Source organism: Ensifer sp. GW823-FHT05D09 (assembly GCF_058795755.1).
In genome coordinates this window covers 57672-113728 of sequence record NZ_JBXAIA010000013.1, presented here as the reverse complement: position 1 = coordinate 113728, position 56057 = coordinate 57672, and the positions used below count along the sequence as shown (strand labels likewise).

Genomic DNA, 56057 nt, shown 5'->3' with positions numbered 1-56057 from the left:
ATGACGCGGTGGTCGTAGTGGATGCGCACTGTCACTGTGCCGTCCTGCGCGATGCGACCGTAGTTGAAAAGGGTCGTGAGGGGCGTCAGCGGATTGAGTGATTCTGCCCCGAGACCGGAATAGACCGATAGCTGGAACGTGCCGAAATAATGCGCCCGCCGTGACCCAATATTGAGCCCAAGCCACATGAGCAGCCAGCGGATTGGTCCCGGTGCGCGCGCGATTTTCAGGGCCCGTCGGAATTCCTTGATTTCTGTCACCGGTCGCGACCGCGCGTCGTCGATCGTAGCGGCGAGTTCAGGGATGGCCCGGCGTTCCGGACATTTGATCTTGCTCAGCAGGACAACCCGCTCCCCTTCGTACTCGCGCTCATGAGCGATGGAGGCAACGCTTTCCGGATATTCGTAGAGCTGGGGCCAGGGAAGCTTTACGTAGGCACGCCGGAGCTCCGGTGTCTCCCGGCACAGAAGCGCATATCCCTTCAGGAACAGGACGGTCCAGGACGGCTTGTTTGACTGCGCCAATCTGGCCTTTTGCAGCGGGTCGAGGTTCATCTGCCGCTGCACGGTAACGCGCGGAATCCCGATCGAAAACCGCATCAGGTCGCAGACAAGGCGCCTTGGCACCGAAAGCTTGATGGCTCGGCCTCGCATGATATCGCCTTTAGTAAAGGTAGGGGACGATGCGCTTGGTCCGCTGCATGTAATCACGGTACTGAATACCGAAAATCTCCAGCATCATACGCTCCTCCTTGTCGACCCTCAGAAAGAAAAGTACGGCGAACCCGAGCAGGCCCGCGAGCCCTGCCACCCAGTTGGGCAACAACAAGGCTTGGCCGACACCCATCAACATGAAGGACGTATACATCGGGTGGCGAACGAAGGCGTAGGGGCCACCGGAGATCAATTCGTGCTTGTCGCGGATCTCCAACGTAATGGACCAGTTGCGGCCGAGTTCCTTATGAGTCCTTCGAAAGACCCAAAGGGCGGAGAAGAAAACGACCGTCCCGACGACCACGGACCACGCACTGGCGGAACGGTCGGCTGCCTGTGGAAAGCCGGTGGCGACATACATGGCGGGAACGATTGCAAGGCCGATCAGTCCTGATGCGAGCCCAAACATGTCGACGGGCGAGCGGCGGTTGCTGACGACGTTAACGCGTTTTGCGCGGCGTTCGAATGGTACGCGAATAAAGTACCATGCGATGATGCCGATCACCCACACGATCTTGCCCAGGGTGGCCATCGATACGATCACTTCAAATCACCGAAGCCCTTCTGCGATCTACAACTGATTGGACGCAAAGCTCTGGATTGATCGCCTTTAGCCTGCATTCATCTGCCTAAGTTTGGTAACGAATTCCTGTGGCCTTAGCCAGATACCGGGCGTCTTATATCCCATTGAACGGGCAATGTCCGCGACGAATGCATTGCAGTTGTAAACCGACGCCTGCCAGAATTTCGATTTGGCCTTGAGCTGCCTGATAAAGGCGACTGTTTTGTTGTACTCGGCCTCCGTCAGCATGACGCGCCAGCTTGCCGACCTGTATTCCTCCTCGAGGTCACCGTCGCTCGCTCCGGTTTCCGCGGGTACGGGCAGAAAATGTCCGATGACATAGGGTGTCGCGCTGGCGGTTGCCGGTGCAAGTCCGGCCACTTCGGGATTGATCATTCCGCCAGCCTTGTTCGTTCGTCCGAAAACGACGTAAGTGTGGCCGTAACTGAGGGCGTAGCGGGATCGAAATTCGATGAAGTAACCGCTTTCGCGGACCGCACCTGCGGTCACCGCCGGTGCGCTGCTGCTACTTGAGACGAAACGCGGTTGTGGCTTCTGATCTTCTGACTGGCAGCCAGCAATCGCAAATGCGAGCCCTGCCATCAGCATTAGTCGGCCTCTCAAAAGCGGCATCACTATGCGCTATCTCCTGAACTCCGATGAGCACACTTCTACTGGCCGGCAACGTCAAAGCTGATCCGGCCGGCTAGAATGATGTGGGAAGGACGTTCGTCCTTCCCACCCATCCGAAGTTCAAGTTACTTGTAGACAGGTGCCGGTTCGGCGGCTACCGGCGGCGGCGACTTGCCTTTGCCTTTGCCAATAGTATCGCAGCCGCTAAGGCCCACGACGGAAAGCAAGGTAACGATTACGATTAGGTTTCTGCTCATCAAGACATCCTCTCCTTAGAATGGAATCGGTTTATCGAAGGCAACGCTTATATTAATAGGGCGTTCTACGCTTACGCCTAGTGCAAAAAGAACACATTTTGCATCGTCCGACATAAATGCGTGTTCAAATCACGAGAACCTTCGTTCCGACTGGAGTGCGGTTGTACAGATCGACGATATCTTCGTTCGTCAACCGGACGCAGCCGCTCGATACTGCCTGACCAATCGTCCAGGGTTCATTTGTTCCGTGCAGTCTGAACATGGAATCCTGCCCGCCCCGGTAGAGATACAGCGCAGCTGCTCCAAGTGGATTATGCGGCCCACCGCTGACGCCGCCGGCGTATTGTCGCAAGCGCGGTTTGCGCTCCATCATGCTTTCTGTCGGTCTCCAAGACGGCCACTCGGCCTTGCGGCCGATCGAGGCCGGTCCCTTGAGCGTACGCCCATCTTCTCCGACGGCAATGCCGTAGCGGATGGCCCGACCGCCGCCCTCGACGAGGTAGAGATAACGCTCGGATGTGTTGACGACGATTGTGCCAGGGGGTTCGTTTCCGTCATAACCGACACTTTTTCGTCGATATCGATACGACGGTCCTCCGCCGAAGGCAGAAAGGATCGTCCCGCCATATTGCTCCGCCGTTGATGTGCACCCAGATGCCGTTAATGCCAAGCTGCCGAGCAGAATCGCTCGGCGGGTAACGCCGCGACTGTCCATATCCACCTACTAGTAAATCGGTGAGCACTGCTTCGTCTTTAACACTCAAGTGGCCTTCGGCCAAGATGCTATGCTTGGTTCCGTGGTGGAGAACGCCCCGTAATACGGATGGATCAGGGTGATTGGACTTGGAGGGTCGCAGGGCGGCCTGACAAAACCCATGACATCCAACGAAACTTCTTGCAGCTTGTGTCTGTCTCTGGTCGATTAGAGTCGGGAACGAGGATGCATACAATGAAGCTTGGCTTCGCCACGAAAGTCGCACTTGTAACCGGAGGGGGCTCCGGAATAGGTGCAGCCATTTCTCGCCAACTCGGCGAGGAAGGGGCAACGGTAGCTGTGGCAGATGTCAATGCCGATGCCGCGCGTGAGGTGGCTGCAGAAATCTGTTCGTCCGGCGGCACGGCCTATCCCTTTGAGGTCGACGTCGCCGACCCTGCTGCGGTGGAGGAATTGGTCGCGTCCGTTGTCAAGACATGCGGAGGCCTGCATCTGGCGGTCAACAACGCAGGTGTCGACGGCGTGCGAAAAGTGACGGCGGATTATGCGATCGACGATTGGCAGAGGCTGATGAACGTCAACTTGAATGGCGTGTTCTACTGCATGAAGTACCAGATTACCGCGATGCTCGGGCAGGGCGGTGGCGCGATCGTCAACATGTCATCCATCCTCGGTTCGGTCGGCTTGCCGATGGCATCGGCGTATACCGCCGCAAAACACGGAATTGTCGGACTGACCAAGGTGGCCGCAATCGAATATGCGAGACGAGGCATCCGCATCAACGCGGTCGGCCCCGGCTGGATCGAAACGCCTTTGGTATCCGAACGATCCGATCTGACGAGCAACCGACGTTTGGAAGCGCTTCAGCCGATGGGCCGACGGGGCACACCGGACGAAGTTGCCGCGCTCGTCTGTTTTCTGCTGTCCGAACAGGCCAGCTTTATCTCCGGTAGCTACCACCTGGTCGATGGAGCCTATACCGCCCATTAGGCGCCAAACCGAGTCTCGGTTCGGGTGGTAATCATGCGACCGTCGCGCGGGCGGATCAAATTTCTCGGGCGAAAATCGGACCAGCTGCTCCGCGGCTGACGCTCCTGTTTTACATGTCCCATCATCGCCTGGCCCCGTTCGCCGAGGTCGGCGGCGGGCCTCGGTGGGAGCCACAAAGCCGCCGCTCAATGGTCAGCAAATTACCCTATCGCTGCCGCAACGGTCCCTTTCGAGGGCTTCATTGTCCGTGACGTTCCATATGCATCCCGTCTGAAGGAGCAATTGAGCGCGGCACTAAATCGCCGACGAACACGTCACAAAGGAATAGACATGAATATTCGACACACACTCGTTGCATCGCTGACCGCTGCTGTCTTCAGTGTTGCGGCCTTCGGCCCGGCCTTCGCGCTTGAAACTGCCCAGTCGCAAACGACACAGCCGAGCCAGGGTCAAGCTGACAACACGGGCGCAAACGCCGCCATCAGCGACCAGAAGATCGAGGCTTTTGCCGTGGCCTACCTCCAGGTCGACAAGGTGAGGCAGGAATACTCTGCAAAAATCGACGCAACGACGGACGCCGCAGCAAAGGAAAAGCTTGAGGCAGAAGCGAGCAAGGAGATGGTCGAGGCTGTGGAATCTTCTTCCGCTATTTCAGTTGAGGAGTATTCCTCCATCCTGTCGGCCGCACAGGACGACCCGGCTGTTGCCAAGAAAATCCAGGAAAAACTTCAAACCGGGGCGCCGGCTCAACAGTAAGCAGAGCGCGGCAACGCAGGCGGGCAGGGGCCACTGGCCCCTGGTCACCGCCGGAGGGCTAGCGCTGGATCCACTTCGCTCTTCCTGAATCCAGCTTGCCGCCGGATGGGCGTGTGCGTCAGATTCTCTTCTTCACTGGCATCGCTCAATGCTGATCCCAGCGAGTACGTGCGGGTCACTGCCGGCGCAATGCTGTTGACGCGGATCATTTCCGCGCCGAGGTCATTCGGCCCCAACCGCCCTGTCGCGACGAAATTCGGGCGGCTGACTTGTGTCCGCTGGAGCGAATCGCAGCTCAATGTCAGCGCGGCTTGACGTATTTGCCGGCAGTTCGGGCCTTGGTTCGCCAGGCACCGCGGGGTCGAGCAGGTCGCCCCGGACGAGGCACATTTCCAGAACCAGTGGGTCGCCTTGGTCATCAGTGCCGGCAAAATTGTTGGGATGAAGAAAGACGATTGAAAAATTCGTCATTCCCTCGACAAACCGAAGGATCCGATCTCGATGGAGGTCGACATCATGAAATTCGATTACGACGCAGGTAAAGCGGCTCGAATTCACCGCGATATCATCGAGGATTCTGTACTCGGATCCCTCGATATCGATTTTAAGGAAGATGTTGCTGCCAGAAAATTCCTTCAACAGGCTCGGGACGTTAACTTCCCCCGGCTGATCATAGCCAATCATGATCTGCCGGTGCTCCACGCCCGGCCGACGGAAGAACAAGCGATAATCCAGGTAGCGCCCCAACCTGCCCCAACGAAGGCGCAAGACCTGTTCGACATAGTACCGGAGCCAGAACTTCCAGGTGACAGAGTGGTCGAAGCAAACGACATCCGCATCTGCAAGCCGGCGAAACGCCTTCTCGAATTGCCAATCGTCGTTCAATCCCATGCTGATCAGGGTCTTGGAGGCAAGCACCGCGCGCTTGGGAACGACATAGCCTCCGTCACGCGGAGATCCGAGCCGGATCAGGCCACCGGCTTCAATCGGCTTCCATATTGCTGGCAGCATTTCGGGTCTCCTAATTCAACCCAGCAGTGCTAGCAGTATCGACTTTCCATCGCGTTAACCCGTTGGGTTCAACGGCCACGTCTGTCCGCTCATTTCGCGCTCAGATAGAAACGTGCGCCTGTTTCGATGTCAGCGCAAAGCGCCTGACAAAGAGGTGAGGCTGGCAATTCCGAAGCTCTCGTTTGTCTTAGGGCGATCGGTCAACTGGCCACTCGGAGCCGGTTTCGGATTGGTGAGCCGGTCACTTCGTTGGCGACTTTCTGAGCCTCCTCCCGCACGGCGATGGAGGACACAACGCCGTCTAGGTAGATCACGCCGCGTTCATGCGTCACGGAAATATCGGTTTCCGTCAGGTTGTCACAATAGGCAATAGCAGTGGTCACCGCCATTAAACCGGCAATATCATAGCGTTGCGACAGGGTGTGCGATGCGAATGTCAAGCCGAACATGGGCGGTTACTCCGGGCGTAGGTCAAATATCCGTTCATCTCCCGTTCATGTTCGCTGCCAAATGGCCGGGTGTCGACCCATCAGGCGAACACAATCGGCTCACGATATTTTTATCCGCGCCTCATTCGCCGGCCAGATCAGGCGCACGCTGGGCTTCGGTCTCGGTCGTTGGTAGTGGTGCATTTTTGCGCGTGCTTTTCGTTAATGCTTTGGCAACGATTGCAACCGCGAATGGCGCATCTTGTGCGCGGTCGAGACGCGCCACCTGACCCCTCCATGCTAAGGAAACAAGATGAAATCCAGTGTTATTGCTGCCTGCGCGATCCTATTGACCAGCTGCGCCGTTGCGCAGGCGCAGCCGGTGAAGCTCAACTCTTTCGGCGCCTGGGGCGTGTATTCGTATAAGAACGACGGCCGCGACACCTGCTACATACTTTCGATCCCAACGACGATGAATCCCGATCACGTCGACCATGGCGACAACTTCTTCCTTGTCGCGCCGTCGCCGCGTCCGAGCAGTGGATACGTGCCGCAAGCGATCATGGGCTACGACCTTGAACCCGGTTCGAACCTGACCGCCACAGTCGGTGACAAGGCTTTCACCTTGGCGCCGCAAGGCAGGGCCGCATGGAAGCGGCGGGAGGGCCGCGACGCCGAACTCGTTGCGGCGATGAAGGCGGGGGCGACGATGACGTTGAATGCACGCTCGCGGCGCGGCACGGAAACGAGCTACTCGTTCTCGCTGAAAGGCATGACGGCAGCGCTCAAGGGTGCCGCGCGCTGCGAACGATGAGCTGAGCACCTGATGACCTCGCTGATCGTCCAGATGTCCTGCGCGCTGCTGTCGTGGCTTGCGTTCGAGAACTGCGAAGGGAACCGGAAAAGCCTCGCGCCACCGGTCGCCGATGCAAGGAGCGTTGGGCGTGTCACCGGCCTTGCAATCCCCCGTTTCGTCTCCCTGAAGAGTGGTGCTGCCAGACTTCGGGTCGGGCCGTCCACGGACTATCCGATCATCTGGCTCTACGTCACACCCGGTCTGCCGCTCGAGGTCATGGAAGAGGCCGGAAATTGGCGAATGGTCCGCGATGCGGACGGGGCAACCGGCTGGATGTCTGCGGCGCTGCTCTCCGGTCAACGAATGGCCACCGTCGGCAACTGGTTGGAGACGAACGCAGCGCTGCGAACCGCGCCCGCGGCGGCGGCATCCGAACGTGCTCGGCTGCAAGGTGGTGTGCTCGTCAGGCTTGATCATTGCGACGGAACCTGGTGCGAAGTCACGGTCAGGCGACATGGTCTCGTCGGGTATGTCAGGCAAGTGGATTTATGGGGCGTCTATCGCAACGAGATCGTTGGCTAACCGTCAGCCTTCCTGCAGCGGTGTCGTTCATCCCCTCTGTCGACGGGAAGACAAACAGGGGCTGCACAAGCGTGCTTTTGCAGGGTGTTCGGCTATCCGGTGTACGTCGTCGAGTTGCGTCGGCGCACCTCGTTTGCCAAAAGAATAGAATTTTCAATGGACATCCGGAACTCTGCGTCGTAATAAAGGCAATCCTTCGCGCCTCGGCCGTCATCAGCCATTGTAGAAACGCAGTTTCTCCGCGCCAACCAACGCAGCACGTATCGTTATAATGATGGTCATCTGACGATTGCCGAGGATTGACTTGATCATGACCCGATCATCGGGGTCCATGTCTATGGAAATCGTTTCCTCAAGTGGTCTTTGCTTGAGGAATGTTGAAGATCACAAACAAGGAGAGTGCGTCAGCTATTGAGCAGGCGGCAAGTTTTTATGGCTTTTACGACTGAACATGAGAATGGCTCTTCCGAGAGGTCGCCAAAGATCCGGTTGAAGAACGTCTACAAGATTTTCGGAGACTATCCCGAAGATGGCCTGAAGCTTCTTCGCTCCGGCAAGGGCAAGGCAGACATTCACAGAGAAACCGGTTGCTCCATTGGGGTTAACAACGCCAGTTTCGATATCAAGACCGGCGAGATCTTTGTGATCATGGGCCTGTCCGGCTCCGGAAAATCCACGCTTCTGCGCTTGCTCAACAGATTGATTGAGCCGACGTCCGGATCGATCGAGATCGACGGCCAGGACATCACGACGATGTCGCGCAAGGCCCTGATCGAACTTCGCCGCCGGGACATAAGCATGGTGTTCCAGTCCTTCGCGCTTCTCCCAAATCGCAATGTTGTAAACAATGCCGCCTTCGGCTTGGAAGTGGCGGGCGTTGGGGAAGTCGAGCGCAAAGCCAAGGCCATGGCGGCGCTGAAAGCGGTCGGCCTCGAGGGCTATAGTGAAAGCCGCCCTGACGAGCTCTCAGGCGGCATGAAGCAGCGCGTCGGCCTTGCCCGGGCGTTGGCAAGTGAGCCGTCGATCCTGCTGATGGATGAGGCATTTTCTGCACTTGATCCGCTTATCCGCACAGAAATGCAGGACGAGCTTGTTCGGCTGCAATCCGAACGAAGCCGCACGATCGTCTTCGTCAGCCACGATCTCGACGAGGCGATGCGCATCGGCGACCGTATCTGCATCATGCAGAATGGAAATGTCGTTCAGGTCGGCACGCCTGACGAAATCGTCGGCAGTCCGGCCAACGACTACATCCGGTCGTTCTTCCGCAACGTCGACGTCTCCCAGGTTTTCAAGGCCGGCGACGTGGCCCGAAGGAATCAGATTACGATCATAGAGCGCCAGGGTGTTTCCGCTGCTGCCGCATTGGAGCAGATGAAGAGCCGCGACCGGGAATTTGCGATCATTGTCGGCCGCGACATGAAATACCATGGCATGGTCAGCCAGGCGTCGTTGATGGAGAAGATCCGTTCAAAGGCGGAGGACCCGTATCGTAAGGCGTTCCTTGCAGACGCGGCGCCCATCCTCGCCAGCGAGCAACTCTCTGGTGTTCTTGGCCAAGTGGCGGCGAGCGCGTGGCCGGTTCCCGTTGTTGACGACCAGCACCGCTATATCGGCGCCATCAGCAAGTCGGTTCTGCTCGAGACGCTCGACCGCGCCAACTGAAACTCCCAGCCAATCGGATAAATCCATGAGCTTCGACATCGGAGACGGCATCGATTCGGCCGTCAATTACATCCTCGACAATTTTTCACCCGCGCTCGATCTCACTGCCGCGTCGATCGGGTTCCTCACGGGCGGTTTGCAGAGCGGCCTCCTTTCAATTCCAATGCCGGTCGGCATCGCGATCTTCGCCCTTCTCGCCCTGTGGCGCGTCTCGTTCAGCTTCGCGGTTTTTGCGGGCCTGTCTCTCGCGCTGGTTGGACAAATGGGACTGTGGGCAGCGATGATGGAGACATTGTCTCTGGTCATTGCTTCGACGGTCATTGCGATGATCGTCGGCCTGCCGCTCGGCGTCGCCATGGCGCGCCGCGATTCCGTCGCGGCAGTCATCCGGCCGACACTCGATCTCATGCAGACAATGCCGGCCTTCGTCTACCTCATCCCGGAGGCAATGTTTTTCGGGCTTGGCGCGGTTCCCGGCACAATTGCGACCGTCATCTTTTCGATGCCGCCGGTCGTGCGCCTCACCAATCTCGGCATTCGGCAAGTGGACGTGGAATTCGTCGAGGCCGGCAATGCCTTTGGCTGTACGCCAACCCAGCTTCTCCTCAAGGTCCAGCTCCCCAATGCCATGCCATCGATCATGGCGGGCATCAATCAGACGATCATGCTGTCTCTCTCCATGGTGGTCATCGCCTCGATGATCGGTGCTGGCGGCCTCGGCAACACTGTGCTGACGGGTATTCAGCGGCTCGATGTCGGCACCGGCTTCGAAGGCGGTCTGGCCGTGGTCATCCTCGCGGTCATTCTCGACCGCCTTACCCAGAGCCTTGGAAAGAAGAGGGCCATCTGGCGACTGCCGTTTGTGAAACTCGCCGTGCGCGAACCCGAGGCAAAGACGGTTTGAGTGCCGTGCCCTCCGCGACGGGTCGTGCCCGTCCTCATCCGAAATGCATAGGAAGGATTGATATGTTCAAGATAATCGCAACCATCGGCCTTGCAGGCATGTTTGTTGCCGGCCCGGTCAGTGCGAGTTTCGCCGAGGAGGCAAAGCCCGTGAAAATCGGTTGGGCCGCATGGTCCGATGCGGAATTCGTCACCAAGCTCGCAGCAAAGATCATCAAGGACAAATTGGGGCGGGAAGTCGAACTCGTTCAGACCGACGTGGCGCCGCTCTATCAAGGCGTGAGCCGCGGCGATCTCGATGCGATGATGATGGCCTGGCTGCCGCAGACCCACGCCGATTACCACGGCAAGGTGAAAAACAAGGTCGAGACGCTGGGTACCGTCTATCAAGGCGCCAAGCTCGGCTGGGTCGTCCCGGCCTATATTCCCGAAAGTGAGCTCAACTCGATCGAGGATCTGCAGAAGCCTGAAATCAAGCAGAAGCTCGGCTCGACGGTCCAGGGCATCGATCCCGGAGCAGGCCTGACGCGCCTTTCTGAAAAGGCGCTCAAGGACTATGGGCTCGAGGGCTACAAGCTTCAGATCTCCAGCGAGGCCGGCATGCTGACCTCGGTCGACCGCGCCGTCAGGACCGAGAAATGGTTCGTGGCAACGTCGTGGAGTCCCCATTGGATGTTCGGCAAGTACGAGCTTCGCTACATCGCCGATCCGAAGAGTTCGCTTGGTGAGGCCGAGCATGTCGATGTGCTGGCACGCCAGGGGTTCAAGCAGGACAACCCGGATGTCGCAGCTTTCCTTTCCCGTATGAAACTGCCGATCGGTGACCTGGAAGCCGCGATGTTCGAGGCGCAGCAGACCTCGTACGATGCCGCGGTCGATAAATACATCGCAGATCATCCCGATCAGGTGAAGGTCTGGCTCGGAAACTAAGGCAACCGTCCGCTGAAGATCAGCCCGGCGTCTGCAAAAGGGCGCCGGGCGCACCACTGGCACCAGAATGGAAAGGGATACCGATGAACTTCAACAATTGGGAAAACATGGCCTGCCTACAGGAAGATACGATCGGCGGCCGCATGTCACTCGCGCGCGACGCGCTGAATGTCTCGGCGCAAAGCGCTGCCAAGATCGTTGGCGTGGAAACGAAAACGTGGTTCGATTGGGAAAATGATCGGGCCGCTCCATGCGCCAATCGCCTGGCGATGATCGCCGGCGTGTTGAGCGTCAGCCTCTCATGGCTGCTGACGGGCCGAGGATCGGGGCCACGCTGAAAAACGAACAGCGGACCCCTTTACCTCTGTCGATGAGGTCGCCGATCCGTCTTCTCGGTGCGTTCGTGCGTTTCGAAAACGCCCGATATAACACCTAAGCGGACGGCGAACCTCGGGTCTGGTCTACCGTCGAGCTGCCTCGATGATCTCCCGGGCCATGGTTTCGGCCACATCGTCGGTCGTGCGGCCTTCTTGCGCGGCCCGCTCGAAGATGCGCGTCAATGTCGTGGGGATCTGGCTGACGCGGGCCATCACGTCGTCGAGGCTGTAGCGGCCGCTTCCGATTTCCGCAGCGACATTGATGACGCCGCCGGCGTTGATCACGTAGTCAGGCGCATAGAGGATGTCTCGTTCCCGCAGACGTGCGCCGTCGGTGACCGTGGCAAGCTGATTGTTGGCGGCTCCGGCGACGATCTTGGCTTGCAGCAGCGGGATCGTGGCGGCAGACAGGACGCCACCAAGCGCACAGGGCGCGAATACCTCGACATCCGCAGCAATGATCTCCTGGCCCTCGACGACTGTCGCACCGAGTTCTTCGGCGGCGCGTTCGGTGCGTGCCGGGTCGAGATCGGAGACAATCAGCTTGGCGCCTTCGGCGTGAAGCCTTTTGGCGAGCCCCCAACCGACCGAACCCAGTCCCTGTATCGCGACGCGGATACCCTTCAGATCATCGCTGCCGGTGCGATGACGCAGCGCAGCCTTGAGGCCGAGGAAGGTGCCCAATGCCGTAAAGGGCGATGGATTGCCGCTGCCGCCGCGGGTCGTTCCGCTGACATTCGGCGTGCGCTCAGCGAGAAAATCCGCGTCCGCAAGCGTCATGCCGACGTCTTCTGCCGTGATGTATTGGCCCACGAGTGCGTTCAGCATCTCTGCGTAGGCTTCGAGCATCGCTGGCGACTTATCCCTTTTCGGGTCGGCGATGATGACTGCCTTGCCGCCGCCAAGCGCCAGACCGGCAATGGCCGATTTGAAGCTCATGCCGCGTGAAAGGCGCAGGGCGTCGGTAACGCCGGCCGCGAAAGTCACATGCGGCCAGATGCGCGTCCCTCCCAATGCCGGGCCGAGGACCGTTGTGTGAACAGCGACGATTGCCTCGAGGCCACGCTCGGTGTCGCGACCCAGCCAGACCTGTTCGTGACCGCCGAAGCCGGGCAAGGCTGCCGCTTCGGCGGTAATGTCGGTGACATCGAGGGTGGTCGCGCCGGTGACTTCACGGCGCAGGTTCAGCACGTTTTGCATTGGTTTTCCTCCCCAATGGTTGACGGCTTGAAGGGTAACCATTCTTGACGATTTTTGGTTTCGAAATGGGGCCTGTCGCTCGATCGTGCATTTCGCCGGAGCAAATCGCCGCGCAACAATCGTAAAGGACAGCCCCTTCTGCCACCGCGACCGTCCGCTCTGATCAGATGTTGTCGCGACGAGTTTCGGCGGCTTTGTTCTGCGCAACAGGCTTCACTACGGGGGCAACGGGCAGTTCGAAGGCAGCCCATTGAGCGGCTTCCACAGGTGTTTGCGCCGTCAGGTCGACGCCGGCGCGGGAATTGCGTTCGGCGCTGGTTTCAGCCTGCCGGTCAACACCAGGCTCACCGCAAGGAATGGAATGAGCATACCGAGGCCCAGGCGCATGTCGCTGTGTTCCGCAACCAGCCCGATCATTGGCGGTCCAATCAGAAAACCGAGAAGCGCCACGAAAGACAGGATGGCGACACTGGCTGCCGCCGGCCGGTCGTTCTGGTCGGCGGCGGCCGTGACCGCAAGCGGGAAGCCGACCGAGACGCCGAAGCCCATGGCCGCGAAGCCGACGAGAGCCACCCAGGCCGCAGGGCTCACCGCGACGAGGGCCAGCCCTGCGATGCTCGCAACGCCGCAGGCGCGGGCCACTGCAATCGGTCCATAGCTGGCCTTGAGGCGGTCGCCACCAAAGCGTCCTGCAGCAACCATAAACGCGAAGATCGAATAGCCGAAGCCGGCGCCAGCACCGGTTAGTCCGAAAACGTCGCGGAGGTAGACCGCCGACCAGTCCGCCACCGCACCTTCCGTCATTGTGATGCCGAAGACGAAGAAGCAGATGCCGAGCAAGGCGCGGCTTGGACCGCGGCGTCTTGCGCCAACGATGGGCGCATCGGGCTTTTCCGTGGCGTGAAGATCGGGCAGTGTCCTGGCTGCCAGCAGGCTGATGGGCAACATCACCGCCGCTGTCATGAACACCGCCCATTCAGGCGATATACCAATCGCCGCCAAACAGATGCCGACCAGGCTACCCGCCATGATGCCGAGGCTCCAGAAGCCATGGCAGGTGCTCATGATCAACTGGCCGGATCGCTTCTCGATTGCGTCGGCTTCGACGTTGAGGCCCAGTTCCAATGTCGCCAGCGCTACCCCGACGGCGGCGAGCGTTACGAAAAGAATCTCGATGCTTGGCGCCCATGTCGGCAGCCACACCAGGCCCAGGAACACCACAAATCCGTAGAGAATGGTGGCGCGGCCGCCGATCCGAGCAACGAACCGGCCAGCCAACGGCAGGGTGAGCAGGATGCCGGCGGGCATGCCCAGCAGTGCGATTGCCAGTTCCGCCGGTCCGAGGCCGAGCTTCTGTTGAATGTCGGGAATGCGCGGCAGCCAGGAGCCGAAAGCGATCGGCTGCAGGAAGAAGATCAGCATGATGAGCCGTTGACTGGTCATGCGCATTGCTCCTCGCGGTATCGTGCCGCCAATTTGCCCGTTTGTCCTTGCCCCGGCGACCCGGGTGCCGCGCGAGCGATTCTGAAAATAATTTTCAGAATTTCTGCGACAAGGCCGTGGGGCTGTCAATCGGGCGTTGCCGAGATGGCTCAGAATTCGATGTCCAAGATGCGCCAAACCCGATAGAAATTGCTGGTAGCGCACGTGACCTCCGTATGCGGCTTGTCGTGCGCTGTTCACCAGCTTTCGATAGGGCGGTGAAAAGAATGAACATGAACGCCTTGCGTTTGGTTCAATTGTCGCGAAGAGCACAATCAGCTGAGGAATGCGGCGGTTCGCGTGTCGGCCGTGAAAGGGCGCGGGCCGGGAATGACCTTATTCCCAACGGATCGGCGAGCGGCTTCAGCCTTTGTCGATTTCGGCTGCGGCGATCTCCGCGATTTGCAGGGTCGGCACGATATGCTGCACCTCGCCGTCCTCGATGTGCCATGCCGCTGAAAGGCCGGCCCAGGCGAGTATCCATTGCAACAGGCGTGTGCGCTCCAGTTGTGCGGCCTGAGCGACTAACGCCACCTGCCTTGCCAGACGGCCGGGAGCCGCGGCGATTGCATGGTCTGGATTGCAGAAGAGATTGGCGTAGTCGAACCCACGTTCACCCTTCAAACGTTTCGGATCGATGGCGAGCCAACCGCGATCCGCGAAATCGAGAATGTTGCCGTGGTGAATGTCGCCGTGAAGGGGGACGACATCGCGGGGGTCGGAAAGAAGGAGGCGCGCAGCCTTGGCGGACCGCTCCAACAGTTCACCCTCTGGCGCCGTTGTGAGCGCCTGAAAGCGCTCAGCGAGCGGGATAAGGCAAGGCTCTGGTGCCTTGCGTGGTTTGTGAAGGGCCGCAACGGCGTTGCAGATGATATGGCTCGCTTCGTCATCTGCGCCATTCGCTGCCATTTCCGCCAGCGAGCGGCCCCCGACCGCGCGCTCAAGCAGGATGGCATCGTCATCGTGCGCGAGCACGCGCGCAGCGCCGATCCCGTCCCACCATATCATGAGGCCAGCACCCCATTTCTCCTCCGGCACCGTCGCAATCTTCAGCATGGCAGGCGCGCCGCCGCAACGCACCGGAAGGAGACGGCTTGAATGCGTGACAATCGGATCCCCATCGGGCGTCAGCGCCCATCGTTCGATATAGGTCCTGAAGCCGTTGCCGTTGGCCATGGTCTTCGTCCTCGTGCGCAATGACCGCTATAGGCCACTTCGAACGAGGAACAAAGCTGCGCCCGCAAGGTCATTTCTTCTGCGCTGACGCATAGCGACGAGATGTTGAGATGAACCGTTTGGGATTTGTCGTCTCCGCTGATCTGCGTCTGGGGATCTCTTCTGACGAAGAACCGTATTTGATCGACCGCCAACCGAGTGTGATAAAGCGACAGTATAAAAATGAAATAAGTACAATCAGATAAGAAAACTTTTTGATATCTTGGTTTCGAAAGCGCTTCGGCGCATCCCGAACGGATTTTTCCCACTCCGGCAGAATGACGATCAATCATTTCTTTTGTCTACTATTTTAATAGACAATAGTCGGTGTCAGATCAGGGCTGAGCACCTGGCTTGAAACCGAGAGATGAAGGGACGGGCAGAATGGGCATTCTCGATAATAGAAAACTTCTGGCAGCCGGCGCGATAGCCGCCATGATATTTGGTGCATCGGCGGCGTTGGCGGCCGACGCTTTCGATCTCAGCCCCGAGCAGGCAAACAGGTTGCGGGTGGAAAAGAACGACAAGCGGATCGCAGAGGTCCCTGCAGACTTCAAATTTATCCAGGACGGCGCGCTGACAATCGGCATCAGCACCAGCGGCCATCTTCCGCTGCACGACTATGCATCCGACAGCAAGACGGTCATCGGTTATGACGTCGATCTGGCGCAAGCGATCGCCGACAGCCTCGGGCGCGATTTGCAGCTGGTTTCCGTCGCCTGGGCGGATTGGCCGCTTGGGTTGGTGTCCGGCAAGTTCGATGCAGTCATTTCCAACGTCACGGTGACGGAGGAGCGCAAGGAGAAGTTCGACTTTTCCACCTATCGCAAGGATGAGTTGGGCTTCTACGTCAAGGCCGACAGCAGCATCCAGGCGATCAAGACGCCGAAGGACATCGCCGGTCTGAAGGTTATTACCGATGCCGGAACCAATCAGGAAAAGATCCTGCTCGAATGGGACAGGCAAAACCTTGCCGCCGGCCTGTCGGCTATCGAGGTGCAGTATTACGACGATGATGCCGTGAAGGATCTTGCCGTTCAGTCCGGGCGGGCGGACGTGGTGTTCAGTGTCAACGCGACGCAGGCCTATTCCGCCGCAATCAATGGCAAGACCAAGCTTGTGGGCACCGTCAGTGGCGGTTGGCCGATCTCGGCCGAAATTGCCGTTACGACCCGCAAGGGCAGCGGCCTGGCCGAACCGTTGACCGGTGTCATCAATGATCTGATCGCAAGCGGTGATTATCGCAAGATCCTGGAGACCTGGAAACTGGGTCCCGAAGCGATCGAGAAGGCGCAGACCAACCCACCCGGCCTGCCGAAGAGCGGCTCGTGAATCGGTGATCGATGCAATCCCGAGCCGGCGCGAGGCAGCGCCGGCTTTTTGCATGCACGCCATCTGAGAACGCCGAGTCCCCTCGGCATTGAAGTGCAGGATTTCATGAACGACAACGACGACATCTCAAAGAAGTTCGCAATCAATACCAAGCTGCAGCGGGCGGGATACGATCCGTTCGACTACCACGGCTTCATCAACCCGCCGACGGTGCGTGCCTCAACGGTGCTCTTCCCGAACGCCAGGGCGATGGAGAGCCACGACCAGAAATACACTTATGGCACACGCGGGACGCCGACGACGGATGCTCTTTGCGAGGCCATCAACGAGCTTGAAGGGGCCGCCGGTACCTTGCTGGTGCCGTCGGGGCTTGCTGCCGTCACGCTCGCGTTCCTGGCGTTGCTGTCTCCGGGCGACCACGCGCTCATTGTCGATTCCGTCTACGGCAACGTTCGCCATTTCTGCGACACGATGCTTGCGCGGTTCGGCATCGAGGTCGAATACTACGATCCCGCCATTGGGGCCGCGATCGAGACCCTGTTCAAGCCGAACACCAGGCTCGTTCACCTCGAGGCGCCTGGCTCCAACACATTCGAGATGCAGGACGTGCCCGCGATCGCCACAGCCGCGCACCGCATCTCGGCCGTGGTGACGATGGACAATGCCTGGGCGACGCCGCTGTTCTTCAGGCCGCTCGACTTCGGCGTCGACGTCTCGATCCAGGCGGCAACCAAGTATCCGACGGGCAATTCGGACATCTTGATGGGGACGGTATCCGCCAATGCGCAATATTGGCCGCGCCTCAGGCATATGAACGGGGCACTCGGAATATGTGGCGCACCGGATGACGCCTACCAGGCGCTGCGCGGATTGCGCACCATGGGCGTGCGTCTCGAACGGCACCAGAAGAGTGCGCTTGAAGTCGCGCAGTGGCTCGAAACACGCGGCGATGTCGCCAGCGTCCTTTACCCCGCACTTGCGAGCTTTCCCGGCCACGACATCTGGAAGCGCGATTTCAAAGGCGCGAGCGGCGTCTTTTCCTTCGTGCTGAAAGTCACACGGACAGATGAGTTCAAGGCGAGAGCCCAGGCTTTCCTCGATGGCTTGTCACTGTTCGGGCTTGGCTATTCCTGGGGCGGGTTTGCGAGCCTCGCGCTTCATGTCGAACTCGCGGATCGGCGTATCCTGACCGCGCCTACGGAAGGGCCGGTGCTGCGGCTTCACATCGGCCTCGAAGACGTTGGGGACTTAAAGGCCGATCTTGAACGTGCTTTCGCGGCTGCCGCTGCAATCTGAGACGCCGCCGCAGGTGCCCGTTCAAACGTTTTCTCCCTGACCCTGCGGTCGATCAGGGCAGGGGGATGGCGCCGGTGACATGGGGCACTTCATAGCCGCGCTTGACGGCGGCGCGAAGCGCAAGCCGCAGATACCAAGACCGGACATTCGGATAATCAGCAAGATTGATCTTGTGCCGTGCAAAGCGCGAGACCCAGGGCCAGGTCGCCATGTCGGCAATCGAGTAGTCATCGACCAGATAGTCGCGGCCCTCAAGTCTGGCATCGAGCGTTTCGTATAGCCGTTGCGTGTCCCTCCGGAAGATCTCTTCGGCAAAGGGCGCCATGCCGGGGTTGTAGGTCAGGAAATTGTGGGCGTGGCCGAGCGTCGGGGCAAAACTGGCCGCCTGCCACATCGACCATTCGATCGTTTGGTGCCGTGCAGCGCCGCTCGGTGGAAGGAAGCGACCGGTCTTTTCTGCGAGATAGAAGAGGATGGCGCCGGACTCCTTCAGAGTGATGCCAGTCGCATGGTCGATGATCGCCGGTATCTTGCCGCCCGGATTGATCGCCAGATAATCCGGTGAGAATTGCGCGCCGCTCGTAATGTCGACAGCATGCGCGCGGTAGTCCAGGCCGAATTCTTCGAGGGCGATTGCGACCTTCAGCCCGTTCGGCGTGATCCAGGTGTAAAAATCGATCATCTGGCGCTCAATCAAACATCAGTTCGTCGACCGGCAACTTCGCCATGCCGAAGCGGCCGGTAACATCATCCAGCCCGTCGAACATCTTGCGCAACGCAAGAACGATCGTTTCCACGCGGGGATCGACGACCCTGTAGACAATAGCCTTGCCGTCGCGCCGCCCTTCGATGACACCTGCCTCGCGCAACTCTGCGAGCTGTTGCGACAGCGTCGGCTGGCGGATACCGAGCTCGGCTTCCAGCGCCGAGACCGAGGCTTGCGCCTCCATGAGATAGCAAACGATTGCCAGGCGATTGGCGTTTGCCATCAATTTCAACAACTCGCTGGCCTCGCCAACGCTGCGACAGACCTTAGTCGGTGCCGGTTTCGTCATGATTGCCTCTCTCGCTTCACAAAAAAGTAAAGTGAGATTCGGTGGATTTCAATGCGCAGACCGGGATGAAACGTACCTGCGGCAGAACATTTTAATGTCGGTAGATTTTATAGATTAAATATCTCGCACTGCTGCCGGCAATGGCACGACCTTTCTCGCATTCAGTTTATAAAAAAGTAGATTGATCGTATTGGCACTGCAAGACTTCGATTGGAATGGTCATGAGGATTGGCGTTCACCCCAACAACCTGCATTTGCGTTTGGCACGTCTGTGGCCAGGCGCGTTTGCTGAACTCGATCCGGTATTCGTTCCTTACGGCGAGGGGCGGGATACCGCCGCGCTGATCGAACAAGGCGTCATCGATTTTGGCGGTACCGGATCGACGCCGCCACTTGAAGCTGATGCGCGTGGCCTTGGTGTCGAATACATCGCCGCCTCAGCTCCGCGTCCTTCCAATGGCGCCATCTTCGTTCGCGAGGCGAGCGACATTTCATCCGTCGCCGATCTTGTTGGTCGCCGGATTTCGTTGATCGACGGATCCTTTCACACCTATCTGCTCGCGCGCAGTCTGGAAGGAAAGGGCCTTGTTCTGTCCGACGTCGAGCGGATCGAGAGTGGCACCCGGGATTCGCTGACGGAGTTGCTGGAGGGGCGTGTCGATGCCTGGGTGGCAATGTCACCGCGGCTGGAAAAGGCTATCGGGCGACCCGATCTGCGGCTGCTTGTACGCTGCGGCGCGGCGATCCCGAACCGCTCCTTGTTCTGGACACTGCGGCGAACCGGGCTTTCCGCCGGCGAACGCGCTGCCATCGCCATGGAGCTCAACCGTATCGGCAGGGAGATTGCCGACGACCCGAAGACGGCAGCACGCCTGCTCGCTGCGGATGACCGCACGGCGACGGATGCCGATGTTTGGGAGCGAGTCGTACGCTCGCGCGATTTTGCGGTCGGCCCGATCGATGGCGCCGTTCTCGCCGAACAGCAGGAGGAAGCCGACACGCTCCACCGTCATGGGCATTTCCATCATTCCATAACGGTCGGCCAACCCTTGAAGACAGCATATTGAGGACCTTAACGTGAACGTATTCTGGTATATGTGCGCGCCCGACGGCGCTTATCCTTGGCAGCCGGAGGGTTCCCGCAAGGTCGATTACGGCTACTACAAGCAACTGGCGCAAGCCTATGACCATCTTGGCTATACCGGCGCTCTGTTTGCAACTGGCGCTCACGACGTCTGGGTGCTGGCGAGCGCGCTGCTCTCCCACACCGAACGTCTGCGTTTCCTGGTCGCGATCCATCCCGGGCTGGTCGCTCCAACGCTGCTTGCCAAGATGGCCGCCACCTTCCAGGAGTTTTCGCGCGATCGCCTGTTGATCAACGTGGTCTCCGGCGACGCCAAGATGCTCGGCGCCTACGGGATGATGCTGCCGCATGACGAGCGTTACGATATGGCGGATGAGTATCTGCAGCTCTGGCACAGACTGTTTTCCGGAGAAAGCGTCACCCACAAGGGCAAGTATTTTTCGACCGAAGGCGCCAAGCTCGCGCTACCCGTCAGCGAAACGATCGCCCCTCCGCCGCTGTGGTTCGGCGGCTCATCCGACAAGGCGATCGATGTCGCGGCCAAGCATGTCGATACCTATCTGTCCTGGGGCGAGACGCCGGAGCAGATCCGGCACAAGATCGAGACGGTGAGGGTCCGTGCCGCCCAATACGGGCGTGAACTCCAGTATGGCATTCGCCTCTACGTCATCGTGCGTGACACCGATGAGCAAGCCTGGGAGGCGGCAGCCGATCTTTACGCGCGCATGGACGACACCGCGATTGCCGCCAACCAACGGTTTGTCGGCAAAAGCGATTCCGTCGGTCAGCAACGCATGACGGCAATGCATGGTGGCCTCAAACCGGATAATCTGCGCGATCTTGAAGTCGCCCCCAATCTCTGGGCGGGCATCGGGTTGGTCAGACCGGGACCGGGCACGGCGATCGTCGGCTCACCGGATACCGTCCTTCGCACGCTCGAAGCCTATCAGCAGGCCGGCGTGGAGACGTTCATCCTGTCAGGCATGCCACTCCTCGAAGAGGCGTACCGCTTCGGCGAAAAGGTCCTGCCGCGCCTTGATGTTCAGCGGGATGTTGCCCCGGTCCGCAACTTCACCTGGTCCACCCTGTTTGACCGCGATCTGTCCACCGTGAAGAGCGCTTGAGCCTCTCGTCAAAAGGTATGTTTGCGTGGCCATTACCGAAATCCACTCGCCCGAAACGGCCTCCATTGGGCGCCTGCTGGCGCAGCGCACCCTGAGGGGGATAGAAGCGAGCCTGGGCATCGCGGCCGCATCGGTGCTCGCCATCCTGCTTGCCGTCGTTCTTTCGAGCGTCTGCATGCGCTACTTCTTCAACACCGGCCTTGTTGGCGCTGAGGACCTGGGCATCTGGCTGCATGTCGCGCTGATTGCGATCGGCGCACCGTTGAGCCTCAACAGCGCGCTGGCCATGCGCCTGGACGTCTTTGCCAAGATGCTGCCGTCGCGGCTCTATCCGGCAACGCAAGTTGGAGCGGACGCCTTTACGGTCGTCACTGCGCTGGTGCTGGCATTCGGCGGCCATGAGATCATGAGCATGCTCGGCGGTGTCTCGCCCACGCTGGGCGTGCCGGAATGGTTTCGGTTCGGCTTTCTCGGTGGCGGCGGCTTGCTGATCTTCCTTGTGTTGATCCTGCAGCGGGTCGGCGAAGGGAGAGGCGTACAGGGTCTGCTTTCCCTCGTGATCGGCGCTGCGATTTATTCGGTGATTCCGCATGTCGCGATCGAGGTCGACTGGCCTCCAAGCATCGTGCTCGGCCTCGTCGCGGCCTTTGGGCTGGTGCTGGCGGCACCCCCTCCGCATGCGTTTCTTGCGGCCGCCTATGTCGCCATCGCCTTTGGCAGCAGCCTGCCCGAACCCGCGATCGTATCGTCGACGGTAACAGGGATCTCGAAGTTTCTGCTTCTGGCGATACCGTTTTTCCTGCTGGCGGGCGGCTTGCTGACCGCATCGGGCGTCGCCAACCAGCTCGTGCGTTTTGCGGCTTCTATCGTCGGGCATCGTCGCGCGGGCCTTGCCCAGACCACGCTTCTCACAAGCGTGCTCTTCTCTGGCGCTTCGGGCTCTTCCGTTGCCAACGCTGCCTTCGGTGCCTCGACATTCCAGCCGGAGCTCGTCAAGCACGGCTATCCGCCGGCACAGGCCGCAGCCATTATCGCGTCCACGTCGGTGCTCGACAATGTCATCCCGCCATCGATCGCGTTCCTGATTCTGGCGACCGCAACCAACCTCTCGGTCGGCTCCCTGCTTGTCGGCGGCTTCTTCGCCGGTGGCCTGATGGCGATCTGCCTTGCGGTTGCGATCCACCTGACCGTGCGCGAACAGGTGCCGCAAGCCCGTGCGACCAGCGCGCAACGCTGGCAATCGGCCAGACAGGCCATTCCCGCCTTCGGCCTCGGCATCATCGTCGTTCTCGGCATTCGCTTTGGCATCGTCACCACGACGGAAGCTGCGGCACTGGCTGCGCTCTACACGCTGTTCCTCGGCTTTGCCGCACGACTTGGCCTTCGGTCGTTCTATGCAACGTTCCGCCAGGCCGCGACCGAAGCAGCCGCGATCGGCCTGTTGATCGGAACAGCCGGCCCCTTTGCCTTCCTCCTTGCGGTCGATGATGTCGCCGGCTTGGTGTCCGACCTGACGCTGCTGCTCGGCGGCAGCGCGCTCGCTGTGCTCCTGCTGTCGAACGTCATTCTTCTGGTCGTTGGCCTGGTGCTCGATATCGGTGCAGCGATCCTGCTTTTCGGGCCGATCCTCCTGCCGGCGGCGGTCGCAGCCGGCATCGATCCGATCCACTTTGGCGTCATCATCGTCGTCAACCTGATGATCCATGGGCTGACGCCGCCGCTCGGCATGCTGATCTTCGTCGTCAGCGGCGTCACGGCAATACCGGCCCCCGCACTCTTCAAGGCGGTGGTTCCGTATCTCTGCGCTCTTCTTGTCTCCCTCGCGATCCTTTGCGCCTGGGCAATTGTTTTCTAACCAACAGGATCTTCGTCATGAACGCTTTCAACAGACGTGCCTTCCTAAAGACGACTGCCCTTGCCGGAGCCGCTCTGGCCACACCCGCGGTCCTGCGTCCGGCCCATGCCCGGACAACGGCCATCACGATCGCTTCGCTCTTCGGCGACGACAAGCCCGAGACGAAGATCTGGCTGAAGATCAGCGAGCTGGTCGAAGCCAAGCTGCCCGGACAGTTCCGCTTCAACATCGTCAAGAGCGGCGCGCTCGGCGGCGAAAAGGAAGTCGCCGAGGGTGTTCGCCTCGGTTCGGTTCAGGCAAGCCTGTCGACGGTGTCTTCGCTGTCCGGCTGGGCGCCGGAACTGCAACTGCTCGACCTGCCGTTTCTCTTTCGCGATGCCGATCATGTCCGCAAGACGGTCGACGGCGAGATAGGCGGCGAGCTCAAGCAGAAATTGCTGTCTCAGAATTTCGTGGTCGCCGACTTCATCAACTACGGTGCCCGCCATCTGCTGACCAAGGAGCCGGTGACAAAGCCCGAGCAGCTTCAGGGCAAGCGAATCCGGGTCATTCAAAGCCCGCTTCACACCAAGCTCTGGAGCGCCTTCGGCACAACGCCGATCGGCATTCCGATCACTGAGACCTACAACGCACTTGCAACTGGCGTCGCCGACGCCATGGACCTCACCAAGTCGGCCTATGCAGGCTTCAAGCTCTATGAGGTGGTGCCTTATCTGACCGAAACCGGCCATATCTGGGCATCCGGCGTCGTCTATTACTCCTCCGATTTCTGGAGCCGCCTCAACGACGAACAGAAGTCCGTTTTTGAACAGGCGTCGAGGGAGGGGGCTGCCTATTTCAACCAGTTGATTGTCGAAGACGAAGCAAAATCGATCGAGCTTGCCATTCAGAACGGCGGAAAAGTCCTGAAGCCGGAGGCACTGGAGGAGTGGCAGAAAGGCGCGCACGGCGTTTGGGACGAGTTTGCTCCAATCGTCGGAGGCATCGACAAGATCAAGTCCGTGCAGGCGCTTTCCTGATCTGGTCGCATAGCCGGTTAGGGTGGAAGTCTGTGATGCTGCTCACAGCAATAGCCTGCTCACACGAGCAGGCTATCCGGCCGCATTACCGATCTCCCGAGGGATGCGTTTGCCAGCAACGGAAAGCGCTGTCACAAACTTTCACCGAAGAAACTTCATTGCGGTTTAATTCTATGTATTGAATAGGTTTCTAGGTGCTTTTCCGGAGTTCTGCCATGTCTCTCGCCAGCCTCGCAATGTATGCCAGCCCGCCGCCAGTTGCGGAGGCGACGCGGCTTTTCTGGCGTGCGCTGAGCGAGCGCATCCGTGCCTACGGGCTCGAGGCACCGGAAGTGCTTGACGAGGATATTCTTTACAACGAGGCGTGGATGCGTCCGGACCTGCTGTTCGGTCAGACCTGCGGATATCCCTATGTCCAGCATCTGCGCGGCAAGGTGCAACTGGTCGCGTCGCCCGTCTATCGGCTTCCGGGGTGTGACGGTCCGTTCAAATGCAGTTTCATCGTCGTCAATGCTCAGTCGACGGCGACGTCGATCGAGGATCTGAGGGGCGGGCGCGCGGCAATCAACGAGCCCGGCAGCAATTCCGGATATAACCTGTTTCGGGCTTTCGTGGCGCCACATGCTGTCGATGGCCGGTTCTTCTCAAGCGTGCTGGAGACCGGCGGCCACGGAGCAAGCATGGATGCTGTGTCGCGTGGGGCGGCGGATGTGGCGGCGATCGACTGCGTGACTTTCGGCAACACCCTGCGCTTCGATCCCGATCGCGTGGCCGGTTTGCGCATCCTGGCGGAAACGGCCAAGGGGCCGGGCCTGCCTTTCATCACAGCCATGTCGATGCCGGCAGAGAACCTGGTGATCCTGCGCCAGGCCCTGTCGGAAACGATAGCCGACCCGGCGTTTGCCGATGTCTGCGACACGCTCTCGCTGCAGGGCATCAGCCTGCTTGGCGATAACGACTACGAGATGCTGGCGGATTTCGATCGCGATGCCGCACGCCAAGGCTACGCCGTGATCGGCTGAGGCAGGGCGGATCGTTTCGCTGATGGCGGGACGGGTTCCACCGGGCGCGCCGACAGACTTTGCGAAACCCGTTTCCAACAGGGGCACCCCGTTTAAGCCCTCGATTGACGACAGGCCAGTATTCTACAAAGTACGTAGAATGCATATTCTACAGTCACCGCGGTTTACGCAACCGGGTTTTCCATTTTCTCGTTTAACTGCAAAGCGATGCGGCGCGGCGTGCCGCGCCCGGATTTTATATTGGCCGCATCAATCCATTCGCTGACTCCCCCGGAATCCGTTTCATGATCAAGCACAGGCCGGACGACACGCTTCCCCCGCAACGCACGATTTCCCCAATCTCCCGTATCGAATGGCAGACGGTCGCGCTGGCGATCATCATCTATGGCGGATTTTTCGCGCTCACCTGGTTTTGGCAGTCGCTGCCGGTGATGGCCGTGATCGGCCTCGGCGGCTGGCTGATCGCCTGGCACGGATCGCTCCAGCACGAAGTCATTCACGGGCATCCCACCCGCAACCGCTTCGTCAATGATGCGGTCGGCTGGCCGCCGCTGTCCCTCTGGCTCCCCTATGCGATCTATCGCGAAGGGCACTTGACCCATCACCGCGACGAGCACCTGACCGATCCGATCGAGGATCCGGAATCGTCCTATTTCACCCAGGCAGCCTGGGAGCGCATGGGAAGCGCCGGGCGGTTGCTGGCAGCCTGGAACACCACTTTGCTTGGACGATTGACCCTCGGACCGATCGTCATGATCGCCAGCTTCCTGGCACAGGAGGCGACGCTCGTGCTCAACGGTGACGCCCGGCGGGCGGCGATCTGGATCCGGCATGCGATCGGTGTTGCCGCGATCCTCGTCTGGGTGATCGAAGTTTGCGGCATGCCGCTGTGGCTCTACGTCTTCGGTTTTGTCTATGTCGGTGCGGCTCTCACAAGGCTGCGTTCCTATGCCGAGCATCGCTATGCCGACCACCACGACGAGCGTACGGCGATCGTCGAAAACAGTCCATTGTTCGGGCTCCTGTTTCTCTACAACAATCTCCATGTGCTGCATCACAAGCGGCCCGGAGTTCCCTGGTACAGGATACCACTGCTCTACCGCCGAGACAGGGATGCGCTCATCGCTGTCAATGGTGGTCTGGTTTACGACGGCTATCTCGACGTCGCCCGACGTTTCCTCTTCCGCCCGCACGATGATCCGCGCCATCCTCTTCACCGGCAGCGAGGATCTGCGGCCGTTGATTTTCGGCCTGCGGTTGAAACCGACGCCGGGGCCACTGAAATCGCGCCATCGACGGTAGGGTGACACGAGGTCTGTTGTGGGACAGACGCGACCAGCTTGAGGGCTCCAAATGCGGGGAACCGAGGATGCGCCCATTCTCGGTTCATGTGCCTGAAAACATGGCGGTAATGATCTGATCGCAATCATCCCGACGTCGTCCAGCATGAAGCATCGTGGCGCTGGAGGTCCTGTGCCTGGCGGCCGGACCGCCGCCCAGCCTAGCCAAAGGGAGTGTTGACGCTTCCCGGTTACCCCAGCAGTTTTTCCCGAAACAAAGGCCATTCTGCCTTGGGAGGGAACATGACCGGTTCGTACCGTTCGCTGATGCACTCGGTTGCTATCGCCTCGATCGCCTTGCTCTATGGACAGCAGAGCGCGAGGGCCGACGAAAAGCTGTTTATCTACAATTTCTCCGACTATTTCGCCGAAGACACGGTTTCGACCTTCGCCAAGCGAACAGGCGTGGACGCCCGTGTGGATTTCTTCGATTCGCTGGAGGTTCTGGAGACGCGTCTGCTGGCAGGCGGAAGCGGGTTCGACGTGGCCTTTCCAAGCGCGACTGTCGGCGAGCGCCTTATCCAATCGGGTGCGCTGAAGCCGATCGATCCGGCCAGCCTCAAGAACTATAACAACCTGGACAAGGATCTCCTGAAGCTCGTTGCCGAACACGACCCGGGCAATCAGTATCTCGTACCGTACATGTGGCTGACGACAGGGATCGCCTACAATCCGAAGCTCGTCGAAGAGCGTGTCGGCAAAGCGCCGACGAACAGCCTGGACCTGTTCTTCAAGCCGGAACTGGCGCAGAAATTTCAAGACTGCGGCATCGGCATCGTCGATGCGCCGAACGAAGTGATCCCAATCGCTTTGAACTATCTCGGTCTCGACCCCTATTCGACTAGCCAAGAGGATCTCGAGAAGGCCAAGGATCTGCTTCTGACGTTGCGCCCTTACATCCGGCACATGCAGAGCGGCCAGCTGGTGGCAGACATGGCATCCGGCCAGCTGTGCCTGGCGATGATGTGGAGCGGCGACGCGGGCATCGCCGCGGCACGTGCGGACGAAGCCAACAATGGTGTCGCGGTCGCCTACTCGATCCCGAAGGAAGGCACGATCATTTCCTTCGATACGATGGCCGTGCCTGCGGATGCGCCTGATCCCGAGCGGGCCCTGGCCTTCATCGACTACGTTCTCGAACCGAAGACCGTCGCCGACATCAGCAATCACGTGTTCTACGCGAATGCCAACGCCGCAGCGACACCTCTCGTCGAGGAGGCGATCCGCACCGACCCGAACGTCTATCCGCCTGCCGAAGTCCGCGCCAAGCTCTTCGTTGACAAGTCGCTGCCGCCGCGTCAGGCGCGCGAACGGACACGGGTATGGACGGCGTTCAGGGCCGGCAGCTGAGCACGTCGCCTGAGAAGTGGAAGCAGAAGGACATTCGCATTGCAATCCTACGTATCCATCGAGAACCTCTCCAAATCTTTCGGCTTCTTCACTGCCGTTGACGACGTTTCGATCGGCATCGGGAGGGGGGAATTCTTCTCGCTTCTTGGTCCATCCGGATGCGGCAAGTCGACCTTGCTGCGCATGATCGCCGGCTTCGAGACGCCGACATCCGGTGCCGTCCGGCTTGATGGGGAAGAGGTCACGGACGTTCCGGCTCATCGCCGGCCAACCAACATGATGTTCCAGTCCTACGCCCTGTTCCCGCATTTGACGGTGGGCAAGAACATTGCCTTCGGCCTTGAGCAGGATCGGCTGGCAAGGGCCGAGATCCGGCAGCGCGTCAGCGAAGTGGCCGAAAAGCTGCAACTGACCGCGTTGCTCGATCGCAAGCCGCAACAGCTGTCCGGCGGGCAAAGGCAACGCGTCGCCTTGGCGCGAGCATTGGTCAAGCGGCCTAAAGTGCTGTTGTTGGACGAGCCGCTCGGCGCGCTCGACAAGAACCTGCGCACGGAGACCCAGCATGAGTTGGTCAGGCTTCAGCGCGAGCTGGGGTTGACGTTCATCATCGTCACCCACGACCAGCATGAGGCAATGACCGTATCATCGCGTATCGCGATCATGCGGCAGGGCAAGGTGTTGCAGATCGGATCGCCTGCCGAAGTCTACGAAACTCCGGTTTCCCGCTATGTCGCGAAATTCCTCGGTGAGGCCAACGTGTTCGAAGGTGGTGCTACCACCCGTTCGGGCAGCGAACTGGCCGTCGAAAGTGCGGAGGCGGGCGGTCCGGTGTTTGCCACCGCCGCGGACCATGTCTCCACCAATGGGCGCTTCTGGGTGTCGGTGCGGCCGGAGAGGGTCGAGCTCGCCAGGCAGGGCAGCGGTCTTGAGGGCGTTATCGAACAGTTCAGCTACGCTGGATCGGGACGGCACTACCGGGTTCGCCTCAAGAGCGGGGCAACACTGGACGCGTTGCGCGTCAACCTGGGCGCGGAGGACGATCTGTCGGTCGGCGACACCGTGTTTGCCTCATGGATGCCGCAGGCCGCCCGTCTGCTGGCCGACTAGGGAACGACATGATGCAATCAAAACCCGATCTGGGCCGACGCGCACTGGTGTTCGTCCCCTATGGCTGGCTCGCCGTCTTTTTCCTCATGCCCTTTCTGCTCGTGCTGGCGATCAGCCTCTCGTCCGTTCGCCTCGGCATGCCGCCCTATGAGCCGCTCTATGCGTGGCAGGGATCGCTGCTCAGCATCAGGCTCAATCTTGAGAACTTCATCTTCGTCCTGGGTGAGAATACCTATTTGCTCGCCTACTTCACCAGCCTGAAAGTGGCGGCGATTTCGACCGCGCTGATGTTGGCGATCGCCTATCCGTTGGCCTACGGCATTGCAAGTTGCTCGCCTCGGTCGCGCTCGTTCCTCATCTTCCTCGTGATCGTGCCGTTCTGGTGTTCGATGCTGATCCGCGTCTATGCCTGGATGAGCATCCTGCGCAACGACGGGCTACTGAATTCGCTGCTCCTGAACCTCGGCGTCATTTCCGAACCGCTGCGGATCATGAACACCGAGACCGCGATCTATATCGGCATCGTCTACACCTATCTGCCATTCATGGTGCTGCCGATCTACGCCAACCTCAGTGCCAGCGACCGCACCCTGATCGAGGCGGCGCGCGACCTTGGATGTTCGCGCCTGTCGGCGTTCTGGCGCGTCACCTTTCCACTCAGCCTCAGGGGCGTTGCCGCCGGATCCGCGCTGGTCTTCATCCCGGTCATCGGCGAATTCGTCGTGCCGGATCTCCTGGGAGGTGCGGACACCCAGATGATCGGCAGGACGATCTGGATCGAGTTCTTCAACAACCGGGACTGGCCGGTGGCGTCGGCGGTGACGGTGCTGCTTCTCGTCATCCTGGTGATCCCCATCGTCCTGTTTCAGACACGTTTGTCTCGAACCTCTAAGTGAGAAGCGACTATGTCTCAGCCATCCTGGTTCAATCGGCTTTCCATCTGTGCCGGGCTTGCCTTTCTCTACCTGCCGATCGTGGTTCTGGTCGTCTACAGCTTCAACGCCTCGCGGCTGGTCACCGTCTGGGGAGGCTTCTCCACGGAATGGTACACGGCCGCGATCAGCAACCAGTCGATCGTCGAGGGCGCAAAGATCAGCTTTCTGGTGGCGGCGATCTCGGCGACGTTTGCGACCGTGCTCGGATCGCTCGCAGCGATCGTGGCGGTAAGAGTTCGCCGCTTCCGCGGGCACCATATCTTCAACAGCATGCTGGTGGCGCCGATGGTGATGCCGGAGGTGGTGATGGGCGTGTCGATGCTGCTGATGTTCGTGACATTGGGCATCGATCGCGGCCCGGTGACGATCACGCTTGCACATGCCACTTTCACCATGTGTTTTGCGGCCGTGGTGATGCAGTCCCGGCTGGTCGAACTCGACCCGTCGCTGGAGGAAGCAGCAAGAGATCTCGGCTGTCCGCCATTCCTGGCATTCATGAAGGTGGCAGTGCCGAACATGGCTCCGGGCTTCGTTTCGGCCTGGTTGCTGTCGTTCACGCTGTCGCTTGATGACCTGGTGATATCGAGTTTCACGACAGGTCCCGGGGCCTCGACACTGCCGATGAAGATCTATTCGCAGATCAAGTTCGGGGTGACCCCTGAGGTCAACGCCATCTCGACGATCATCCTTGGCGTCGTCGTCTTCGGCCTGGTTGCGTCACGCATCGTGTCCAGGCCCTCGACAAAGAGCAGCCTGGCCGTATAGGCGCCTGAGCGCTTCAAGACCACAAGAGTTCGGTAGCCTGCAACAGACCCCTGTCAGTTGCAGGCGAGCTCGCCCGTCAGCTGCCCGCGCTTGGCGAGGTAGCCCGACAGCGGGTCTTCATAGACGTTCTTCGCCGACGAGACGGCTTCAATGAACAACGCAAACAGTGCCGTCTGTGACGTTATGTCGAGCTTCGAGTAGAGGTTGCGCCGATGCAGCTTCACCGTCGCCGGCGAGATGCCGAGCTGCGTTGCAGCACCCTTGACTGAGTAGCCGCGCAACACGAGTTGAGCGACCTGGCATTCGCGCTCCGTCAGGATGCTGCGGCCGAAATTGCCAATCGCCTGGGCAAGCGCCTTCTGCAACGCTGATCCCTCGCCATCAAGCGTCTCGGGCCGGAGGTCGCGGAAATGGCGGATGACCGCCGTCCGCAGGATCGGTGCCAGGCTCTCAAGCAGTTGCACTTCCTGCTCGCTGAAGGCGATGCTCGTCCGCTTGCGCCCGAGAGAGATCGCTATCTTCGAGGCATCGTCGAGGCTGACGATAAAGTTGAACTCGTCGTGAAGCCCGGAATGCTGGTAGTATTCGCGGTAGTATTGCGTGCGGTCGAACGAAGGCGCGATCTGGCTCAGGCGATATAGCCCATCATCCTCGTTCTCGACCGCGAGTTGATAGAACGGATCGAGCCGGTAGGGGCCTTGAAGGTAATGCCGGATGTCCGACAGGCCGCGATGCGTCTGCCAATCATTGAAGAGTATCTTCGGCGCGCTCTCACCCCGATAGAGCAGGATCAGCCCCGCATCCACGGAAACATGCTGCTTCAGCGCTTCGGCCAGGCGTTCTTGGAAATCCATTCGACCGATATTGCCGATCAGTGACATCGCCAGTTCATTGATCACAGGCGACTGCGTCACTGCGCCTGGCTCGCTCGTCGCGATACTCCCGTTCATGCCTGCGTCCTCCCTCGCGCGAGCGTAGGTCAGTTTGAAAATGGCCGCAAGAGACGGCCGCGGCCTGTTACTGGCTGATGACGGATGTTTGCCGCGGTCGCCGATCAGCGGACCTAGCCCTTTGGAGTATTCCGCTTCCGGCCGCATTGTCGCTTACTCCCTGCATCCGCTTCATCTGTTCGGACTTCGGGAGGGAAAGACGTGCGCATCAAGAAAACACGGGTTCTGCTGCACCAGCTTCTGGCTGGCACCATGCTCGCCGCGCTAGCGGCCGGGGCATCTTCTACGGTTGCCAACGCGGCCGCCGCTCTTATCGCCGTCAACGGCGACGTGCGGACCGTCGATCCGAACACGCCGCGCGCCGAAGCCTTCGCGGTCGAGAACGGAAAGTTCGTGGCAGTCGGCACCACCGCCGAGATCCGGGCGCTCGCCGACGGCAAGACTACGGTGCTCGACCTTGGCGGCAAGACGGTTACGCCCGGCTTCATCGACGGGCATACGCATCTGACAAGCGGCACGGACTATGTCACCGGTGTCGACCTCTCCTATATCCCTGACAAGGAAACGTGGCTGAGGAAGATCAAGGAGGCGGATGAACGCCTGCCGCCAGGCGTGTGGATCACCGGAGGCGGCTGGGACTATACGCTGCAGGAAGGCAAGCTTCCGACGAAGGAAGACATCGATGCCGTGGTCAAGGATCGCCCCGTCGTCCTGCGCGATATCGATTTCCACTCGATCTGGGTGAACAGCAAGGCACTGGAAATCGCCGGTGTCACGGTCAAATCCGAGGTGCCGGCCGGTGGCGAGATCGTCGTCGACGCCAAGACCGGTGAACCAACCGGGATCCTGCTCGAAGGGGCCGGCGACCTCGTCACCAACAAGAAGCCGGCCTATTCCGACAAGGAACGTGCCGAAGCGCTGCTGCAGACCGTGAAGTTTGCCAACAGCGTCGGCCTGACCGGCGTTCACGACATGTCGTCCATTGCCGCCGTCTACGATTATCTGAAGCTCGTCGAGGACAAGTCCCTGTCACTCCGGGTCTGGTACGGCTTCTTCGAAGACAAGGCCGCCAACATCGCAGCGGCGGCAGAGGATCGTGAAGCCGTCGACAGTCGTGTCGCTGCCAGCGGTGAGACGAAGGTCAAGGGTCCGCTTCTGACGGTTGGATATGCCAAGTCGGTCGTCGACGGTGTGCTGTCGACCCACACGGCCTATATGCTGGAAAACTACTCGGACCGCACGGGGTGGAAGGGTGAGCCGTTCCAGTCGGAGGCGGATCTGAGCGCGCTGATTAAAGCCGCCAATGAAAACGGCTTCCCGACGGCCGTTCACGCGATCGGCGATGCCGGCGTCCAGATGACGCTGAACGCATTCGAAAAGGCACAATCACACGCCAAGTATCCGAACCGCGTCGAGCATATCGAGATCATCAATCCCTCGGATATCGAGCGGTTCAAGACGCTTGGCATCGTGGCATCGATGCAGCCGAACCATGCCACCGGCACGATCGGAAAATACATCACCGAACGGGTCGGCCATGAGCGCGAGTCCCACGCCTATGTCTGGAAGTCGATGCTTCAGCACAAGGTTCCGGTCGTGTTCGGATCCGACTGGGCGACCTCGCCGCTAAGCCCGCTGACCCAGATCAACGATGCCGTCTTCCGCGAAAGCCCCTTCGGGCTCGGCGACGGCCCGTGGCATCCCGAGCAGGCCGTCACTTTCGACGAGGCACTGTTTGCCTACACCCAGGCCGGCGCCAACATGACACCGTGGGCCGACCAGATCGGGTCGATCTCCACGGGCAAATGGGCTGATTTCGTCGTACTCGACGCCAAGCTGCCAGACCCCGTCGATCGGTCTATCCGAAAGCGGCATGTCGAGGCGACCTATGTCGCGGGAACGGAAGTCTATCGGGCGAAATAGCCTCGCCAAACACATCCGGCGGGACCCGGTAGCCTCGTGTCCCGCCGAAAGCTGACCATGCATACAGGAGCATATATGACCAAGGTAATGAAAATTGATCGCAACGGTGTCGGGCTGCGCGAGCTGGAAAAGTGCCGCGTCGTACCGGTCGAGGCGATCCTTTCGGGTTTTACCGACGAAATGGGCGATGTCCACTTCGAAAGCGCCGACGGTTCGATCGTCGTCGGCACATGGCAATCGACGCCCTACGCCGAAATGCTCTCCTATCCCGATGGGGTGGAGTACAGCGTCATTCTTTCCGGCAAGGTCGCGATCACCAGCCAGGACGGATCGGTGCAAACGTTTCAAGCGGGCGAAAGCTACGTGCTGCCGAAGGGGGTGGAGGTTCGGTTCGAGGTGCTCGAGACGATGCGCAAAGTCTACGTCTTGCACACCGCAAAGACCGACGGGTGACCCCATGGCACACCCAACGCAACGATCGTCGGTGATCTCGCTTGCCGACGTGACGATGTCGCCGTTCTGGCTGGATCGGCCGGATGCGCCCGAAGCGCTGCCGCCGCTGACGGCCCATCGGAAAGCTGACTTGCTGATTGTCGGCGGCGGCTTCACCGGCCTCTGGGGGGCGATCCAGGCCAAGCAGGCCCAGCCGGATCTCGATGTGGTGCTGATCGAAAAAGGCACCGTCGCCAACGGTGCTTCCGGGCGCCCGGGCGGCGTCGTCTCTACGTCGGTGATGCACGGCCTGTCCAATGCGGTGCGCGTGTTTCCCAACGACATTGCCGAGCTGGAGCGGCTCGGTAAGGAGAACATGCATGGTTTCATGCAAACCCTCTCCGACCATGGCATCGATTGCCACGCGGAGTGGGGCGGCGAACTGACGGTCGCGGTGGACGCAGATCATATTGATGCCCTGCACAGGGAGCACGAACTGCACCTTCAATATGGTCATCAGGCCGTGTTTCTCGATCAAGACGCGGTCCAGGCGCAGATCGGGTCGCCGCGATACAAGGCCGGCATCTGGTCGAAGGATATCAGTGGGACGGTCCATCCGGCCTTGCTCGCCTGGGGTTTGAAACGAACCGCCCTTTCTCTCGGCGTCGAAATCTTCGAGGGTACGGAGTTGCTGACGCTTGACGAGGCTGGCGCCAAGATCGAGGTCAAGACGCCCTTTGGCTCGGTGACCGCACCGAAGGTGCTTCTGGCCACCAACGCGTTTGCTTCCGGCCATCGTGGCATCAGGCGCCGCGTCGTCGCCATCCGGGATCGGGTGCTTGCCACCGAGCCGTTGTGCGAACAGCAGATGGCGACGATCGGCTGGGCGAACCGGCAGGGTGTCTACGACACCCGGACCCAGATGAACTACATGCGCCTGACGAAGGATAACCGCATCATCTTCGGTGGGAGGCTCGGCTACGCGTTTGCGGGCACGACGTCGCCGGGGGTCGATAGCGACGTCCAGACCTACGAACCGCTCGCCGATGCCTTCTTCGACACGTTCCCGCAACTGCAGGGTCTCCGGTTCACTCACGCCTGGAGCGGCCCGATCGATCTCAGCACGCGCATGGCGGTGCACTTCCAGAGGTATCACTCAGGCAAGGTCGTCTATGCCGGCGGCTATTCGGGCTTCGGGGTCTCGGCTTCGCGGTTCGGCGCGCGCATCGCGCTCGACATTCTCGACGGCTCGAAGACTTCGGAGAGCAGATTGGATTTTGCGACACAACTGCCCAACGTCGTGCCGCCCGAGCCCTTTCGCTGGCTTGGGGCGCAGGTCACGATGTATGCGCTCGATACCGCTGACCGAAAAGGCGGATGGCGCAAGCCGTGGCTCAGGCTGGTTTCGGCAATGGGCTTTCCATTGAGCTGAAAATGCCAGAGCCCGCCTGCAGGTCATGGGGCGCGAGCTCTATGACGAGACTGGCCGGATACCCGGCTCCGGCCAGCCCTCAAGACGTCAGCCGCGGTGATGGCTCTCCTGCAAGCCGTAGACCGGCGTTTCGATGCCGGCCTGGCGGGCCTTCAGTTGCAGCGAAAGATACTGCGAATAGTGCCGCGACTGATGCAGGTTGCCTCCATGAAACCAGAGAGCCTCCTGCTGTGTCGGCTTCCACATGTTGCGTTGTTCGCCTTCCCAGGGCCCGGGGTCCTTTGGCGTGTCGGAACCCAACCCCCAGCATTTTCCGACCTTTTCGGCCACCTCACGGCTGATGAGATCGGCCGCCCAGCCATTCATCGAGCCGTAGCCAGTGGCGTAGACGACGAGATCCGCCGGCAGTTCGGTTCCGTCCTTGAGCACAACCGACGTTTCGCTCAGGTGATCGACGTCAGCGCCGGATTTCAGCTTGATCGAGCCATCGATAATGAGGTCGCATGCGCCGACATCGATGTAGTATCCGGAGCCGCGGCGCAGGTATTTCATGAACAGGCCGGAGCCGTCGGCGCCCCAGTCGAGCATGAAACCGGCCTTTTCGAGGTCCGAATAGAACCTGGCATCGCGCTCGCGCATCTTGTCGTAGAGCGGGATCTGGAACTCATGCATGATTTTATAGGGCAGCGAGGCAAAGATGAGGTCGGCCTTGCGTGTCGTCATGCCGGCGGCGACGGCGCGCTCGGAGTAGAGGTCGCCGAGCCCAATCTCCATCAGCGAATCCGACCGCACGATGTGGGTAGAGGAGCGCTGGACCATGGTGACGTCGGCGCCCGCCTCCCACAGGGCGGCGCAGATGTCGTGGGCCGAGTTGTTTGCCCCAACCACGACCACCTTCTTGCCCTTGTAGGCGTCTGGCCCCGGATGTTGCGAGGAATGCTGCTGTTCGCCCCTGAAGGTCTCCTGTCCCTTGAACTTGGGCACGTTGGCCTTGCCCGACATGCCCGTGGCCAGCACAAGCTGTTTTGGCCTCAGCACCACTTCCTTGCCGTCACGCTCGACAACGATGGTCCACTCCTGCTTGTCCTCGTCATAGGCGGCGGATTTGCAGGTGGTCGAGCTCCAGTAGTTGAGCTCCATCACTTTGGTGTACATCTCCAGCCAGTCGCCGATCTTGTCCTTCGGAGCAAAGACTGGCCAATTCTCCGGGAAGGGGATGTAGGGCAGGTGGTCGTACCAGACGGGGTCGTGGAGGCAGAGCGACTTGTATCGCTTGCGCCAGCTGTCGCCGGGGCGTTCGTTCTTCTCGATGATGATCGTCGGCACGCCGAGCTGGCGCAGGCGGGCGCCAAGTGCAATGCCGCCCTGGCCACCGCCGATGATGACGACATAGGGCTGTGTCTCGTAGCCGAGGCGCGCCGCTTCCTCCTGGCGTTTTTCACTCCATGTCTTGCGATTGGGGTCGTGGCCATGTTCCGCCCCCATCGGTCGCTTCAGACCCTTGGGCTCTTCATGTCCCTTGATCTCGCTCATCGTGGTCAAAAGCGTCCAGATCAAGCCGTTCTTCAGACGGATATGGCCATAGCCACGGGCAACATCGGTTTCAAATTCGAACCAGCCTTGCGTGACGCCGTCACCGTCCGTCGCAACTTCTTTCTCATCCTGGCGGAAGCGCGATGGTTTGATCGTCTTCAACTGGTTTATCAGCATGTCGCGGATCTGATCCTGGCCCTCCATCGTGCGCAGGTTCCAGGTGAACGTGACCAGATCGCGCCAGTAGCAGTCCGCCTGGAACAGGTTGACCGCCGCTTCGATGTCTCCGCGCTCCAGCGCCTTGCCGAGTTTGGCCAGGGCTGTGTCTATCTTCGTGTTGGGGCTGTCTTCAAGCATGGTATCTCCTCCGTTTTGCTCGAATATCAGGTGGCAACGCCGGGGCGGCTCCTCCTCCCCCGGCGCAGCTATGGTTCATTTTGAAAGGTCGATCAGGATCTTCAGCTGCTTTCCGGCTGGATCCAGCAGGGCGTCAAAACCTTGGGCAACGGCCTGGTCAAGGGTGATGGTGTTCGTCACGACCTTGCTCGCGGGCAGCAGGCCCAATGCGATCAGCCGGATGACGCGTGGCCAGTAATGGGTCGGGTAAGCCCAGGAACCACGCAGGTCGATGTCCTTGAAGGTGACCTGGAACCAGTCGAGCGGGTTCTCGTGCGGATGCAGGCCTGTTTGCACGACGACGCCCTGTTTGCGCACGGCATCGACGCAGCCTTTCAGCGCATGTTCGTTGCCGACGCATTCGATCGCGACATCGCAGCCGACATTGCCTTCCGACATGGAACGAACGACGTCACCGAGCCCGTCCCGCTTGGGATTGATCGTGATGAGATCCGGCACGATCGATTTGGCGAAGGCGAGCCGCGCATCGTTGATGTCGGAAACAAACAGTTGGGCGGCGCCGGCCGCCCTTGCAGCCAGCAGCGTCAGGATTCCGATCGGCCCTGCACCGGTGATGAGCACGCTGCTTCCTGCCGTCACGCCACCGCGATCGCAGGCATAGACGGCAACCGCGGTCGGTTCGACGAGGGCGGCCTCCTCGTCACTCATGGCATCCGGGATTTTCTGGACGTTGTAGTCGTTGAGCGTGGCATATTCCGCCATCCCGCCCCAGTGCCAGCTGAGCCCCGCGAGCGCGAGATCCGTGCTCAGGTGATAGAGCCCGCGATCGGCAAAGTAGTCGCCGGCGCGCGGCATGATCAGGGGCTGAACCGAGACCCTGTCTCCAACTGCGACGGTGCTGACGCCGTCGCCGACCGCTTCGACGACGCCACCGAACTCGTGTCCGAGGATTTGCGGGCCATGGGCGCCGGTATAGGGATGCGGCTCCTTGGGAATAAAGATCGGGCCATAGGCGTATTCGTGCAGGTCAGTGCCGCAGATGCCGACAAACCGGTTGCGGATGAGGACCTGACCCGCCGCGGGCTTGCGATCGGGTGGCGAGATCTGTTCAAGCCGCAAATCCCTGGCTGCATGAAATCTGAGTGCGCGCATGTTTCCTCCGTTCTGTCTTTGTTGCGACAATACGGAGCAAGGCACGTGCCAGAATTCGCTCAGGGGTGATTGAATCTTGTAATCAGTAACTTATGGGCGTTTGTTGAAGTTGGTCACCTGAGCGGCTGCAACAGGTGTGGCACCACACCTGTTGCGTGCTAGTGCTTGGCGCGCAGCCCGTGCCGCTTGATCTGGCGGTGAACGGTGGAGCGATCGACACCCAGGCGTCGGGCCGCTTCGGAAATGTTCCAACCACAGGATGAGAGCACGATCTGGAGCGACGCGCCGTCGTCGGACTGTCCGCTTGGGGGCGGCCCCTCCGTCTTGTTCGTCAGCGCGGCTATGAGATGCTCTGGCAGGTCGGCGAGCTCGATCCGGTTTTCGTCGCAAACGGCAGCCGCGACAGCCAGGACGTTGTCCAGTTCGCGGATATTGCCGGGCCAGCCATGGGCTTTCAGTGCGGCCAGTGCGTCGGAAGAAACGTGTAAAGGTCGCCCTTCGCTCCTGTGCCTATCGAGCAGTGCTGCAAGCAACCATTCGAAATCCGGCCGGTCGCGAAGCGGCGGCATAAGGAACACAGCGGCATTCAGGCGATAGAACAGGTCTTCACGGAACCGTCCCTCCTGCACAAGCTGCTGCAACGGCCGGTGTGTCGCCGAGACAATGCGCAGGCTAACCGGTTTCGGTTCCACCCCACCCAGCGGCAGGATTTCCCGTTCCGCCAGGACCCGCAGCAACCTGGTCTGCAAGACCAGGGGCATGTCGCCGATCTCATCGAGGAACAGGGTTCCGCCATCCGCCTGTTCTATCAGCCCTTTGCGCCCCTTGGGTGATGCGCCGGTAAAAGCGCCTGGCAGATATCCGAAGAGTTCGCTCTCGATAAGGTGTTCGGGCAACGCTGCGCAGTTGATCGCAACGAACCTGCCCTTGAGGCGGCTGCTGTCGTGGATGGCCCGCGCGAGGTGCTCCTTGCCCGAACCGGTTTCGCCCTGAATAAGGACCGGCAGCGCGGTTGGCGCCAGCTTGGCTATCCGGTCCTCAAGGGCGGCAATCACCGGCACATTACCGCCGAGCCGGCGCGTAGCCGAAAGAGTTGCCGTCTTGCCGGCCGTCCTGCCAACAGGAAACTGCGGTTCGATCGCATGGGCAAAGAGCGCGTTTCCGTCACGGGCGGTCAAAAGACGCTCCTCCGTCGGTCTGCGGCGCGTCAAATCAACCAGGCCATCGACGCCGATATCGAAGAAGCGGGAGATCGGCTGCCCGATGAGATTCTGCGGGTCACGCCAGTCGAGCCCGGCCGCGCGCGCAAGGATGCGGGCGCCCCCATGGGTCATGCCGATGATGAGGCCGCGCCCGTCTATCGAGATCGCAGCCTCGGGATCGACGTCGAGGAACTCCGGCGAGCGGGCAAAACGTAGCACCCATTCATGGCGCGTGCGCGCCATCAGGTTGGCGAGTTCGATCCGCCGCACGGTGGCGGCGACGAGGTGGCGTGCAAGGTTCTGGCTCGCCTTCAGGATCGGGGAACTGAGCAGCGAAATGTCGAGGACGGCCGAAAGCCCTCCTTCGGTATCGTAGATCGGCGCGGCGGTGCAGGAGAGCGGAGTATGCGTCGTATCGAAATGGTCGCTCTGGTGGATCGTCAGCGCTTCGCCGGTTTCCAGGCAGGCTCCGACCGCGCACGTGCCCGCGCGCGCCTCCGCCCAATCCGATCCGAGATAGAGACCGGCTCGTCGCAGGTTGTTGTCGAAGGAGGGATCGCCCAGAAACTCGACCGTCACGCCTTTTCGATCGGAAAGCAGGAGGACGTAGTTTTGTCCGGCGACCTGATTATAGAGGTTTTCAAGACCAGAGCGCGCGATCCTGATAAGGTCTTCGGCCTCCTGCCGATGCGCACGCAGGCGAAGCTCGGGCAGGATATAGGCTTCGCAAGTCTGCGCCGGATCCAGCTTATGCTGATCGAGACACCGCAGCCACGATTTGACGACGACCTCATCGCGGCCGGTTGCCAGACCTTGTCCTACCCGCTCGATTTCGCGAACATGTTCCGAATGTGAAACCATGGAATTTCGATGGCATCGCTGCCATGCTCCTCCATTCCTCCAAACGCGAATGAGTTCACGCCTAATCCGCTTTGTAAAGGGCAGGGGGACATTTCATGCGCATCGAGCGCAATCGACTGTGGTCTTGCCGTCCCGGCGATCTCGGGCGCCGCCTGCCCACGTGCCTAAACGGCGCCTTTTCGCCTTTGTCGGCGCCGAACGTGGAACGGAGGATGGATGCGGGAAGGGCCGGATTAATCCTTCGGTTATTCCGCCGAAGTCTTCTCCTTCGACAAGACACACCCTTCGATATCCCTGGACAACAGCCGCTTCCGCCTCTCCAGGCCACTCAACGGCGTGAATGCCTGCTGCGTCTGGCGAGGACGGTCACGCCGATGATTTCATGGCGGCGCGCAAGGTATCGTTGATGCGGTCTTGCCAGCCGGGTCCGTCCGCCTGGAAATGCGCCAGCACATCGCTGTCGATCTTGAGCGAAACGAGTTCCTTGGCATTCGGGAGCGCAGGTCTTTCGACCGCGGGCGCTGCCACTTTCTTTGCCGGCTTGAACAGAGCCTCGGCTGCATCTTTCGGATTTGCTGGTCTTCGGGGTGTCGTTGCCATGGGTATTTCCTTTTCGTCACCGATCGGGCTCTGTGGCCTATTCGCCTTGCTGAATGCTCAAGGGGTAGCGCTTGGGATGGTGCACGGAGGTTGATATGTTGATAGGGCGATTTTCGGCTGAGAATGCGATCTGATCCAATGTCAGCACCGCGGTTTTCTGCTCCAGCTTGAGCAACGTGACTTCGTCTTCGTCGGGATAGCGCGCGCTGATCGTTGTCTGTCCCCGCACGGGGCGCAGGCCGTAGCGCTCGCGCAATTCAGCGTAGAGCGAACGGTTTCCAGTCGACCAGTCCAGATCCAGCAGTCCCGGGCAAGCGGCCGGCTGCAGCCAGTCATACTGTATGACCACTGGCACGCCGTCGAGCGTGCGTAGGCGTTTCAACAACACGACGTCAGCGGCTTCCGGCAGGTAGAGCGCGCGCGAAATCTCCGGCGGAGCAGCATAGATCTTGGCTTCCAGCAGGCGGCTGCCGGGCACCATGCCCTTGGCGATCGCGTTGGCAGTAAAGCTCGTCAGCAAATGCAACTCGAACGGTTCGCTTTTTTCGGCAACGTAGAAGCCCTTGCCCGGCTGACTTTGCAGATGGCCCTCCTGGACGAGTTCGACAAGTGCCTGCCTGATTGTAATGCGGCTGACATCATAGGCCTGTACCAGCTCGCGCTCGGAGGGAAGTTTGGAATGGGCGGGGATGGTGCCGTCTCGCGTCAGATCCAGGATGTTCTGCTTGACCTGCCTGTAGAGAGGCTGCTGGTCATCGCGATCGAGTGGCTTCAGCCGGGCGCGTTCCGCCAACGGATTGCTTCGAACTGTCGGCTTCTTTGCGGGCATCTTTTCCGTACCGTTTGTGACGATTCTAGTGCTGCACGAAATATGGCAGCAAGGCAACGGCCTATCTTGACATGTCTGGATATGACCAGTTACGACTGACGTTATTAGACAACCGAGGTATCCGATGAAGCTCACTCTGATTGGCGGCGGCGGCGTAAGAGCGCCCCTATTCGTAGCTTCGGCTCTTCGCAGGGCCGAACGCAGCGGGCTTACCGAAATCTGCCTGCATGACGTCGATCAATCGAAACTCGAAATCTTCGGCGGGCTTGCCCGCGAGATTGCTCTGAGGATGCAGTCGCCCGTCCGCATTTCCGCCACCGTAACTGCCGAGAAAGCCCTTGAGGGCGCGCGCTACGTCGTCACCACTGTTCGGCCCGGCGGCGAGGATGGGCGTGTCAAGGACGAGCGGATTGCCTTGTCGCACGGCGTTCTCGGCCAGGAGACCACCGGACCTGGCGGTTTTGCCATGGCGTTGCGCAGCATTCCCGTCATCACTGAATATGCTCAGCTGCTGAAAGAGGTCAGCCCGGATGCCTGGCTCTTCAACTTCACCAACCCCGCGGGTCTGGTGGCACAGGCGCTGAGCGACGCGGGCTTCGATCGTGTCGTCGGCATCTGCGACGGCGCCAATGCTGCCCAGGAAGCGGTGGCACAAAAGCTCGGCGTTGCCGTCAGGGACGTGCAGACCGAAGTCTTCGGCCTCAATCACCTGTCGTTCACCCGGTCAGCAGTCGTCGGAGGGCAGGAGGTTCTGCAGGGTCTGCTGGATGACGATGCGTTTCTTGCCGAAACGGCGCAGCGCATTTTCGATCCGGCGATCATCCGGCGGCATCGGCTCTGGCTCAACGAATATCTCTACTACTTCTACTATGCCGAGAAGGCGCTTGGAGACATCCAGGCCGATGCGCGTACCCGTGGCGAAGAAGTGCGCGACCTCAATCGTACCTTGATCGCGGAACTATCCGACATCGGCGTCGAGCGCGATGCGGATGCTGCCCTGGCTGCCTACTTCGCCTACGAACAGCGCCGCGAGGCGACCTACATGCATTACGCGCGGCCCGAAGCGCCGAGCATGGAAGATGCCGACAGGGCAATCCGCGCGGTCAGTGCGCATGCCGCTGACGGTGTCGGTGAGGGTTATGCCGGTGTTGCGCTCAACATCATCGATGCGATGGAATCGGGAGCCGAGTGCCATATCGGATTGAACGTGCGCAACGGTGAGGCTATCGACGGCCTTAGGCCCGATGACGTCGTCGAAGTCAGCTGCGTCGTCGGCCGCGACGGCATCAAGGCGAAAAAGATTGGGGCGATGCCGGAGGCACAGGCGCAACTCGTGCACAACATCAAGCGTTATGAACGGCTCGCTGTCAGGGCGATTGCAGAGCGGCGGAAGGATCTGGCCGTCGAGGCTCTGGTCGCGCATCCGCTTGTGTTGTCCTACTCGCGCGCGGAGCCATTGGTCGAGCAATACATCGCCGCCCATCAACCTTTTGCCGGAGAATGGCGTTGATCCTTTCAAGACAGGGCAGGGCCGCTCCGTACGATGTGGTGCTGGCTGGAGAGTACTATTACGACCTGATTTTTTCCGGCCTCGGCGACGTGCCAAGGCTCGGCGCCGATGTATGGTCGAAGGACTTCGATGCCGTCCCAGGCGCCAGTTACACGACGGCTCGTGCGTTCTCCTTGCTCGACGTGAAAGCCGGCTGGTGGTGCGAGACCGGAACAGATCTCTTCAGCCAGTTGATGATCGCAGCGGCAACGCGCGACGCGATCGACGTGTCCCTGTTCCAACGGCGCGCACAGGCCCGAATCCGCCTGAGCGCCGCATTCTCCATGGCACAGGACCGGGGATTCATCAGTCACTTCCAAGGGGAAGAGACGCTTCCGTCCAAAGCCGAAATCGAACGGCTCGGGCCGCGGGTCCTCATCGTGCAAGGGCTCACCTGCCGGAACGATTTGGCCGATCTGTTCGCCTTCGCCCGCTCCATGGGTATCTTTTGCTGTCTGGATTGCCAGCATGTCGACGAGGATATCGCTGAAGGCAATCTCGCTGACATTCTGCGCCACACCGATTGCTTCATCTGCAATGAGACGGAGGCAACGCGGCTGACAGGCAGCGCGAGCCATGATGGGGCGCTGCTGGCCATTGCCGGATACTGCCCGGCAGTTGTGATCAAGCGTGGCGCACGCGGCGCCGCAGGACTCCATGCCGGCCAGGTCATCGAAATCGGCGCGCCGCAAGTCGAAGTCGTCGATACGACGGGTGCCGGCGACAGTTTCAACGCCGGCTTCATCTACGGCCTGTTGCAGGGCTGGCCGATGGCGAAGGCGCTTCGAGCCGCCGTTGCCTGTGGCTCGGTCTCGGTGACGGCACATGGCGGCAAGGCGCTGCCCCGAGAAAGTGAGCTTCTTCAAAGCATGGCAGAAGCCACCTGGTAAAGAACGACACATCAAACGCAACGTGGGAGCATGCATATGAAACGTCGGGAATTCCTTGCATCCGCAGCGGCAGCTGCTGCGGCAATTGCCATCAGCCCCAGGCTGGCCTTCAGCGCTGACGGAGCGGTCGAAGTGATCGTGGGGAGCGATCAGAACGTGGCGGACTTCTGGTCCAATGTGGTCGTTCCGGCCTTGCAGCAGGAACTCCCGGATCTCGTTGTCAACGTGACAGTGTCTGACGGCAACTCGGGCATGATGGCCCTGGCCGATCGCGCGCTTGCCGCGCTGAAGACGAAGAGCGATCCACAGGTCGATGTGATGGAAGCCTTCAATCCACGCAATACCGTCGGCGCGATCGATGCCGGTCTTTGGGTCGATTTTTCAAAGGCATCGATGAGCAACTACGCAAAGCTCAACACGCTGGCGATCGATACCAATTTCGGCCTTCCATACCGTGGCTCGCAGGTGGTTCTGGCCTACGATTCCAACAAGGTGCAAACGCCTCCGAAGACGTGGGAGGAATTGACCGCCTGGATCAAGGCCACGCCCGGCCAGTTCATCTACAATCGCCCCGACAAGGGCGGATCCGGCGGCAATTTCGTACGGCGCGCGATCCACGAGGCCAACGGTCGGGACCCGTCCGCATTCACGGCGTCCAATTTCAGCAAGGAAAAGGCTGACGCGATGCTGCCGCCCGCCTGGGAGATCCTGAAGGATCTCGCCCCTTCGCTCTACCAGGGTGGGTCCTATACGGCAGGCAACACGCCGTCACTTCAGTTGCTCGTCTCGGGCGTCGTGTCGATGGTACCGACCTGGTCCGACCAAGCGCTGTCCGGCCTGAAATCGGGCGAGTTGCCTTCTCACATCAAGCTGGCGCAGTTGCAGGACCTGGCATTCGTCGGCGGGTTTGCCTATTGCACCATCCCGACCAATGCCACGAACATCGAGGCTGCGACCAAACTCGCAAACGTCCTCATTTCTCCGGCTGTCCAGGAACAGATCGTCGATCAGATCGCCGGGTTCCCGTCGATCGAATGGTCCTATCTTTCGGACGAGATCCGCACCGCAAATGCCGACATCATCCCGAAGTCGATCCCGGCCTTCCCGGACGGCGAGTGGGAAGCAGCCGTCAATGACGGCTGGTATCGCAACGTCGCGCCCGCGATCGCGCGTAACTAAGAGATCGGAGCGCTGGTTTGGGAAGCGAAGGCACCTCTACACGAAACCTGAAAGGGCTGCTGCTCATCGGCCCGCCGCTTGCAGTCATGGTCTGCCTGCTGCTTTATCCCGCCGGCGTATCGATCGTGCAAACGCTCCAGGAGACCGCAGCCGATGGCTCCGTCTCCTGGAGCCTTGCTCGATATCATCGGTTCTTCACCGATCCCTACAGTGTCGCCAACTACGTTCGCACCGTGTGGACGACGGTGGTGACGCTGATCCTGCTGATCGCCATTTGCCTGCCGATTGCCATCTATCTGCATTTCACCCGCAGCCGCCTGGCCGCCGTCGTTCAGGCCTTGGCACTTTTTCCCATGTTTGTGCCCGGGATCATCGTCGCCTATGCGCTCATTCGATACATCGGCCCGAACGGCCTGCTTCAGTCACTGCTGGAAGTCGTCGGGTTCAATTCCTATAGTTCGCCATATCTGACCCCGTGGGGCCCGGTGATCGGCCTGGTCTGGGACCACATGCCTCTGACCTTGCTCATCCTGACTGCGGGCATGGCGAAGGTATCACAGGAAGCCATCGAGGCTGCCCGCGATGTCGGGGCCGGCTATGTCGTCATATTCCATCGCATCATCCTGCCGCTGATGGTCGAGTCGCTTCTGGTCGTGATGGCCTTGAACGTCATCAGCCTCTTCGGCTCGTTCGTCATCCCCTACATGCTGGGACCGGCATCTCCGGAGATGATGGGCCCTTATATGCTGAGGACATTTTCGGAAGTCCGTCAGCCCGATTTTGCCGCAGCCCAGGCAGTGATCACGTTCCTGACCTGCTCTGTCTTTGGCATCCTCTATGTCGTCATGCTGACGAGAAAGCAGGACGTATGAAGATCCGCGCCAGCACGATCGTGGGCAGCATCATCATGCTCGTCCTGATCGCCTATGTGGTGATGCCCATTGCGACGGTGTTTCTCTGGGCTTTTGCCGAGAAGTGGACCTATCCGGCCCTGCTTCCGACCGAGTGGGGCCTGAAATACTGGCACACAACATTGGCGCGCGCCGATGTTCTCTCAGCCTTGCGCCTGTCGCTTGCGCTCTCGGTCACGGTGACATTGCTATCGGCAGTGATCTGCCTGCCGGCGGCCTACGCCTTTGCACGTATGGAGTTCGTCGGGCGCCGGACCTTCATGATGTCGTTCCTTGCCATCAACGCGTTTCCGCGGTTCGGGTTGATCGTGATGATCGCGACGCTGTTCCTGAGCCTCAGACTTGTGGGCACGTTCTGGGGTATCGTCCTCGTGCAGTTGCTGAACACGATGCTGATCATGATCTGGCTGCCGTCAGCGGCGTTTCGCGGCGTCGACCGCCGACTGGAGGAGGCCGCCCGCGACGTGGGGGCCGGGCCAGTGCGAACATTCATTCGCATCACCATCCCTCAGGCAGCACCTGCTATCGGGGCCGCAATGCTGCTCACATTCGTTTCGACTTTCTACGAGACGGAAGGCGCATGGCTGGTCGGGGCACCCAAACTGCGCACGATGCCGATGGTGATGTTGCAGATGATCACCGGGCAGATCGTAGTGCAGTACGGAGCGGTCCTGTCCGTTCTGCTCTGGGTGCCGTCATTCATCGCATTGTTGTTCGCGCGCCGGGTGCTGGCGTCGAACCAGTTTGCAAAAGGGTTTGGCGCATGACGCCGCACGCACGCGTGTTGTCGGAGTTCTGTTGAAATGGCGAAATTGGAACTGAAGGGTATAGAGAAGCGCTACGGCAACATGGCAGCCGTCAGCGACATCTCCCTCGAAATCGCGTCGGGTGAACTGGTCTGCCTGCTCGGGCCGTCGGGATCGGGCAAGTCGACGCTCCTGCGCATCATGGGCGGCTTCGAAAAGCCGACGGCAGGCAGCGTCCTCATCGATGGTCTCGACGTGACGGCGAGTGCGCCGGAAAACCGCCCTACGGCGATGGTTTTTCAAAGCCATGCGCTCTGGACGCATATGAATGTTTTCGAGAACATCGCTTTCGGGCTGAAGCTCAGAAAGTTGAGCCGGGCGGAAATCGCCCGCAAGGTGGATGCAGCGCTCGAACTGGTCGGTCTCACAGGTTACGGCAAGCGTAGTCCGCTGCGCCTTTCGGGCGGTCAGCAGCAACGCGTGGCGATTGCGCGATGCATCGTTCTGGAGCCGAAGATCCTGCTCATGGACGAGCCGTTCGCCAGCCTTGATCAACATCTCAGGGAGCGTTTGCGTGAGGAAGTGCGCAATATTCAGCGCGAGCTTGGGATCACCACCGTCTTCGTAACCCACGGGCAGGACGAGGCGCTTGCGATAGCGGACCGGGTCGTTGTGATGTCGGTTGGCAAGATCAATCAGGTGGGCGGGCCGGCCGATATCTATGCGCAGCCGCAGGACAAGTTTGTTGCCGGCTTTATCGGCGCGATGAATATGATCGACGGTCACGTTTCATCGGGCGTGATGGATGCCGCGGGCTTCAAAGTCAGCGTTCCATTGCCGGATGGGGCGGCGACACTTGCGGTTCGGCCGGAGAAGCTGGCGATCGCGGCTCAGGCCGGAGATATCTCGGCGTCGGCAAAGATTACCCGCGTCGTGCATTTCGGAGCGTACCGCACCATCGAGGCGACAACCGACGGCATCAACCGCGTGAAGATACATGCCGACACCGAGACGGTACTCGAACCGGGTCAGGATATATTCCTCGATCCTGTTCATTTTTCCGTCTTCAAGGACGGGCACGACGTCTTCCGTTCGGCCGCAGTCCTGAGATGAGCTTTCGGCCCGCTCTCAAGTGGCACCGTTTGCGCCAGGTCCGGACAGACTGCGCGTTCGGGCTCACCAGCATGATGCAGGGCGCCGCGTGCGGCGCGTCGATGGAAGTCGATCTGCGCGCGCTTTGTGACGGCGATTTCGTCTGTCTGCACGATGCGACGTTCGATCGCGAAACCAATACCGCGGGTCCGGTGCGCGACTTCACGTCGTCGGACGTCGGATCAATACTGATGCGCAACGATGATGGTCGGCTGGCAGACGTGCGGCCTATGCTTCTTGGCGATCTTGCCGCCGAGATGGGCGGCGCGGCGGTTCATCCGGGCGCATTGATGCAGCTTGACTTCAAGGACGACATAGCAACACTTTCGGCAGATCATCGTCGGCGGTTTCACGATTGTCTCGCGGCCTGCGCCAGCCGCTTCATCCTTTCGGGAGACGATCCGGCAGGGCTTCTCAGCCTCCGGGCTGGCCTGACAGGGCTCAAGATCGGCTACGACCCTTGCCGTGACGATACGCTGACACAGCTGCAACGAAGCGGAGCGTTCGAGGCTTTCGCGCGCGATGCTGTCAGCGCGGTGCCATTCGCCGCCTATGTCTATCTGGAATACCCCATCATACTTGCTGGGCTCGATGCCGGCGTGAACGTCGTTTCGATCTTTCAATCGGCCGGCATGAAGGTGGACGTCTACACCTTGAATTCCGACCACAGCGGGGTCGAGGAGACGTTGGGCCGTCTGGTCCAAGCGGGCGTTGATCAAATCACAACGGACGAGCCGCTCGTTCTTGAGCGCCTGCTAAGCCGGGTCATTCCGCAAAGAGGCTGAGCAGCCAAGGCTGAAGGGCCGGGACGCTCGCGAGAACTGCGCCATTGCCATTCTGCTCGTTTCCCTGGAAGTCCGTGACCACCCCTCCGCACTCTCTGACCAGCAGCGCTGAAGCAAGGTAGTCGAGCGTATCGAGCCCATCTTCGAAACAGGCGTGATGCCGTCCGGCCGCGACATAGGCGACAGAAAGCGCCGCGGAGCCAAGCCGCCTGGTGACGGCCGCCCGATCGATCACCGCACGCAAGGCGGTGTGATAGCGCTCCACCGAAACACCCTGGATCTGTCCAGGGATGGGAAGTCCGACGCCGACCACGGACCGTTCTGGCGCTACGTCGCCACAAGCAGGGAGCCGCTTGCCGTTCAAGTATGCGCCTCGGCCAGCTTCCGCGACAAACATCTCGTCACGGACGGGGTCGAAGACGACGCCTGCCATTACCCGACCGTCTTCCACATGCGAAATGACCTGCGCGAAAAATGGAATATGAAACGCGAAGTTCGACGTCCCGTCGATTGGGTCAATGATGAATGTCCGCCGGCCGGAACCTGCCGTGTCGCTCGTCTTTTCCTCGCCGACAATGCCTGCATCCGGGCATTTCTCTTTGAGCAGGGCGACAATTGTTCGTTCCGTCGCAATGTCTGCTGCCAGCTGATAGTCACGGGGGGCCTTCTCGACCATGCCGATCGTCTCGGTCGCGGCATAATATTCCAGGGCCGTGGCGCCACCAGCACGCGCCGCATCTATCATTGCTGACGTTACTTCGCTCGGCTGAAATGACATCGCTTACCTTCCCAGAGAGGGTTCATACCCAACTGGTCATAACAGGTCATTTCCAGTTGAGCAAGCTGAGGGTTGGCATCGCCGCTGACCTGCGGGCCGTTGAAGCCGATCAAGGGTGTCGGGGTGGTCAACCATAGTCTGGCCGGTGACCAGGTCCTTGCCCATGTCGCGATTCAAGAGACTTTTCCCTCTCCTCCGCCTTGAGTGAGTTTGCGCGCTATTTCGTAGAACGCATGGACAAGCTTGCCGTTGCTGCGTTCGCGCAGACAGATGAGCGCCTCATCCATCAGCATTTCCGGGGCATCGATCCTGATTGGCACGAGACGGTTGTCCTGGCCGAACTCGGCGGACGAGACAAAGCCGATACCGCCGCCAGCGGCGACGATCTCGCGCACCGCTTCGCGCCCCTCGGCCTCGATTAGCGGCGTGAGCGTGACGCCGCATTGTTCGGCCATCGCCTCGAGCTTCTGGCGGGTCTTCGAGCCGCGTTCGCGCATGACGAGCGGGTGATTTGCCAGTTCCGCGAAGGTGACGCTCTCACCTGCTGCAAGAGGATAGTCGCGGCTTGCGAAGGCGACGATCGGTGTGGAATTGAGCTTGAGAACGTCGAAGTCGCCGACCTGAGGGATTTCACCGAGCACACCGATATCGGCCTCATAGGCGTGCAGACTGGTAATGACCGTCTCGGTGTTGCCGGCGTCAATCGACACCTGAACCGTCGGGTAGGCGCGCCGGAAGGCAGCCAGAATGTGCAGCAGATGGTGCGCGGCGTCGGCGACGATCCGAAGTTTTCCGGCTCTCAATGCGCGTGATTCCGAAAGCAGATCGAGCGCCTGCTGTTCGACGTCGAACATGCGGCGCGTGACTTCCAGAAGCTGTTGACCGGCATGCGTCAGCGTCACCTGCTTCTTGTTCCGATTGAAGAGCAGAACGTCATACTCTTCCTCCAGCTTGCGCACCTGGTCGGAGACCGCCGGCTGGGTCAGAAACAGGGCCTCGGCTGCCCGCGAGAAGCCGCCGTGGATGGCCACATTGTGGAAGGCGCGGAGCTGGACATAGCGCACGGTAACATCCCCCAAAGATAAATTCTGTCGATGGAACCATCAGAACGAACGATTTGATTTATGTAAAGGGGCAAAAGATAGTTTCCGGAGCCAAACCTTTCCGGAGCGCGCCTATGAACCTTTCGGCCGTCGCCCTCGAACTCGCCGCTGCAACAGTCCTGCTGCTTTATGCCGTCAGTCTGGTCAAGAAGGGTGTCGAGGCCGCCTGTGGCGATGTCGTCACCCGCGCCGTCGGAGGTGCCGGCGGCAGGCCACGCGCGGCAGCCTACGGCTGTCTGATCGCAGTTGCCCTCCAGAGTTCGACGGCGGTCGCCATGCTCGCCGCCGGCTTTGCCGTCAGCGGCGCGTTGGCACTGGACGTTGGCCTTGCCGTCCTGCTCGGCGCCGACCTCGGCTCGGCGCTCGTCGTGAAAATCCTGAGTTTCGATCTGCACTGGCTGGCGCCGCTCATGATTACCGGCGGCGGTCTCCTGCATCTCAAGGCGCGTGCTCGAAAGCCAGTCGAGGCCGGGCGTGCGGTTCTCGGCATCGGCCTGTTGCTCCTGTCGCTGCAGATGATCGGTCACGCGACGCTTCCGCTCGGCCAAAGTCCACTGTTGCCGGCAGCGATCGAGATGCTGAGCAAGGACGCGCTGACGGTGATGATCGTCGCTGCGCTTTTCACCTGGGGCCTGCATTCCAGCGTCGCCGCAATCCTGTTGATCCTGACCTTTGCGGCCAAGGGGCTGCTGCCGCTCGACGTCGGCATCCCGCTCGTTCTTGGCGTCAATCTCGGCGGCGGGCTGATCGCTCTGTGGCTGACGCGCGGCCTGCCGGTGGAGGGCAGGCGGCTGCCGCTCGGCAATCTCATTTTTCGGGCGCTGTTCAGTGCCACGGTCTTCGCGCTGTTTTCCGTGCAGGTGTCTTTTGCGTGGCTGCCCGGTGCGACGGTCGCTTCCAAGCTCGTCAATCTGCATGTGCTGTTCAATGCAGCGTTGGTGCTTCTCGGTCTCGTATCGTGTGGCCTGATGGCGCGCTTCATTCGTCTGCTCACCCCGAAAGACGTCGCGGAAAAGGAAGCCGGCCTCCTGGCGCATGTCAGCGCGCTGGACCAGTCTTTGGTCGACAAGCCTGCTCAGGCATTGGCCGCCGCCGCACGGGAAGTGCTGCATATGGGAAACCTGATTACACGCATGCTCGAACCGGTCATGGACGTGATCGCCTCGCCAACGCCCGAGACCGTCGATGCGCTGCGGCGCATTGATGGTGACATCCATCGCGCCCATAGCGAGATCAAGCTCTTCATCGCCGCCGTCAACCGCGGCATCCTGACGGACGAGCAGTCCCGGCGCGGCATCGAGCTCACCGAGGCGGCCATTCATCTGGAATATGCCGGCGACGTCGTGTCGAAGAGCCTGTTGCGCATGGCCGAGGAGAGGCTCGAAGGCGCCGGAGCCTTTTCGCCAGCGGGCTGGCACGAACTGATGGCGCTGCACTTGGCCGTGTTTTCGAATGTGAAGCTCGCCGCCAGCCTGCTGGTTTCACCTGAACCGGTGATTGCCCGCGAGATGGTGCGCCAGAAGGAGCATGTCCGCCGGCTGGTGCAGGAAAGCAGCCAGAGCCACCTCGAGCGGCTCAGGCAGGGAATATCCGCCAGCATCCAGTCGAGCGACATGCATCTGGAGATCGTGCGCGCGCTGAAGGAACTCAATTCGCTAGTCACGACCATGGCCTATCCGCGCCTTCGCGAGACCGGCGACCTACTCGAAAGCCGTCTCGTGCCGGCTGCGTAGTTGTATAAGATGAATCGATAGATTCATACAAAAGAACGATTTTACATATATATCAACCCGCCGCATTGTCATCCCCGGAGACGCCAACGTGAGGACGGACAATGCCAAACACCGCTTCTGACAGAACCACCGCACCGCTGGAAACGCCGAGACTGGGCGAGCCCTATCTGCTCACCCCCGGCCCGCTGACGACGGCCTACGAAGTCAAGGAGGCGATGCTCCGCGACTGGGGCTCATGGGACGGAGACTTTCGCGCGATGACGGCGGAACTGCGCCGCCAGCTTCTCGACATTGCCGGCGATACCGACGGCGAATTCGACTGCGTGCCGATACAGGGCAGCGGTTCGTTCTCGGTAGAAGCAATGCTCGGCAGCTTCGTTCCGCGCGACGGCAAGGTACTGGTGCTGATCAACGGCGCCTATGGCAATCGTATCGCCCAGACGCTCACCTATCTCGGCCGCGACCATGTGACGATCGACAAAGGCGATTACATGCCGCCGCGCGGCCCTGAAGTCGCCGCAGCACTCAATGCGGACCCTGATATCACCCACGTCATCGTCGTTCATTGCGAGACCAGCTCCGGCATCCTCAATCCACTGAAGGAAATCTCCGACGTCGTCTATGCCAGTGGTCGCAAGTTGCTGGTCGACTCGATGAGCGCCTTCGGCGCCGTTCCAGCCGGCATCGCCGATCTGCGCTACGAGGCGATCGTCTCGTCGGCCAACAAATGCATCGAAGGCGTGCCCGGCTTCGGCTTCGTCATCGCCCGCAAGAGCGAGTTGGAGGCCGCCAAGGGCCGCAGCCATTCGCTCAGCCTCGATGTGCACGCGCAGTGGGAGACCATGAACAAGACCGGTCAGTGGCGGTTCACGCCGCCGACCCATGTGGTCGCCGCATTCCTGGAGGCGCTGCGGCTGCACCGGGAGGAGGGTGGTGTTGCTGCCCGCGGCGCCCGCTACGCCCGCAACCGCGACGTCATGGTCGCCGGCATGCGCGAGGCGGGTTTCGAAACGCTGCTTGCCGACCGATGGCTGTCGCCGATCATCGTCACCTTCTTCAGCCCGGCCGATCCGGCTTTCGCCTTCGACCGCTTCTACGAGTTGATGAAGCAGAAGGGCTTCATCATCTACCCCGGCAAGCTGACGGTCGTCGACAGTTTCCGCGTCGGCTGCATCGGCCGCATGGACGAGCATGTCATGCGCCGCGTGGTCGAGGCCGCACGCACATCCCTCACTGAAATGGGGGTTGCCAGCGCCGCCCCGCCGGCAGTCGCGCTTGCAGAACGCAGCCGTCTCGCCGCCTGAATGAACGATAGGATTTTCCCGATGAACCAGATGTCCAAGATCAACGTCGCCGTCACCGCCAACCGGCGCAGCTACCCCTGGCCGAACGTCCCGGCCATCGCCATTTGCCTCGACGGCTGCGAACCGGCCTATCTCGACGAAGCCATCAAGGCCGGGCTGATGCCGACGCTTGCCCGCATGCGCCAGACGGGCACGGAACGCACGGCGCTCAGCGTCATCCCGAGCTTCACCAACCCCAACAATCTTTCGATTGCGACCGGCCGTCCGCCGGCCATTCACGGCATCTGCGGCAACTATCTCTACGAACCACAAACTGGCAACGAAGTGATGATGAACGATCCGCGCTTTCTGCGCGCGCCGACCATCTTCAAGGCGTTCTACGATGCCGGAGCCAAGGTCGCCGTGGTTACCGCCAAGGACAAGCTCCGCGCACTTCTCGGTCACGGCCTCAAGTTCGATGAGGGCAGGGCGATCTGCTTCTCGTCCGAAAAGGCCGACACGTCGACCAAGTCGGAGCACGGCATCGACAATGCCTCGGTCTGGCTCGGCCGTCCGGTGCCGGAAGTCTATTCCGCGGAACTGTCGGAATTCGTCTTCGCCGCCGGCGTGAAGCTGCTGAAGGAGTTTTCTCCCGACGTCATGTACCTGACGACGACCGACTATGTTCAGCACAAATACGCGCCTGGCGTTCCCCAGGCGAACGCGTTCTACGAGATGTTCGACAAGTACCTGACCGAACTCGACGCGCTGGGTGCCGCAATCATCGTGACGGCCGATCACGGCATGAAGCCGAAGCACAAGGCCGACGGTTCGCCCGATGTCATCTATGTGCAGGACGTGCTCGACGAATGGCTCGGCAAGGATGCCGCGCGCGTCATCCTGCCGATCACCGACCCTTACGTCGTGCATCACGGCGCACTTGGTTCGTTCGCAACCGCATATCTGCCGGAACGCGCTGACAAGGAAGACATCATCGAGCGGCTCGCGGCGATCGACGGCATCGATGTCGTACTTTCGCGACCAGAGGCCTGCATCCGTTTCGAACTCCCGGATGATCGCATCGGCGATATCGTGCTCATCTCCTCGGAGAACAAGACGCTCGGCACCAGCGAACATCGCCATGACCTTGCCGCGCTGAACGAGCCCTTGCGCTCACACGGAGGCCTCACCGAGCAGCAGGTGCCTTTCATTTCGAACCGCAAGTTGCCTGAGCTTACCTCAGCTGCCTCTCTGCGCAATTTCGACGCCTTCTATTATGCGCTGGTCGCCGCAGCGCAGCCAGCAAAGTGAGGAGCGGCCGATGACCAAGGTGGAAACGACGTTCGCTCTGCGCCACGAGCCCATGCGCATTGCCGGTAAAAAGGTCGATGCCGAGGGGGTGATCGAGGTGCACTATCCCTGGAACGATGCCGTTATCGGTACCGTTCCAGCCGGCAATGCCGAACATGCCCGCAAGGCCTTCGAGATCGCGGCGGCCTATCAGCCGAAGCTGACGCGATACGAACGCCAGCGAATCCTCTTGAAGGCGGCCGAGATGCTGGTCGCCCGCAAGGAGGAAATCTCCGACATCATCACGCTGGAGCTCGGTATCTCGAAGCAGGACTCGCTCTACGAGGTCGGCCGCGCCTTCGACGTGCTGACGCTGTCGGGCCAGATGTGCATTCGCGATGACGGCGAGATTTTCTCGTGCGACCTCACTCCGCATGGCAAGGCGCGCAAGATTTTCACGATGCGCGAGCCGCTGACTGCAATTTCGGCGATCACGCCCTTCAACCATCCGCTGAACATGGTGGCGCACAAGGTGGCGCCGGCGATCGCTACCAACAATTGCGTGGTGCTGAAGCCGACGGAACTGACGCCGATGACCGCACTCGTCTTCGCCGACATTCTCTACGAGGCCGGATTGCCGCCGGAAATGCTGTCGGTGGTCACCGGCTGGCCGGCTGATATCGGCATGGAAATGATGACCAACCCGAACTTCGACCTCATCACTTTCACCGGCAGCGTGCCGGTGGGCAAGCTGATCGCGGCCAACGCGCACTACAAGCGCCAGATCCTCGAGCTCGGCGGCAACGATCCGCTGATCATTCTCAACGATCTCTCCGACGACGACCTGGCAAAGGCCGCCGACCTTGCGGTTGCCGGCGCGACGAAAAA

At 60.5% G+C, this 56057-nt stretch carries 55 protein-coding genes (2 of these 55 cut by a window edge); 34 read left to right on the top strand and 21 right to left on the bottom strand.

Annotated features, from left to right (window positions below; translation table 11 throughout):
- The 5 genes from AC1Q80_RS27940 to AC1Q80_RS27920 all read right to left on the bottom strand — a co-directional run.
- Nucleotides 1-653: the 5' portion of a dihydrolipoamide acetyltransferase family protein gene (locus tag AC1Q80_RS27940; RefSeq protein WP_492362556.1), read on the bottom strand. Its footprint begins 118 nt before the window's first position; the window shows 653 of its 771 coding nt (coding positions 1-653); the start codon lies at nt 651-653; its stop codon lies beyond the left edge, outside the window.
- A 10-nt stretch (nt 654-663) separates the two neighbouring features.
- Nucleotides 664-1245 (bottom strand): protein-S-isoprenylcysteine O-methyltransferase, encoded by a 582-nt coding sequence (locus tag AC1Q80_RS27935; protein ID WP_492362555.1) that lies wholly within the window; start codon nt 1243-1245, stop codon nt 664-666.
- Nucleotides 1246-1323: 78 nt separating this feature from the next.
- The gene (locus AC1Q80_RS27930) at nt 1324-1908 is read right to left on the bottom strand and encodes a hypothetical protein (RefSeq protein WP_492362581.1); all 585 of its coding nucleotides are present in this window, start codon (nt 1906-1908) and stop codon (nt 1324-1326) included.
- Between the two features lie 125 nt (nt 1909-2033).
- A complete protein-coding gene (locus AC1Q80_RS27925) occupies nt 2034-2165 on the bottom strand; it encodes an ABC transporter (RefSeq protein WP_173422005.1) in 132 nt (43 codons plus the stop codon).
- A gap of 124 nt (nt 2166-2289) precedes the next feature.
- Nucleotides 2290-2880: a L,D-transpeptidase gene (locus tag AC1Q80_RS27920; protein WP_173422006.1), complete on the bottom strand. Its 591-nt coding sequence runs from the start codon at nt 2878-2880 to the stop codon at nt 2290-2292.
- A gap of 234 nt (nt 2881-3114) precedes the next feature.
- On the opposite strand from AC1Q80_RS27920, the gene AC1Q80_RS27915 reads away from it, so the two are divergent.
- Together AC1Q80_RS27915 and AC1Q80_RS27910 are read left to right on the top strand one after the other, a co-directional pair.
- Nucleotides 3115-3870 (top strand): SDR family NAD(P)-dependent oxidoreductase, encoded by a 756-nt coding sequence (locus AC1Q80_RS27915; protein WP_492362554.1) that lies wholly within the window; start codon nt 3115-3117, stop codon nt 3868-3870.
- Nucleotides 3871-4200: 330 nt separating this feature from the next.
- Nucleotides 4201-4626: a DUF4168 domain-containing protein gene (locus AC1Q80_RS27910; RefSeq protein ID WP_173422007.1), complete on the top strand. Its 426-nt coding sequence runs from the start codon at nt 4201-4203 to the stop codon at nt 4624-4626.
- Nucleotides 4627-4848: 222 nt separating this feature from the next.
- Here AC1Q80_RS27910 and AC1Q80_RS27905 read toward each other — a convergent pair whose 3' ends face one another.
- The 3 genes from AC1Q80_RS27905 to AC1Q80_RS27895 form a co-directional block, all read right to left on the bottom strand.
- A complete protein-coding gene (locus AC1Q80_RS27905; RefSeq protein WP_492362553.1) occupies nt 4849-5637 on the bottom strand; it encodes an FkbM family methyltransferase in 789 nt (262 codons plus the stop codon).
- 200 nt (nt 5638-5837) lie between these two features.
- Nucleotides 5838-6086 carry a BON domain-containing protein gene (locus tag AC1Q80_RS27900; protein WP_173422009.1) on the bottom strand — a complete coding sequence of 83 codons (249 nt, stop codon included), beginning with the start codon at nt 6084-6086 and terminating at the stop codon, nt 5838-5840.
- 121 nt (nt 6087-6207) lie between these two features.
- Nucleotides 6208-6351 carry a hypothetical protein gene (locus AC1Q80_RS27895; RefSeq protein WP_173422010.1) on the bottom strand — a complete coding sequence of 48 codons (144 nt, stop codon included), beginning with the start codon at nt 6349-6351 and terminating at the stop codon, nt 6208-6210.
- A gap of 27 nt (nt 6352-6378) precedes the next feature.
- Between AC1Q80_RS27895 and AC1Q80_RS27890 the strand changes: the two genes are divergently transcribed.
- The 6 genes from AC1Q80_RS27890 to AC1Q80_RS27865 all read left to right on the top strand — a co-directional run bounded on the left by AC1Q80_RS27890 (nt 6379) and on the right by AC1Q80_RS27865 (nt 11279).
- Complete coding sequence (locus tag AC1Q80_RS27890) at nt 6379-6879, top strand: invasion associated locus B family protein (protein WP_492362552.1); 501 nt, start codon at nt 6379-6381, stop codon at nt 6877-6879.
- A 12-nt stretch (nt 6880-6891) separates the two neighbouring features.
- Entirely contained in the window at nt 6892-7443 is a 552-nt protein-coding gene (locus AC1Q80_RS27885) for an SH3 domain-containing protein (protein WP_492362551.1), read from the top strand.
- A gap of 432 nt (nt 7444-7875) precedes the next feature.
- Nucleotides 7876-9108: a glycine betaine/L-proline ABC transporter ATP-binding protein ProV gene (proV, locus tag AC1Q80_RS27880; protein WP_492362550.1), complete on the top strand. Its 1233-nt coding sequence runs from the start codon at nt 7876-7878 to the stop codon at nt 9106-9108.
- A 25-nt stretch (nt 9109-9133) separates the two neighbouring features.
- Nucleotides 9134-10012 (top strand): ABC transporter permease, encoded by an 879-nt coding sequence (locus AC1Q80_RS27875; RefSeq protein ID WP_492362549.1) that lies wholly within the window; start codon nt 9134-9136, stop codon nt 10010-10012.
- A 62-nt stretch (nt 10013-10074) separates the two neighbouring features.
- Nucleotides 10075-10941: a glycine betaine ABC transporter substrate-binding protein gene (locus AC1Q80_RS27870; RefSeq protein ID WP_492362548.1), complete on the top strand. Its 867-nt coding sequence runs from the start codon at nt 10075-10077 to the stop codon at nt 10939-10941.
- Nucleotides 10942-11024: 83 nt separating this feature from the next.
- Nucleotides 11025-11279 carry a helix-turn-helix domain-containing protein gene (locus AC1Q80_RS27865; protein WP_492362547.1) on the top strand — a complete coding sequence of 85 codons (255 nt, stop codon included), beginning with the start codon at nt 11025-11027 and terminating at the stop codon, nt 11277-11279.
- Nucleotides 11280-11402: 123 nt separating this feature from the next.
- Here AC1Q80_RS27865 and AC1Q80_RS27860 read toward each other — a convergent pair whose 3' ends face one another.
- The 3 genes from AC1Q80_RS27860 to AC1Q80_RS27850 form a co-directional block, all read right to left on the bottom strand.
- A complete protein-coding gene (locus AC1Q80_RS27860) occupies nt 11403-12518 on the bottom strand; it encodes a Glu/Leu/Phe/Val family dehydrogenase (protein ID WP_492362546.1) in 1116 nt (371 codons plus the stop codon).
- A 279-nt stretch (nt 12519-12797) separates the two neighbouring features.
- On the bottom strand, nt 12798-14273 hold the full coding sequence (locus tag AC1Q80_RS27855; protein WP_492362545.1) for an MFS transporter: 1476 nt from the start codon (nt 14271-14273) through the stop codon (nt 12798-12800).
- 90 nt (nt 14274-14363) lie between these two features.
- The gene (locus AC1Q80_RS27850) at nt 14364-15176 is read right to left on the bottom strand and encodes an aminoglycoside phosphotransferase family protein (RefSeq protein WP_492362544.1); all 813 of its coding nucleotides are present in this window, start codon (nt 15174-15176) and stop codon (nt 14364-14366) included.
- Between the two features lie 423 nt (nt 15177-15599).
- Here AC1Q80_RS27850 and AC1Q80_RS27845 point away from each other — a divergent pair, with 423 nt between their 5' ends.
- Nucleotides 15600-16547, top strand: a complete 948-nt coding sequence (locus tag AC1Q80_RS27845) for an ABC transporter substrate-binding protein (protein ID WP_492362543.1) — start codon at nt 15600-15602, stop codon at nt 16545-16547.
- A 105-nt stretch (nt 16548-16652) separates the two neighbouring features.
- On the top strand, nt 16653-17843 hold the full coding sequence (locus AC1Q80_RS27840; protein ID WP_492362542.1) for a cystathionine beta-lyase: 1191 nt from the start codon (nt 16653-16655) through the stop codon (nt 17841-17843).
- A 52-nt stretch (nt 17844-17895) separates the two neighbouring features.
- Here the strand turns inward: AC1Q80_RS27840 and AC1Q80_RS27835 are convergent, their stop codons facing one another.
- Entirely contained in the window at nt 17896-18525 is a 630-nt protein-coding gene (locus tag AC1Q80_RS27835) for a glutathione S-transferase family protein (RefSeq protein WP_209789891.1), read from the bottom strand.
- A gap of 7 nt (nt 18526-18532) precedes the next feature.
- On the bottom strand, nt 18533-18898 hold the full coding sequence (locus AC1Q80_RS27830; RefSeq protein WP_209789890.1) for an ArsR/SmtB family transcription factor: 366 nt from the start codon (nt 18896-18898) through the stop codon (nt 18533-18535).
- A 221-nt stretch (nt 18899-19119) separates the two neighbouring features.
- Between AC1Q80_RS27830 and AC1Q80_RS27825 the strand changes: the two genes are divergently transcribed.
- The 10 genes from AC1Q80_RS27825 (at nt 19120) to AC1Q80_RS27780 (ending at nt 30499) form a co-directional block, all read left to right on the top strand.
- Nucleotides 19120-19965 (top strand): ABC transporter substrate-binding protein, encoded by an 846-nt coding sequence (locus AC1Q80_RS27825; protein WP_209789889.1) that lies wholly within the window; start codon nt 19120-19122, stop codon nt 19963-19965.
- A gap of 10 nt (nt 19966-19975) precedes the next feature.
- Nucleotides 19976-21106 (top strand): LLM class flavin-dependent oxidoreductase, encoded by a 1131-nt coding sequence (locus AC1Q80_RS27820; protein WP_492362541.1) that lies wholly within the window; start codon nt 19976-19978, stop codon nt 21104-21106.
- 25 nt (nt 21107-21131) lie between these two features.
- Nucleotides 21132-22961, top strand: coding sequence for a TRAP transporter large permease (locus tag AC1Q80_RS27815; RefSeq protein ID WP_492362540.1), 1830 nt, complete (start codon nt 21132-21134; stop codon nt 22959-22961).
- 17 nt (nt 22962-22978) lie between these two features.
- Nucleotides 22979-23980 carry a TRAP transporter substrate-binding protein gene (locus tag AC1Q80_RS27810; RefSeq protein ID WP_492362539.1) on the top strand — a complete coding sequence of 334 codons (1002 nt, stop codon included), beginning with the start codon at nt 22979-22981 and terminating at the stop codon, nt 23978-23980.
- Between the two features lie 215 nt (nt 23981-24195).
- Nucleotides 24196-25002: a phosphate/phosphite/phosphonate ABC transporter substrate-binding protein gene (locus AC1Q80_RS27805; protein WP_492362538.1), complete on the top strand. Its 807-nt coding sequence runs from the start codon at nt 24196-24198 to the stop codon at nt 25000-25002.
- Nucleotides 25003-25286: 284 nt separating this feature from the next.
- The gene (locus tag AC1Q80_RS27800; RefSeq protein WP_492362537.1) at nt 25287-26309 is read left to right on the top strand and encodes a fatty acid desaturase; all 1023 of its coding nucleotides are present in this window, start codon (nt 25287-25289) and stop codon (nt 26307-26309) included.
- 276 nt (nt 26310-26585) lie between these two features.
- Nucleotides 26586-27692 (top strand): polyamine ABC transporter substrate-binding protein, encoded by a 1107-nt coding sequence (locus AC1Q80_RS27795; RefSeq protein WP_492362536.1) that lies wholly within the window; start codon nt 26586-26588, stop codon nt 27690-27692.
- Nucleotides 27693-27731: 39 nt separating this feature from the next.
- The gene (locus AC1Q80_RS27790) at nt 27732-28799 is read left to right on the top strand and encodes an ABC transporter ATP-binding protein (protein ID WP_492362535.1); all 1068 of its coding nucleotides are present in this window, start codon (nt 27732-27734) and stop codon (nt 28797-28799) included.
- 8 nt (nt 28800-28807) lie between these two features.
- Nucleotides 28808-29695, top strand: a complete 888-nt coding sequence (locus AC1Q80_RS27785) for an ABC transporter permease subunit (protein ID WP_492362534.1) — start codon at nt 28808-28810, stop codon at nt 29693-29695.
- Nucleotides 29696-29704: 9 nt separating this feature from the next.
- Nucleotides 29705-30499, top strand: a complete 795-nt coding sequence (locus tag AC1Q80_RS27780; protein ID WP_492362533.1) for an ABC transporter permease — start codon at nt 29705-29707, stop codon at nt 30497-30499.
- A gap of 53 nt (nt 30500-30552) precedes the next feature.
- On the opposite strand, the gene AC1Q80_RS27775 is transcribed toward AC1Q80_RS27780, so the two are convergent.
- Nucleotides 30553-31449, bottom strand: coding sequence for a helix-turn-helix transcriptional regulator (locus tag AC1Q80_RS27775; protein WP_492362532.1), 897 nt, complete (start codon nt 31447-31449; stop codon nt 30553-30555).
- A 201-nt stretch (nt 31450-31650) separates the two neighbouring features.
- On the opposite strand from AC1Q80_RS27775, the gene AC1Q80_RS27770 reads away from it, so the two are divergent.
- From AC1Q80_RS27770 to AC1Q80_RS27760, 3 genes are all read left to right on the top strand, one after another.
- A complete protein-coding gene (locus AC1Q80_RS27770) occupies nt 31651-33372 on the top strand; it encodes an amidohydrolase (RefSeq protein ID WP_492362531.1) in 1722 nt (573 codons plus the stop codon).
- A gap of 75 nt (nt 33373-33447) precedes the next feature.
- The gene (locus AC1Q80_RS27765; protein WP_492362530.1) at nt 33448-33825 is read left to right on the top strand and encodes a cupin domain-containing protein; all 378 of its coding nucleotides are present in this window, start codon (nt 33448-33450) and stop codon (nt 33823-33825) included.
- Between the two features lie 4 nt (nt 33826-33829).
- Nucleotides 33830-35236 (top strand): NAD(P)/FAD-dependent oxidoreductase, encoded by a 1407-nt coding sequence (locus AC1Q80_RS27760; RefSeq protein ID WP_492362529.1) that lies wholly within the window; start codon nt 33830-33832, stop codon nt 35234-35236.
- Nucleotides 35237-35323: 87 nt separating this feature from the next.
- On the opposite strand, the gene AC1Q80_RS27755 is transcribed toward AC1Q80_RS27760, so the two are convergent.
- The 5 genes from AC1Q80_RS27755 to AC1Q80_RS27735 all read right to left on the bottom strand — a co-directional run bounded on the left by AC1Q80_RS27755 (nt 35324) and on the right by AC1Q80_RS27735 (nt 41770).
- Nucleotides 35324-37126, bottom strand: a complete 1803-nt coding sequence (locus AC1Q80_RS27755; protein WP_492362528.1) for an NAD(P)/FAD-dependent oxidoreductase — start codon at nt 37124-37126, stop codon at nt 35324-35326.
- Nucleotides 37127-37201: 75 nt separating this feature from the next.
- Complete coding sequence (locus AC1Q80_RS27750) at nt 37202-38278, bottom strand: 2,3-butanediol dehydrogenase (RefSeq protein ID WP_492362527.1); 1077 nt, start codon at nt 38276-38278, stop codon at nt 37202-37204.
- Nucleotides 38279-38436: 158 nt separating this feature from the next.
- Nucleotides 38437-40341 (bottom strand): sigma-54-dependent Fis family transcriptional regulator, encoded by a 1905-nt coding sequence (locus AC1Q80_RS27745; protein ID WP_492362526.1) that lies wholly within the window; start codon nt 40339-40341, stop codon nt 38437-38439.
- A gap of 366 nt (nt 40342-40707) precedes the next feature.
- Nucleotides 40708-40941, bottom strand: coding sequence for a BrnA antitoxin family protein (locus AC1Q80_RS27740; protein WP_173422036.1), 234 nt, complete (start codon nt 40939-40941; stop codon nt 40708-40710).
- 37 nt (nt 40942-40978) lie between these two features.
- Nucleotides 40979-41770: a GntR family transcriptional regulator gene (locus AC1Q80_RS27735; protein WP_173422037.1), complete on the bottom strand. Its 792-nt coding sequence runs from the start codon at nt 41768-41770 to the stop codon at nt 40979-40981.
- 124 nt (nt 41771-41894) lie between these two features.
- On the opposite strand from AC1Q80_RS27735, the gene AC1Q80_RS27730 reads away from it, so the two are divergent.
- From AC1Q80_RS27730 to AC1Q80_RS27700, 7 genes are all read left to right on the top strand, one after another.
- Nucleotides 41895-43280 (top strand): family 4 glycosyl hydrolase, encoded by a 1386-nt coding sequence (locus AC1Q80_RS27730; protein ID WP_173422038.1) that lies wholly within the window; start codon nt 41895-41897, stop codon nt 43278-43280.
- A complete protein-coding gene (locus AC1Q80_RS27725) occupies nt 43277-44209 on the top strand; it encodes a carbohydrate kinase family protein (protein ID WP_492362525.1) in 933 nt (310 codons plus the stop codon). The genes AC1Q80_RS27730 and AC1Q80_RS27725 overlap by 4 nt, the downstream gene beginning before the upstream one ends.
- Before the next feature lie 36 nt (nt 44210-44245).
- Nucleotides 44246-45388: an extracellular solute-binding protein gene (locus AC1Q80_RS27720; RefSeq protein WP_173422040.1), complete on the top strand. Its 1143-nt coding sequence runs from the start codon at nt 44246-44248 to the stop codon at nt 45386-45388.
- Between the two features lie 17 nt (nt 45389-45405).
- Nucleotides 45406-46260, top strand: coding sequence for an ABC transporter permease (locus tag AC1Q80_RS27715; RefSeq protein ID WP_234902957.1), 855 nt, complete (start codon nt 45406-45408; stop codon nt 46258-46260).
- Nucleotides 46261-46295: 35 nt separating this feature from the next.
- A complete protein-coding gene (locus tag AC1Q80_RS27710; protein WP_412728352.1) occupies nt 46296-47066 on the top strand; it encodes an ABC transporter permease in 771 nt (256 codons plus the stop codon).
- Between the two features lie 36 nt (nt 47067-47102).
- Nucleotides 47103-48158 (top strand): ABC transporter ATP-binding protein, encoded by a 1056-nt coding sequence (locus tag AC1Q80_RS27705; protein ID WP_492362524.1) that lies wholly within the window; start codon nt 47103-47105, stop codon nt 48156-48158.
- A 71-nt stretch (nt 48159-48229) separates the two neighbouring features.
- The gene (locus tag AC1Q80_RS27700; RefSeq protein WP_492362523.1) at nt 48230-48982 is read left to right on the top strand and encodes a glycerophosphodiester phosphodiesterase; all 753 of its coding nucleotides are present in this window, start codon (nt 48230-48232) and stop codon (nt 48980-48982) included.
- Here the strand turns inward: AC1Q80_RS27700 and AC1Q80_RS27695 are convergent.
- Nucleotides 48963-49760: an inositol monophosphatase family protein gene (locus AC1Q80_RS27695; protein WP_209789872.1), complete on the bottom strand. Its 798-nt coding sequence runs from the start codon at nt 49758-49760 to the stop codon at nt 48963-48965. The genes AC1Q80_RS27700 and AC1Q80_RS27695 overlap by 20 nt on opposite strands.
- A 173-nt stretch (nt 49761-49933) precedes the next feature.
- Nucleotides 49934-50824: a LysR substrate-binding domain-containing protein gene (locus AC1Q80_RS27690; protein WP_492362522.1), complete on the bottom strand. Its 891-nt coding sequence runs from the start codon at nt 50822-50824 to the stop codon at nt 49934-49936.
- Between the two features lie 113 nt (nt 50825-50937).
- Between AC1Q80_RS27690 and AC1Q80_RS27685 the strand changes: the two genes are divergently transcribed.
- From AC1Q80_RS27685 to phnY, 4 genes are all read left to right on the top strand, one after another.
- Nucleotides 50938-52596, top strand: a complete 1659-nt coding sequence (locus AC1Q80_RS27685) for a Na/Pi cotransporter family protein (protein ID WP_492362521.1) — start codon at nt 50938-50940, stop codon at nt 52594-52596.
- A 101-nt stretch (nt 52597-52697) separates the two neighbouring features.
- Entirely contained in the window at nt 52698-53900 is a 1203-nt protein-coding gene (locus AC1Q80_RS27680) for a 2-aminoethylphosphonate--pyruvate transaminase (protein WP_492362520.1), read from the top strand.
- 21 nt (nt 53901-53921) lie between these two features.
- Entirely contained in the window at nt 53922-55190 is a 1269-nt protein-coding gene (phnA, locus tag AC1Q80_RS27675) for a phosphonoacetate hydrolase (RefSeq protein WP_492362519.1), read from the top strand.
- Nucleotides 55191-55200: 10 nt separating this feature from the next.
- On the top strand, nt 55201-56057 hold the 5' portion of the coding sequence (phnY, locus tag AC1Q80_RS27670) for a phosphonoacetaldehyde dehydrogenase (RefSeq protein ID WP_492362518.1). It continues 598 nt past the right edge of the window; 857 of the gene's 1455 nt are visible here — the first part of the coding sequence; its start codon is at nt 55201-55203; its stop codon lies off the right edge, out of view.

Bases quoted from the DNA above. Each gene is read 5' to 3' on its own strand.
- AC1Q80_RS27935 (WP_492362555.1), bottom strand. From the start codon at position 1,245: ATGGCCACCCTGGGCAAGATCGTGTGGGTGATCGGCATCATCGCATGG.
- AC1Q80_RS27930 (WP_492362581.1), bottom strand. From the start codon at position 1,908: ATGCCGCTTTTGAGAGGCCGACTAATGCTGATGGCAGGGCTCGCATTT.
- AC1Q80_RS27925 (WP_173422005.1), bottom strand. From the start codon at position 2,165: ATGAGCAGAAACCTAATCGTAATCGTTACCTTGCTTTCCGTCGTGGGC.
- AC1Q80_RS27920 (WP_173422006.1), bottom strand. From the start codon at position 2,880: ATGGACAGTCGCGGCGTTACCCGCCGAGCGATTCTGCTCGGCAGCTTG.
- AC1Q80_RS27915 (WP_492362554.1), top strand. From the start codon at position 3,115: ATGAAGCTTGGCTTCGCCACGAAAGTCGCACTTGTAACCGGAGGGGGC.
- AC1Q80_RS27910 (WP_173422007.1), top strand. From the start codon at position 4,201: ATGAATATTCGACACACACTCGTTGCATCGCTGACCGCTGCTGTCTTC.
- AC1Q80_RS27905 (WP_492362553.1), bottom strand. From the start codon at position 5,637: ATGCTGCCAGCAATATGGAAGCCGATTGAAGCCGGTGGCCTGATCCGG.
- AC1Q80_RS27900 (WP_173422009.1), bottom strand. From the start codon at position 6,086: ATGTTCGGCTTGACATTCGCATCGCACACCCTGTCGCAACGCTATGAT.
- AC1Q80_RS27890 (WP_492362552.1), top strand. From the start codon at position 6,379: ATGAAATCCAGTGTTATTGCTGCCTGCGCGATCCTATTGACCAGCTGC.
- AC1Q80_RS27885 (WP_492362551.1), top strand. From the start codon at position 6,892: ATGACCTCGCTGATCGTCCAGATGTCCTGCGCGCTGCTGTCGTGGCTT.
- proV (WP_492362550.1), top strand. From the start codon at position 7,876: ATGGCTTTTACGACTGAACATGAGAATGGCTCTTCCGAGAGGTCGCCA.
- AC1Q80_RS27875 (WP_492362549.1), top strand. From the start codon at position 9,134: ATGAGCTTCGACATCGGAGACGGCATCGATTCGGCCGTCAATTACATC.
- AC1Q80_RS27870 (WP_492362548.1), top strand. From the start codon at position 10,075: ATGTTCAAGATAATCGCAACCATCGGCCTTGCAGGCATGTTTGTTGCC.
- AC1Q80_RS27865 (WP_492362547.1), top strand. From the start codon at position 11,025: ATGAACTTCAACAATTGGGAAAACATGGCCTGCCTACAGGAAGATACG.
- AC1Q80_RS27860 (WP_492362546.1), bottom strand. From the start codon at position 12,518: ATGCAAAACGTGCTGAACCTGCGCCGTGAAGTCACCGGCGCGACCACC.
- AC1Q80_RS27850 (WP_492362544.1), bottom strand. From the start codon at position 15,176: ATGGCCAACGGCAACGGCTTCAGGACCTATATCGAACGATGGGCGCTG.
- AC1Q80_RS27845 (WP_492362543.1), top strand. From the start codon at position 15,600: ATGGGCATTCTCGATAATAGAAAACTTCTGGCAGCCGGCGCGATAGCC.
- AC1Q80_RS27840 (WP_492362542.1), top strand. From the start codon at position 16,653: ATGAACGACAACGACGACATCTCAAAGAAGTTCGCAATCAATACCAAG.
- AC1Q80_RS27835 (WP_209789891.1), bottom strand. From the start codon at position 18,525: ATGATCGATTTTTACACCTGGATCACGCCGAACGGGCTGAAGGTCGCA.
- AC1Q80_RS27830 (WP_209789890.1), bottom strand. From the start codon at position 18,898: ATGACGAAACCGGCACCGACTAAGGTCTGTCGCAGCGTTGGCGAGGCC.
- AC1Q80_RS27825 (WP_209789889.1), top strand. From the start codon at position 19,120: ATGAGGATTGGCGTTCACCCCAACAACCTGCATTTGCGTTTGGCACGT.
- AC1Q80_RS27810 (WP_492362539.1), top strand. From the start codon at position 22,979: ATGAACGCTTTCAACAGACGTGCCTTCCTAAAGACGACTGCCCTTGCC.
- AC1Q80_RS27805 (WP_492362538.1), top strand. From the start codon at position 24,196: ATGTCTCTCGCCAGCCTCGCAATGTATGCCAGCCCGCCGCCAGTTGCG.
- AC1Q80_RS27800 (WP_492362537.1), top strand. From the start codon at position 25,287: ATGATCAAGCACAGGCCGGACGACACGCTTCCCCCGCAACGCACGATT.
- AC1Q80_RS27795 (WP_492362536.1), top strand. From the start codon at position 26,586: ATGACCGGTTCGTACCGTTCGCTGATGCACTCGGTTGCTATCGCCTCG.
- AC1Q80_RS27785 (WP_492362534.1), top strand. From the start codon at position 28,808: ATGATGCAATCAAAACCCGATCTGGGCCGACGCGCACTGGTGTTCGTC.
- AC1Q80_RS27780 (WP_492362533.1), top strand. From the start codon at position 29,705: ATGTCTCAGCCATCCTGGTTCAATCGGCTTTCCATCTGTGCCGGGCTT.
- AC1Q80_RS27775 (WP_492362532.1), bottom strand. From the start codon at position 31,449: ATGAACGGGAGTATCGCGACGAGCGAGCCAGGCGCAGTGACGCAGTCG.
- AC1Q80_RS27765 (WP_492362530.1), top strand. From the start codon at position 33,448: ATGACCAAGGTAATGAAAATTGATCGCAACGGTGTCGGGCTGCGCGAG.
- AC1Q80_RS27760 (WP_492362529.1), top strand. From the start codon at position 33,830: ATGGCACACCCAACGCAACGATCGTCGGTGATCTCGCTTGCCGACGTG.
- AC1Q80_RS27755 (WP_492362528.1), bottom strand. From the start codon at position 37,126: ATGCTTGAAGACAGCCCCAACACGAAGATAGACACAGCCCTGGCCAAA.
- AC1Q80_RS27750 (WP_492362527.1), bottom strand. From the start codon at position 38,278: ATGCGCGCACTCAGATTTCATGCAGCCAGGGATTTGCGGCTTGAACAG.
- AC1Q80_RS27745 (WP_492362526.1), bottom strand. From the start codon at position 40,341: ATGGTTTCACATTCGGAACATGTTCGCGAAATCGAGCGGGTAGGACAA.
- AC1Q80_RS27740 (WP_173422036.1), bottom strand. From the start codon at position 40,941: ATGGCAACGACACCCCGAAGACCAGCAAATCCGAAAGATGCAGCCGAG.
- AC1Q80_RS27735 (WP_173422037.1), bottom strand. From the start codon at position 41,770: ATGCCCGCAAAGAAGCCGACAGTTCGAAGCAATCCGTTGGCGGAACGC.
- AC1Q80_RS27730 (WP_173422038.1), top strand. From the start codon at position 41,895: ATGAAGCTCACTCTGATTGGCGGCGGCGGCGTAAGAGCGCCCCTATTC.
- AC1Q80_RS27720 (WP_173422040.1), top strand. From the start codon at position 44,246: ATGAAACGTCGGGAATTCCTTGCATCCGCAGCGGCAGCTGCTGCGGCA.
- AC1Q80_RS27710 (WP_412728352.1), top strand. From the start codon at position 46,296: ATGCTCGTCCTGATCGCCTATGTGGTGATGCCCATTGCGACGGTGTTT.
- AC1Q80_RS27705 (WP_492362524.1), top strand. From the start codon at position 47,103: ATGGCGAAATTGGAACTGAAGGGTATAGAGAAGCGCTACGGCAACATG.
- AC1Q80_RS27700 (WP_492362523.1), top strand. From the start codon at position 48,230: ATGATGCAGGGCGCCGCGTGCGGCGCGTCGATGGAAGTCGATCTGCGC.
- AC1Q80_RS27695 (WP_209789872.1), bottom strand. From the start codon at position 49,760: ATGTCATTTCAGCCGAGCGAAGTAACGTCAGCAATGATAGATGCGGCG.
- AC1Q80_RS27685 (WP_492362521.1), top strand. From the start codon at position 50,938: ATGAACCTTTCGGCCGTCGCCCTCGAACTCGCCGCTGCAACAGTCCTG.
- AC1Q80_RS27680 (WP_492362520.1), top strand. From the start codon at position 52,698: ATGCCAAACACCGCTTCTGACAGAACCACCGCACCGCTGGAAACGCCG.
- phnA (WP_492362519.1), top strand. From the start codon at position 53,922: ATGAACCAGATGTCCAAGATCAACGTCGCCGTCACCGCCAACCGGCGC.